Raw genomic sequence first — 57,671 nt, 5'->3', positions numbered from 1 at the left:
CCGCTTCTATGCGGGTGACGGCACCGCGGGGATGTTCATGTCCGGCTTCTTCCCGATCATGATGTTCGGTCTGCCGGGTGCGGCGCTGGCGATGTATTTCGCGGCCCCGAAAGCGCGTCGTCCGATGGTCGGCGGTATGCTGCTGTCGGTTGCTATCACCGCGTTCCTGACCGGTGTGACTGAGCCGCTGGAATTCCTGTTCATGTTCCTGGCGCCGCTGCTGTATCTCCTGCACGCCATCCTGACCGGTATCAGCCTGTTCGTTGCGACGGCGCTGGGTATCCACGCGGGCTTCTCTTTCTCCGCAGGCGCCATCGACTATGTGCTGATGTACAGCCTGCCGGCAGCCAGTAAAAACGTCTGGATGCTGATTGTGATGGGCGTTGTGTTCTTTGTTATCTACTTCCTGTTGTTCAGCGCGGTAATCCGCATGTTCAATCTGAAAACGCCGGGTCGTGAAGATAAAGCGGATGACGTGGTCACTGAAGAGGCCAACAGCAATACCGAAGAAGGTTTAACCCAGCTGGCGACCAACTACATCGCGGCGGTCGGCGGTACGGATAACCTGAAAGCGATTGATGCCTGTATTACCCGTCTGCGTCTGACCGTGGCGGACTCTGCGCTGGTTAACGACGCGGCCTGTAAGCGCCTCGGTGCTTCCGGTGTGGTTAAACTGAACAAGCAGACCATCCAGGTTATCGTGGGTGCGAAAGCCGAATCCGTCGGCGATGAAATGAAGAAAGTAGTTGCCCGTGGCCCGGTTGCCGCGGCGGCTGGAGCGCCTCACAGCGCCCCCGTAGCCGCTCAGGCCGCTAAACCGCAGGCTGTCGCTAACGCGAAAACCGTCGAAGCGCTGGTTTCGCCGATTACCGGCGACATTGTAGCGCTGGAGCAGGTCCCGGATGAAGCGTTCGCCAGCAAAGCCGTCGGCGACGGCGTGGCGGTGAAACCGACTGATAAGATTGTTGTTGCGCCGGCGGCTGGCACCGTGGTGAAGATTTTCAACACCAACCATGCTTTCTGTCTGGAAACTGAAAACGGTGCGGAAATCGTTGTCCATATGGGTATCGATACCGTCGCGCTTAACGGCCAGGGCTTTAAACGTCTGGTGGAAGAGGGCGCGGAAGTGAAAGCGGGTCAGCCGATTCTGGAACTGGATCTTGCGTTCCTGAACGCTAACGCGCGCTCGATGATTAGCCCGGTCGTATGCAGCAATAGCGACGACTACAGCGCGCTGGTTATCCAGGCAACCGGTAAAGTGGTTGCTGGCCAGACGCCGCTGTACGAAATTAAAGGCAAATAAGACTCCTGAGTGGCGTTTATGCCTCAGCGGCGCAGCGAAACCTGCGCCGCTTTTTTTTACCGCAAACACCCCCATAATCTCCTTCCGATCGCTATTTTGCGTAACTAATAGTTGTCTCTACGCCCTGCTTGTAAGATCATGTGCCGTTATACGTTGTTTACGCTTTGAGGAACCCACGATGAGTGAGGCAGAAGCCCGCCCGACTAACTTTATTCGTCAGATCATTGATGAAGATCTGGCTACTGGTAAGCACACCACCGTTCATACCCGTTTTCCACCGGAACCGAACGGCTATCTGCACATTGGCCACGCGAAGTCTATTTGCCTGAACTTTGGTATCGCTCAGGATTACCAGGGCCAATGCAACCTGCGTTTCGATGACACCAACCCGGTGAAGGAAGATATCGAATACGTTGAGTCGATTAAAAACGACGTGCAGTGGTTAGGTTTCCACTGGTCCGGGGATGTTTGCTACTCGTCTGATTATTTCGATCAGCTGCACCAGTATGCGGTTGAACTGATCAATAAAGGTCTGGCCTACGTTGACGAACTGTCAGCGGAAGAGATCCGTGAGTACCGCGGCACGCTGAAAGAGCCGGGTAAAAATAGCCCGTACCGCGATCGCAGCGTGGAAGAGAACCTGGCGCTGTTTGAAAAAATGCGCAGCGGTGGATTTGCCGAAGGTAAAGCCTGCCTGCGCGCGAAAATCGACATGGCCTCTCCGTTTATCGTGATGCGCGATCCGGTGCTGTACCGCATTAAGTTTGCCGACCATCACCAGACCGGAAGCAAGTGGTGCATCTACCCGATGTACGACTTTACCCACTGCATCAGCGATGCGCTGGAAGGGATCACCCACTCGCTGTGTACTCTCGAGTTCCAGGATAACCGCCGCCTGTACGATTGGGTGCTGGATAACATCAGCATCCCCGTGCATCCGCGCCAGTATGAATTCTCGCGCCTCAACCTCGAATACACCGTGATGTCCAAGCGTAAGCTGAATCAGCTGGTGACCGAGAAGCACGTTGAGGGCTGGGATGACCCGCGTATGCCGACTATTTCCGGTCTGCGCCGTCGCGGCTATACCGCTGAATCCATCCGCGAGTTCTGCAAACGCATCGGCGTGACCAAGCAGGACAACACTATCGAAATCGCTTCGCTGGAATCCTGCATCCGTGAAGATCTGAACGAAAACGCCCCGCGCGCGATGGCCGTTATCGACCCGGTTAAGCTGGTTATCGAAAACTATCCGCAGGGCGGCAGCGAAATCGTGACCATGCCGAATCATCCGAATAAACCGGAAATGGGCAGCCGCGAGGTGCCGTTCAGCGGCGAAATCTGGATCGATCGCGCCGACTTCCGCGAGGAAGCGAACAAGCAGTACAAGCGTCTGGTGCTGGGCAAAGAAGTTCGCCTGCGTAACGCTTACGTGATCAAAGCGGAGCGCGTGGAGAAAGATGCGGAAGGCAACATCACCACTATCTTCTGCACCTACGATGCCGATACCCTGAGCAAAGATCCAGCCGACGGCCGCAAGGTGAAGGGCGTGATTCACTGGGTGAGCGCGGCGCACGCGCTGCCGGTAGAAATCCGCCTGTACGATCGCCTGTTCAGCGTACCGAACCCGGGCGCGGCGGAGGACTTCCTCTCGGTGATGAACCCGGAATCGCTGGTGATCAAACAGGGTTTTGCCGAGCCGAGCCTGGCGCAGGCGCAGCCGGAAAAAGCGTATCAGTTCGAGCGCGAAGGGTATTTCTGCCTGGATAGCCGCTATGCAACCGCAACCAATCTGGTGTTTAACCGCACCGTCGGTCTGCGCGACACATGGGCGAAAGTCGGCGCGTAGCTACCCGCCGTTATTGAGAACGCCGCTTACTGCGGCGTTTTTTTTATTCAGAATCAGAGAATTAAATCCTCATATTTTCGCGATGCGAATTAATCTTGTTTACAGATTGTAATAACCGCTTTTATTAACTCTTTCCATCCAGTGCATATAAATATGTAATCGCTTTCATTTCCCCTAATTTTCTCTTTTTTTGCAAGCACTTCACCCGCCAAACGTGTGACATCTACGACTGAAACAAAAAGACATAAATTATGTGCGCTTTGTCATAATCTTCATCTTTGGTCGGCGAAAGAGATTGATAATTCGCGTCACGAAAAATAGTCTATACCCAGTGGTTATGCGAATTTTTACCGCACCACTTTTTAAGCAGTCTTATTTTATTTTTTTGCGTGTTGCCTTTGGTAACTGCACTTTTAAAACGTCAAAGAGGATATGCATATGCGTACGTTTAGTGGCAAACGTAGTACGCTGGCGCTGGCTATTGCTGGTGTCACAGCCCTGTCAGGATTTGCAATGGTGCCGGATGCAAAAGCAGAAGGGTTCATTGATGATTCAACGTTAACCGGCGGCATCTATTACTGGCAGCGTGAGCGCGACCGTAAAGATGTGACCGACGGCGATAAATATAAAACTAACCTGTCGCACTCCACCTGGAACGCCAACCTCGACTTCCAGTCCGGCTATGCCGCCGACATGTTCGGTATTGACGTTGCTGCCTTTACCGCCATCGAAATGGGCGAAAGCAGCGAGAGCGGTCACCCGAACGAAATCGCTTTCTCCTCGCGTAATAAAACCTACGATGAAGACTATTCCGGCGATAAGAGCGGGATCAGCCTGTATAAAGCAGCCGCAAAATTTAAATTTGGCCCGACCTGGGCGCGCGCGGGCTATATTCAACCAACCGGCCAGACGTTGCTGGCGCCGCACTGGAGCTTTATGCCGGGTACCTATCAGGGGGCTGAAGCCGGTGCGAACTTTGACTACGGCGATGCGGGCGCGCTGAGTTTCTCCTATATGTGGACGAACGAATATAAAGCGCCGTGGCACATTGAGATGGATGAGTTCTACCAGAACGACAAGAAAACCAAGGTGGATTACCTTCACTCTCTCGGCGCCAAATATGATTTTAAAAACGACCTTGTGCTGGAAGCGGCGTTTGGTCAGGCACAGGGTTACATCGACCAGTATTTTGCCAAGGCCAGCTATAAGTTTGATGTTGCAGGCACGCCGTTAACCACCAGCTATCAGTTCTACGGCACCCGCGATAAGGTCAGCAACGGCGGGGTTAACGATATCTATGACGGCACCGCGTGGCTGCAGGCATTGACCTTTGGCTATAAGGTTGCCGACGTTCTGGACCTGCGTCTGGAAGGAACCTGGGTTAAAGCTGATGGTCAGCAGGGCTACTTCCTGCAGCGTATGACGCCAACTTACGCATCGTCTAACGGGCGACTGGATATCTGGTGGGATAACCGTTCGGACTTCAACGCCAACGGTGAAAAAGCGGTGTTCTTCGGCGCGATGTATGACATGAAGAACTGGAACATGCCGGGCTGGGCCTTCGGCGCTTCCTACGTTTATGCCTGGGATGCGAAGCCGGGGAGAATGTCCTCGCCTGATGCGTACTACAACCCGGATAAACGCCTGGAAGAGTCCGCCTATAGCCTGGATGCCATGTACACCGTTCAGGAAGGACGCGCTAAGGGCACGCTGTTCAAACTCCACTTTACGCAATACGACAACCACTCCGATATCCCAAGCTGGAGCGGCGGTTACGGCAACATCTTCCAGGATGAGCGCGACGTGAAGTTCATGGTTATCGCTCCGTTCACCATTTTCTGATGCCACTGCGGCGGGGGAAACCCGCCGCAATTTCCCGAGGTTCATGATGAAAAAGTTAATACTTGTCGCCATTATGGCAGCAGGTCTGGTTGCCTGTACCCAGTCGCCAGCGCCTAAGGAAGACTCAAAGTTAAAAGATGCCTACAGCGCCTGCATTAATACCGCAGAGGGCAATCCGGATAAAGTTGAAGCCTGTCAGAGCGTACTGAACGTGCTGAAGCAGGAGAAACAGCATCAGCAGTTCGCGACCCAGGAAAGCGTGCGGGTGCTGGATTATCAGCAGTGCATCCAGGCGCGCAAAACCGGGAACGATCAGGCTGTAGAGGCGCGCTGCGACCAGATCTGGAAAGAGATCCACAGCAACAATACGCCGCGTTAAGCCAGACGGCGGCAAGCAAACGGGTGGAGCGTCAACTCCGCCCGTTGCTATTTTAGCGGGGTATTTCTGCCGGCTGGTAGCCGCGGCCCAGGCGTACGAAGAGCATCGCGGTAGCGGCCAGGCCGCATAGCGCGGCGCACATCAGCCACCAGCCCGGCGAGCTTTTATCGCCCGTTATCTCGACCAGCGCGGTGGAAATGGCCGGCGTCAGGCCGCCGAAGATCGCGGTGGCGAGGCTAAAGGCCAGTGAAAAACCCACGGTGCGGACGTAGACCGGCATCACTTCCGTCAGGGCGGCCACCATCGCGCCGTTATACATACCAAAGAAGAACGAGAACCAGAGCAGGACCAGCGTCATGCGGGTGAAATCCGGCGCGGCGGTGAGCCAGTGCATGACCGGCCAGGTAGTGAGCAGCGCCAGCAGGGTTATGCCCATCAGCACCGGCCGACGGCCTATTCTGTCAGAAATTGCGCCGCCAATCGGTAACCAGATAAAGTTAGAGATGCCGACCAGCATGGTCACCAGCAGACTGTCGCGGGCGCTCAGATGCAGAACGGCTCTACCGTAGGTCGGCGTATAGACGGTAATAAAATAAAAGGTGGTGGTAGTCATCGCCACCAGCAAGGTCCCCGCCGTGATGATGCGCCAGTTTTTGGCAATCGTGCTCAGGATCTCCCGCGTGTCAGGGCGATGCTTGCGCTGCAGAAAGGCTTCGGTTTCCTGCAACGAACGCCGCAGCACAAAAATCAGCGGAATAATCATACAGCCAATAAAGAAGGGAATACGCCAGCCCCATTCGGCAATCTCATCGTGGCCGAGCGTTTCATTCAGCGCGTAACCAATCAGCGCCGCGAAGACGATAGCCACCTGCTGGCTGGCGGATTGCCAGCTGGTATAGAACCCTTTTTTCCCCGGCGTGGCGATTTCCGACAGATAGACCGACACGCCGCCGAGCTCGACGCCCGCCGAGAATCCCTGCAGCAGGCGACCCACTAATACCAGAACGGGGGCGAGAATGCCGATGGTTTGATAGCCGGGAACCAGCGCTATCAGCAGCGTCCCGCAGCCCATAATCGCCAGCGTCACCATCAGCCCTTTACGCCGTCCGATCCTGTCAATATAGGCCCCCAGCACTATCGCGCCGATGGGGCGCATCAGGAAGCCCGAACCAAACACGGCGAAGGTCAGCATTAACGCCGCAAACTCGCTCTCCGCCGGAAAGAACGTTCTGGCGATATAGGTGGCGTAAAAGCCAAACAGAAAAAAGTCGAATTGTTCGAGAAAATTACCGCTGGTCACGCGGAGAATGGCGCCAAAGGTACCGGCGCGCGATGAGGGTTGCGTCATAGGGGTTGCTCTCCATTGTCTTTATCTTGTTTTTATAGAGGTAAGATGAGCGGACTAGTCGCCTGCGACTGCCGCCTGTTTTCCGCGCCGTTTCTCAATCGCCCACTTGAGTAACGCCGCACAGCGATAAAATCCGTGGGCGAATTTTCCGTATGGCAGGGTCAAAAACAGCGCCATGACCACGCCGAGGTGAATGGCAAGCAGAATGCCCATCCACGAGGTGTCTCGTCCCGCCAGCAGGGCGAGGCCGGTGAAGCTGGTCAGCAGCAGCAGCAGAATAAAGCCGCGATCCATGGGTTTTTGCCGCGGGTCGCCGTGCAGCGGCGAGCGGCGCAGGTTCAGCCATAGCAAACCCGCCGGGCCCACCAGCAGGCCGATGCCGCCGAGCGTGCCCAGCACAACCGGTACGCTGAAGAACGGGTAGGGGGCCTCCCAGCCGGCGATATAGTGATAACCCGTGGCTACCACTGTGGCGGCGAAACAGAGCAGAAACCCGTAGAAGGTAAAGTGATGGAAACGGCGGCGCAGCAGGGTAAACGCGTCATCGGCCTCGTTGCAGCCCTTACCGTGCCCGCCGTCGAGATACTTCAGCGTGAGCGCATTATGCGAGGCTTTAGCGATGTCGATGGCCTGAGGCTGACCCGGCGAGATCTCGCGCCAGAAGCGGATCACCCCGGCCATCAGTAACCCCATGGCCAGTATGAAGACCGTGCCAAACATCCACGCCAGCAGGTTATGGGGAAAAATCTGGTAGAAATCGCCGGCCAGCGGTGGATGAAGCAGGGAGCCTTTGAGCCCCATCGCCAGCAGCAGAAAGAGGATCAGCCCGCCGACCAGCGCCAGTACCGTGGTTACGCCGGCCCGACGATACAGGCTGCCGAAAGCCGCGGGCTGAGCATAGTGTTGATAGGTCTCCAGGCGCACTTCCGCCATCGCCTTCGGGACATTAATGGCAAACTCGTGCGGAGGCGCGTACTGGCAGGCATGCAGGCAGGCGCCGCAGTTATGGCACAGGTTGGCCAGGTAGTTTATATCCGCTTTGCCAAAAGCCAGGCGCTGGGTCATGGCCGGAAACACGGCGCAAAACCCTTCGCAATAGCGACAGGCATTACAGACCTGCATCACCCGTTCAACTTCCGCTTCCGACTCGGTGATGATTTGCGCGTCAATGATCAGCTTTTCAAGCGATTTCAAGGTGTGTCTCCTGCTGTGCCGCGCGGGCGGCCTGCTGGCCGGCAATGCGGCCGAACGTCGTACCGATGGACATGCCCACGCCGGCGGTATACCCCTTGCCCAGCACGTTGCCGGCCATCATTTCGCCGGCGACGAACAGGTTGCGGCTCGGCTTGCCCGCAAAATGGACGGCGGCGCGTTCATTAACGTACAGCCCAAGGTAGGTAAAGGTGATCCCCGGCCGTAGGGCATAGCCGTAGTAGGGCGGGGTATCGATGGGCCGCGCCCAGTGGGTTTTCGGCGGCGTCAGGCCGGATGTCGCGCAGTTATCAAGGCGGGTATGATCGAACTGGCCCGGCGTACAGGCGGCATTGTAGCGGGCGATGGTTTGCGCCAGGCGTTCCGCGTCCAGCCCCAGCTGGCGAGCCAGCTCTTCAATGGTATTGGCCTGGGCGCCGGGGAAAACGGGCGGCATAAAGTGGCCGATCGCTTTGCTGTCGATGATCGAGTAGCCGATTTGCCCCGGCTGGTGGGCGACCAGCCTGCCCCAGATGGCATAGCGTTTGGGCCAGAAATCTTCCCCTTCATCATAAAAGCGCCCGGCGTCGCGGTTGACGACCACCCCCAGCGACACGCAGTCCACGCGCGTGCAGATCCCGCCATCGTAGAGCGGCGCCCGGGCGTCAATGGCGACGCAGTGGGATTGCGAAGGATCGCCGATGATGTCAGCCCCGGCGTCAATCATAAACTTGAGCAGCACGCCCTGATTGAAACGAGTGCCGCGAATGAGAAAATTATCGGCTGGCCATTCACCGCGCTCGTTCTGTCCCCATGCTTCACGCAGCCACTCGCGGTTAGATTCAAATCCGCCGGCGGCGAGGACGCAGGTTTTGGCGACGATCCTCTCTTCGCCCGCCAGCGCGGCGACGAATTCGCCGTTATCTAATTCGAGCGCCTGTACCGGCGTGTTGTAGCGGATCTTTACGCCCATCTGCTCCGCGCTACGGTAATAGGAATTTATAAGAGCTTTGCCGCCGCCCATAAAAAAGGCGTTGGTGCGGGCCACGTGCAGGGCTCCGGAGAGCGGCGGCTGAAAGTTAACCCCGTGCTGGCGCATCCAGTCCCGGCACTGCGATGAGGTGCGGATCACCAGGCGCGCCAGCGCTTCGTTGGTGTTGCCCTCGGTGACGCGCAGCAGGTCCTGCCAGTACTCTTCTTCCGGATAGCTGTCGACCAAAACATCCTGCGGAGCATCGTGCATACAGCGAAGATTCCGCGTGTGCTGAGAGTTGCCGCCTCGCCATTCCCGCGGCGCGGCCTCCAGCAGCAGCACGGACGCGCCAGTTTCCCGGGCGGTTAAGGCGGCGCATAGCGCGGCATTGCCGCCGCCAATGACCAGTACATCCACCATTTATGGCTCCATTACGCTTTGCTTGATTGTTAAATTTGTAATGGAAATGTATGCGTTACGGTTGGCTGGACGCTATGGCGTATTGCTAAAGGGGGGTTTAGTCTGCGTAAAGGCTGGCGCCGGGCCAGCGACCTGACTCAACCAGCTGACGCATGACTTTCGCCAGTATTACGCGGGCCGCAAGGCCTGCCGGAGTCAGTTCATCATCGGAAAGGCTGACGAGAAAATTAGGTCGACTAAGTATCGGATTGTCGACGCCGATCACTCTCAGGGACTCGCTGTCGAGATGGGAAATTGCCGCCCCCGGCTGCAAAGTGGCGCCGAGCCCGTCGCGGACGGCGCGCATCAGCAGGGCCAGGCCGTCGATTTCAGCCACCACATCGACGCTCAGGGCATGCTCCTGGCAGATCGCCTCCAGCCTGCCGCGCAGTCCATGCCCCAGGCTTGGCATAATCAGCGGGATAGCGGCCAGCTGGCCAGGCGAGATACTCGCTTCGGGAAGGGGGGACAGGACGTCATGGGTGCCAATCAGAAACAGACGCTCTTCAAGGATGGGCCTGGCGCTCCAGCGCACAAGCTTCTCCTTCTGGAACACGATAGCTAAGTCAAGCTGGCGGGTGTTGATCATGCGTTCCAGGTTACCGGAGAGGCTCTCGACCAAATGCAGGCGGACGTCGGCATAGTTTTCGCGCATCGCGTGAATAAAAGGCACCCCGAGAACGGAGGCGGTGCTGGGGGCCATACCGACGCTGACGTGGCCGGAAAGGCGCGCCTCGCGCGCGGCGAGAACCGCATCATCGGCGTGACGCAGCGCGAGCTGCGCCTGGGAGTAGAAGGCGAGGCCGGCGCTGGTCGGCATGACGCCGCGAGACGTCCGCTGCAGCAGGCGAATGGCGAGTTCGTTCTCCAGGCGCGCCATCTGTTGGCTAAGCGCGGAGACGCCGATATCCAGGTCAAGCGCGGCGCGGCCCATACTGCCGGTTTCAATAATGCGCACAAAATAGCGTAGCTGGCGAAGCTCCATGTCGACTCTCCGTACACGTCAGGATGCACTGACAGTAAACGTATTGCAGCGCGAGAGAAAGAGGCGGCAGATTCCGGGCAAAAAAAAGCCAACCTTCAGGTTGGCTTTTGGCGGTATACGATGCGGTGATTATTTCTCTGCCGCGTCGTGGGCATGTTCATCTTCGCGGCAGTCGCCTTCTGCGCAGTGGCCGTACAGGTACAGGCTGTGGTTAGTCAGGCGAATACCGTGCCTTGCGGCAATTTCACGCTGGCGCGCTTCAATGGAATCATCGCTAAATTCGATCACTTTTCCGCAGTCGAGGCAAATCAGGTGATCGTGATGATGCTGCTGCGTCAGTTCAAAAACGGATTTACCGCCTTCGAAATTATGACGGGTGACGATGCCGGCGTCGTCGAACTGGTTCAGTACGCGGTAGACGGTGGCCAGGCCAATCTCTTCACCCATATCAATCAGGCGTTTGTATAAGTCTTCCGCACTGACATGATGGTTATCCGGTCCTTGCAGCACTTCCAGGATTTTTAATCTCGGAAGCGTCACTTTCAGGCCAGCTTTCTTTAATGCGGTATTGTTGTCAGTCATGCGGAATCTGTCCTGTTGCTAAACGATCTACTTCCTTCAGCGGAAGTAATACAGAGAATCACCCGATGTAATGCGTCTCATTATAGAACTGCCATGGTGAAATGAAAACTGCAAGCATCGGGCCTTGTATGCTGTCAAAAACGAGGCACTCGCTACAAAGTGCTTCACGCGACCCCGTTAAATCAGAGGACATTGTACAGATATGTGATTAAAAGTTAAAAACTTGTAGCTATAACTTTGATTGCTTTTATCTATTAATTCGGCGAAACCTGATGATTACGCCGTTCAGACTCAGGCATTCTTGATTTCTTCGAGGTGCAGCTCTTCAGAAATCTGTTTTACCCATTTTTCCACGCGTTCGTTAGTCAGCTCAGGCTGACGGTCTTCGTCAATGGCCAGGCCAACAAAGTGATCGTCATCGGCCAGGCCTTTAGAGGCTTCAAAATGGTAGCCGGCGGTCGGCCAATGACCAACGATAGTTGCGCCGCGCGGTTCGATGATATCGCGAATGGTCCCCAGCGCATCACAGAAGTATTCAGCATAGTCTTCCTGATCGCCACAGCCAAACAGAGCCACCAGTTTGCCATTGAAATCGATCTCTTCCAGCGTCGGGAAGAAATCGTCCCAGTCGCACTGGGCTTCGCCGTAGTACCAGGTGGGAATGCCGAGCAGCAGGATATCGTGAGCTTCCAGATCCTCTTTGCTGCTTTTGGCAATGTCGTGAACATCAGCAACGTCTTTACCAAGCTGCTTTTGGATCATTTTTGCAATATTTTCGGTGTTGCCGGTGTCGCTGCCAAAAAAGATGCCGATGATTGCCATGAGTAAAATAACCTCTTGAAACTTAATGATGTGGTAGTGGCGTAATGCCCGCAGATAGGGGCAATGATAGCAGAACTGAGAAGGGCGCGGAAACAGCAATCACGCCCAACTGCACACTCTGCTACACGAAAGCTTATTTTTTGAGGGTTTTAGGCTTTATCCTGGCCGCGCAGGGCTGCCAGCTGGTTCATCAGCATCTCTTCGATGAGATCGCTGCGGTTCATGTTACGGGCTTCGGCCAGCTCATTAAGCGCATCGACAGCATCGGCATTGAGCTTTAGCTCCACGCGCTTCAGACCGCGACTCTTATCGCGTTTAAGCTGATTGCGTTTGTTGATGCGCAGCTGTTCATCGCGCGAAAGCGGATTCGTTTTCGGTCTACCCGGCCGACGCTCAGTTGCGAACAAATCTAATGTCGTACGGTCCGTTTGTTCTTTTGCCATGATTCAGAGTGACTTCGGGGGAAACAAGCTATCGGGCATAGCCGACGCAGACAGCGCGCCATAATACATCAGGCGACGGGCTGCGCCAACGGCCGCGGGCATTAAGCCGCGCGGTCGAGTATATTTTAGGCAGTTACGCGGCGATAGAGGTCAAATAACGACGGATCGCGCGGATAACGGCCTCCGGTTTTTCTGCATGCACCCAGTGCCCGGCGCCGGCGATAACGTGCGCGCGCGCCTGGGGAAACTGAGCTAATAAAGTCTCGCGGTAGGCATCGGTGACGTAGGGGGAGTTGCCGCCCGGGATAAACAGCGCCGGATGCGGCCAGGGCGGAACGGTTTGCCAGCCGACGATATTATCGTACTGCTCCCACAGCACCGGTACGTTAAACCGCCACTGGCCGTCCACGAAAGATTTTAACAGAAACTGAATCACGCCCTCTTCGTTAAGGTGCTGGCGCATGACCGTCGCCGCCTGCTGACGCGTAGCGGCCCCCGCGTCGGTGACGGCATTGATGGCGGCGAAGATTTCATCATGGCGGCGGACGTGATAATCCACCGGGGCGATATCAATGGCGACCAGGCCCGCGATACGCTCCGGGGCCAGCGCGCTCAGCGCCATCACCGCTTTACCGCCCATTGAGTGACCAATAAAGGTGGCTTTCTCAATCTGTGATTCATTGAGAATATCAAGCAGATCCTGGGCCATCGCGGGATAGGTCATGTCAGGCGAGCGCGGCGAAAGGCCGTGGTTTCGCATGTCGACCTGGATAATATCGCGATCGAGAACCAGATCGCGGGCGAGGATCCCAAGATTATCCAGGCTGCCAAAAAGGCCGTGGACCAGGACGATAGGGGGATTATTGTGCGGATTCTGTGCAGATTGCGCTCGGCTATTTAATTTCATGGCAAAGTTCTTTTTTTCGCTCCGTCGGGTTAGGGTATTATGTTGGACATTCTGCCATCCGGCTGCAAGACCCGGAAGATATCCGAGTTTTACCGCCATCCTGGTTTGACGCTATCCGCGGTTGGGATTTGTCCCTATAATCCCGACAACTTGTATTCAGAAAAAGATATCGCACTGGATTAAGATGAAAACAATTGAAGTTGATGATGAACTCTATAGCTATATTGCCAGCCACACCAAGCATATTGGCGAGAGCGCATCCGACATTTTACGGCGCATGTTGAAGTTTTCCGCCGTTTCCCAGCCTGTCGCACCGGTAGCGAAAGCCGCTCCGGCCCCTGCGCCAACGCCTGTCGTTGAAGTGAAACCCGCCAATCCTCTGAAAGATAAAGTTCGCGCTATGCGTGAGCTGCTGTTATCTGATGAGTACGCCGAACAAAAGCGCGCGGTAAACCGTTTCATGCTGGTTCTGACGACCCTCTACGCCATAGACAGCAAAGCGTTTGCCGAGGCGACCGAGTCCCTGCACGGGCGCACTCGCGTTTATTTCGCTGAGGATGAACGCACGCTGCAGAAAAACGGTAATCAGACGAAACCTAAGCAGGTACCGGGGACGCCGTGGTGGGTCATTACAAATACCAATACCGGTCGCAAATGCAGCATGATCGAACATATCATGCAGTCAATGCAGTTCCCTGCGGAATTGATCGAAAAGGTTTGCGGTACGATCTAGTTAGTTAACTTTGCACCAGAAGGATCAGGCAATGGCAATCGATAAGCGCGCGGGTCAACCTGCGCAACAGAGTGATTTGATTAACGTCGCCCAACTGACTGCCCAGTACTATGTGCTGAAGCCGGAAGTTGGCAACGCGGAACATGCAGTGAAGTTTGGCACCTCCGGTCACCGCGGCAGCGCGGCGCGCCACAACTTCAACGAGCAGCATATTCTGGCGATTTCTCAGGCAATTGCTGAAGATCGCGCGAAGAACGGGATCACCGGCCCATGCTATGTTGGTAAGGACACTCACGCACTCTCCGAACCGGCTTTCATTTCCGTACTGGAAGTGCTGGCGGCGAACGGCGTTGACGTCATCGTTCAGGAAAACAACGGCTTCACCCCGACGCCGGCGATTTCCAATGCGATTCTGGTGCACAACAAGAAGGGCGGCCCGCTGGCTGACGGTATTGTTATCACGCCGTCCCACAACCCGCCGGAAGACGGTGGTATCAAGTACAACCCGCCTAACGGCGGCCCGGCGGATACCAACGTGACTAAGGTGGTAGAGAATCGCGCCAACGAACTGCTGGCTGCCGGTCTGCAGGGGGTGAAGCGTATTTCTCTTGATGCGGCGCTGGCCTCCGGCCACGTCACAGAGCAGGATCTGGTGCAGCCGTTTATTGAAGGGCTGGCGGATATCGTCGATATGGCGGCGATCCAGAAAGCCGGACTGACGCTGGGCGTCGATCCGCTGGGCGGTTCCGGTATCGAATACTGGAAGCGTATCGCTGAGCATTACAATCTCAACCTGACCATCGTTAACGACCACGTCGATCAGACCTTCCGCTTTATGCACCTCGATAAAGACGGCGCAATCCGCATGGACTGCTCCTCCGAGTGCGCGATGGCGGGCCTGCTGGCGCTGCGCGACAAGTTTGACCTGGCCTTCGCCAATGACCCGGATTACGACCGTCACGGTATCGTCACGCCGGCCGGGTTAATGAACCCGAACCACTACCTGGCGGTGGCGATTAACTACCTGTTCCAGCATCGCCCGCAGTGGGGCAAAGATGTGGCTGTCGGTAAAACCCTGGTCTCCTCGGCGATGATTGACCGCGTAGTCAACGATCTGGGGCGCAAACTGGTGGAAGTGCCGGTTGGCTTTAAGTGGTTCGTTGACGGCCTGTTCGACGGCAGCTTCGGCTTCGGCGGCGAAGAGAGCGCGGGGGCGTCGTTCCTGCGCTTTGACGGCACGCCGTGGTCTACCGACAAAGACGGCATCATCATGTGCCTGCTGGCGGCGGAAATCACCGCAGTCACCGGCAAAAACCCGCAGCAGCACTACGACGAGCTGGCAGAGCGCTTCGGCGCGCCAAGCTACAACCGTCTGCAGGCTTCCGCGACGTCTGCCGAGAAAGCGGCGCTGTCTAAGCTCTCTCCGGAAATGGTGAGCGCCAGCACCCTGGCAGGCGATCCGATTACCGCGCGTCTGACCGCGGCGCCGGGCAACGGGGCGGCGATTGGCGGTCTGAAGGTGATGACCGACAACGGCTGGTTCGCCGCGCGTCCGTCAGGTACCGAAGATGCCTATAAAATCTACTGCGAAAGCTTCCTCGGCGCTGAACATCGTCAGCAGATTGAGAAAGAAGCGGTAGAGATTGTCAGCGAAGTGTTGAAAAACGCCTAATTGACCGCACGATAAACAGGCCCTTTTCAGGGCCTGTTTTTTTCGCAGGGATAGCGATGAATCTGGAACGAAAAAACGTTTTTTGGTTTTGGGGTGGGATGGATCTCTTTTATCTCTTGCAGTTTATTGGCTGGAACATCTATCGCCGGCGAGTACCGCTTTACGACGATATCCTCTCATTTTTACCGCTGCTGCAAACCTGGGGCTCCACGGCCGCCTGGCTGTTTACCCTTCATTTTATTCTGACTATCAGCATTCCCGCATCGATAATTCTCTTCTGGCGCCAGAGCCGCTATGCGCCGTGGCTGGCCTATGCGCAGACGCCGCTGCGTCTGGCCTTTATGCTCCCGTCGCTTTCGCTGGTGGCCTGGCTGGCGCAGGCGGTGGCGTTGAAAAGCGCGGCCTTCTTTATTGCTCTGCTGCTGGTCTCAGAGGCGGCAAAAGTCGTGACATTATGGCGATGCTGCAAGGTTTAACGTTATGTGTTATCCAGACGGCACAGGCCTGGCGGGTATTACGCTGACTGAATCGGGCATAAACGGGTATTATTGCTTTGACCGGGTTTGCCCGTTTTAGCGAATATACGGCTAAAGCAAACGAACAATCACGGCTAATTCTGCGATTTTAATCACAAATTTATTCCATCCAAAATGAAAGTTGCCTGATATATATGATCAACTTCAAACTAAAAAAAGCTAAAAACTTGTTTTGATTTTGTATGATTTATGTCACTTACTGATATGGACGATTTTGTTATATTTATGTCATTAAATCCTGAATGCTTTCTTGAGAACGTCTATGTTACAAGTTAAACGTCATTCATTAATTGTGAAATATGTCGTAGAAAAAGGATGCGCCAGAGTTAATGAGCTCTCACAGATATTCGGTGTATCTCCAGAAACCATTCGCCGGGATTTAACCGCGCTGGCGAGAAATAAAAAAATAGTTCGTAGCTTTGGCGGTGCAATGATTTCTGAAAATAATACATCATTTTTAGCTGCCGATACGCCGACAAATCACGGGAACTTTGTCGATAAAGCCGAGGCCTTTATTAAGCGCACCAAAGAGCAGCCGGAACGTAAGATGCGTATTGCTAAAGGCGCGCTGCAGTTTATTCATGAGCATGAGTGCATTATCATGGATAATAGCAGCTCCTGCTGGTTTTTAGCGCGCCAGCTGCCTGACATCGAGCTGACCGTGATTACCAATTCTTTGAATATTATTCAAACCTTAGCCTGTCGTAAGAAAATAAGAATAGTCAGCGTTGGGGGTGAATATTCTGAGCGCCACGGTGATTTTCACGGTCCGGTCGCCGAGTTCATTATCAACAACTTTAAGGTCAATAAGCTGTTTTTTTCTTGCCAGGGTCTCGACGCCGGGCTGGAAATAAAAGACAGCAATGAAGTCAACGTCCGGCTGAAGCAGGAGATGCTGAAAGTTGCCGATCAAAAAATCCTGATGGTCGATAGCAGTAAGTTTGAACGTTATTCACTCTATAAAATATGCGATCTGGCGGATATTGATGTGTTGATCACTAACGAATTACCAGCTGATACCTATCGCCAGCACCAGGTACATATTGTCGAGACTAAATAGCCGCTCTGCCAGATATTCTACCGGCATTATTATTGAATAGCCCTTGTGCCCGATGGAGGGGTATTGCGCCAGCAATACCATCCCTCTTCATTATTTATCCGAAAAAGAGGTTTACGATGGAACAATTACCTGAAGATATGAAAGCGGTTGTCTGCCATGGTCCCCAGGATTATCGCTTTGAGAAAATTCCCCGCCCGGTCGCCAAAGAAAAGGAAGTGGTCATTAAGGTTGACGGGTGTGGAATCTGCGCCGGCGACTGCAAGGCCCAGGACGGCGCGCCGATGTTCTGGGGCGATAATCCGTGGGTGAAAACGCCGGTGGTGCCCGGCCATGAGTTTTACGGTCGGGTTGCCGAATTAGGCCCGGGCTCCGCTGAAAAATATCAATTAAAAATTGGCGATCGCATCCTGGCTGAACAGATTGTCCCCTGCCATGAGTGCCGTTTCTGTAAAACCGGCAAATACTGGATGTGCGAAACCCATGATATTTACGGTTTCCAGAAGGATGTCGCCGATGGCGGTATGGCTGAATATATGCGTTTTTCCGAACGGGCAATTATTCACAAAATTCCTGAATCATTAAGTGAAGAAGATGCCGCGCTGATCGAACCTATGGCCTGCGCAATCCACACGGTACGCCGCGGTGATATCGAACTGGATGATGTGGTTGTTATCGCCGGCGCCGGGCCGCTGGGGCTGTGTATGGTGCAGGTCGCTCATCTGAAAACGCCGAAGAAACTGGTTGTCATCGACACGATGGACGACCGCCTGGCGCTGGCGAAAGCGTTTGGCGCCGACGTGGTCATCAATGCGGCGCAAGAGGACGCCATCGCTATCGTAAAATCCATGACCGATGGCTACGGCTGCGATGTGTATATCGAAGCGACGGGCGCCCCTATCGGCGTGACCCAGGGTCTGGAGATGATTCGTAAGCTGGGACGCTTCGTTGAGTTCAGCGTGTTTGGTAAAGAAACGACCGCCGACTGGTCGATTATTGGCGACCGTAAAGAGCTGGATATCCGCGGCGCGCATCTGGGGCCTTACAGCTATGAAATCGCCATCGATCTCTTTGCGCGCGGTCTGCTGACCGCCAAAGGCGTGGTGACGCATTTCTATTCTATTGATGAGTGGAAAGCCGCTTTTGAGATGGCTAAATCGCTCGATTCGATTAAGGTCGTCATTAAGCCATAAATTTTTTAACTAGTTAAGTTCGCCATTTTTAATTATTACGCAAATGACCGCTGATGGCTGTTCATTAAATACTGGATTTCAATCATGGGGATAACTGAGAACAATATCGGTGGCTTCTGGCTATCTGCCAGCGGCGTATTTATTGCTCAGTATATCAGGCAGCATCCGCACCATGAAAACGCTGATAAATAAATTTTATTTCTCAGCGCATTACTCAATAAGGAGATAGTGAATGCCTGTAAAATTTAAGACTAAAGCAATACTCTCAGGACTTCTTGCGATGAGCATGGTTGCCTGCGTTAATGCCAAACCTTTGACTATCGGTATGTCGTTCCAGGAATTGAATAACGAATATTTCGTCACCATGAAAGAGTCGCTTGAGCAGTCGGCAAAAGATATTAACGCCACCGTCTATACCGCGGATGCGGCGCATGATGTCTCCAAGCAGATTAGCGACGTTGAGGATATGCTGCAAAAGAAAATAGATATTTTGCTGATTAACCCGGCTGATAGCGTCGGTGCGGAAACCGCCGTGCTGGCCGCTAAAAAAGCCGGCGTGGTGGTGGTGGCGATAGATGCTCAGGCTAATGGCCCGATAGATTCTTTTGTCGGCTCAAAAAACTATGATGCGGGCTTTATTGCCGGGGAACACTTAGCCAAAGCGCTGGGTGATAAAGGCAACGTAGCGATTCTCGACGGGATTCCGGTGGTACCTATTCTGGAGCGCGTGCGCGGCTTTGAAGATGCGATGAAAAAGCATCCTAATATTAAAGTGATTACCAAACTGAATGGTAAACAAGAGCGCGATACCTCCATGAGCGTGACGGAAAATATGCTGCAGTCCAACCCGACGCTCAACGGTATTTTTAGCGTGAATGATGTTGGCTCACTCGGCGCTCTGGCGGCGATTCAGGCATCAGGGCGCGATGTGAAGCTGGTGAGCGTTGATGGTTCTCCGGAAGCGGTCGCTGAAATTGCTAAAGGTAATACGCCGTTTATTGCCACCGCCGCTCAGTTCCCGCGCGATCAGCTGCGTATTGGTTTAGGTATTGCCCTGGCCAAACATTGGGGGGCGAATATTCCTAAAGAGATCCCTGTAGATGTGAAGCTTATCGATAAAACCAACGCCAAAGATTTCCACTGGTAATCGCATTATTACGCCACAGCGGCTCTCGCTTATTCAGGTGAGCCGTGCCGGATTCTTCTTAAAGTATGGCTCGCTATTTTATCGAGCCATTATGGAGCGATGTTTATGCCCAGCTTACTGGAAGTCAAAAACGTCAGTAAAAGCTTCCCCGGGGTCAAGGCGCTGGATAATGTCAATATCACCCTTGGCCGAGGGGAGGTGCATGCTTTATTAGGTGAAAACGGCGCGGGTAAATCGACGTTAATGAAAATCCTGTGCGGAATATATCAACCTGACGCCGGTAATATTTTTATTGACGGTAAGCAGCAGCATTTTCATAACTATCGTGACGCGATTGCCTGCGGCGTAGGGATTATCTTTCAGGAGTTTTCTCTTATTCCCTATCTGAACGCTTATGAGAATATTTTCCTTAATCGCGAAAAGGTAAATCGTTTTGGCCTGCTAGATCGTAAAGCGATGCGCCGCGAGGCGTTACGCATTTTTAAAGATCTTGGCGTGACCCTCGATCCCGATGAGCAAATTTGCCATCTCAGCGTCGCCGAACAGCAGTTCGTGGAAATTGCCAAAGCGCTGTCGCTGGATGCGCGAATTCTCATTCTGGATGAGCCCACCGCGACCTTAACCCCGAGCGAGGCGGAGCATCTTTTCCGCGTGATGCGCGATTTAAAGGCCAAAGGCGTCGGGATGTTCTTTATCTCACACCATCTTGAGGAGATATATGAGATCTGCGACAGCCTGAGCATTCTCCGCGACGGCAAATATATCGGGTCGGCAAAGGTCGACAATATCGACATCGCCGAGATGATCCAGATGATGGTCGGCCGTGAGGTGGAGAATATCTATCCCGAGCGGCGGACGCTGGCGCATGATGAGATACTGCTGGAGGCCGAAATTCAGCTTACCGAGAGTAGCCAGCTCAATCGACTGACGCTGCGCAAAGGGGAGATCCTGGGCCTCGCCGGGCTGGTGGGGTCGGGGCGTTCCGAAGCGATCCTGGCCCTGACCGGCGCGGATAAATGCTTCAAAAAGCGCGTCCGCCTGGCTGGAAAAGAGGTGACGATAAAATCCACCGACCGGGCTCTGCGTCTGGGCATTGGTCTGTTGCCGGAAAGCCGCAAAACGCAGGGACTGGTGCTGCCTTTTTCGGTCAAAGATAATATTTGGCTTAACAAACACGCCTGCCAGTTCTCGCTTATCCGCGATAACGAAGAGCGCCTGACCGCCGAGCGTTTAATTAATCACGTTGGCGTGAAAACGCCGGATGCCGGGACTGCGGTGGGGACGTTGAGCGGCGGTAACCAGCAGAAAGTCGTTATTTCCCGTTGGTTAAATCATGATGTCAATATTCTTATTTTTGACGAACCGACTCGCGGTATTGATGTCGGAGCGAAATCAGAAATCTATCAGATTATGCGCGACCTCACCGCCCAGGGTATTTCAATAATTATGATTTCATCTGAGCTACCAGAGGTGATTGGCGTTAGCGACCGGGTAATGGTTTTTCGCGACGGTAATATCGTTGCCGAACTCGAGAACGACCAAATAAATTCCACTGTGATTATGCTGCACGCTGCCGGTAATATTATTTAGGGAGTATTAAATGAGTAATGAAAACGTGTCATTAGCGCCCGCCGCATCTCCTGATAAAAATAAAAAGATGCTCCATGGTTTATTAAAAATGCCCGCGTTCCTGCCGTTTGTTGGTCTGGTACTCCTGTTCTCCTGTATGGCTATTTTTAATGACTACTTTTTAACGGTCGATAACTTATCGACCGTCGCTCGTCAGGTCTCAATTAATGCCATCATTGCCATCGGGATGACCTTTGCCATTCTGACCGGCGGAATCGACCTTTCCGTCGGCGCGGTCATGGCCCTGGCCGGTACCCTGATGGCGGGATTAATGAAGTTCTATGGTTTAGATCCGTGGTTAGCCATTCTTATCGGTCTGTGCTCCGGCGTCGCCTTTGGCGCGCTGAACGGCTTTTTAACCGCCTACGGTAAAATGCCGCCGATTATCGTGACCCTCGGGGCAATGATTATTGCGAAGGGGCTGGCGCTGATCTATACCGGCGGCTACCCCATCTCCGGCTTACCGGATTCATTCGCTTTTTGGGGCCGTGAATATCTGTTCGGTATTCAGGTGCCTATTATTCTGATGGTGGTTTTATATCTCATCTTTTATATCGTCCTGAATCATATGCCGTTTGGTCGCTATGTTTATTCCCTCGGCGGCAATGAAGAAGCGGCGCGCCTGAGCGGCCTGCGGGTGAAATATTATAAATTGCTGGTTTACGTGATCAGCGGTTTTACCGCCAGTTTTGCCGGTCTTATTTTCACCTCGCGGGTGATGAGCGGCCAGCCGAATGCCGGCGTCGGATTTGAACTGGATGCCATTGCCGCCGTGGTGCTCGGCGGGGCATCCATTGCCGGCGGCCGCGGAATGATTATCGGCACTCTGATTGGCGCCATGATGCTCGGCGTACTGAATAATGGTTTAAACCTTCTGGGGATCTCTCCTTACGTTCAGTACGTGGTGAAAGGGCTTATTATTTGGGGCGCCACCTTTATTAGCTCAGCCAGACGTTAACTTATTTTAAGTATGAGGCGAAGGGATATGAATTTTATCGGGGTTGATATCGGTGGTACGGTCACCAAAGCCGGTATATATAATGAGTTAGGGCAAGAGATTCACGTGGCGTCGCAATATGCGCAGGTATTATCCGAACAGCCGGGCTTTACCGAGCGGAACATGCATGAGCTATGGGATACCGTTTGCAGCGTCATAAAAAAAGCGCTGTATGAAAGCCAGGTGCCGCCGCTAAGCATCGGCGGGATCGGTTTCTCCTCGCACGGCAAAGGGCTCTACGCGATTGACAAAAAAGGCGAGCCGGTGCGCAACGGGATTATCTCATCCGATACCCGGGCGCTGGCGTTTGTCAAAAAATGGTATCGCGAAGGTATAGACAAGCTGGCATACCCAAAAGGATTGCAGCAGCTGTGGACCGGACATCCGGTGTCGCTACTGGCGTGGCTGAAAGCGCATGAACCGGCCAATTACGACAGGATCGACGCCGTTTTAATGGTGCACGACTACGTACGTTTCCGCCTGACCGGCGAGGCGACGGCGGAGATCACTAATATTTCCGGCAGCAATTTTTATAACCAGTTTACCTCCCGCTATGACCGCGACATGATGGCGCTGTTTGGCATTGAGGAAGTGGCGGATAAAACCGCGCCGGTGGTGAACTCGACGGACTGCGTGGGCCACATTACCCTGCAGGCCTCGCTGGATTGCGGTTTGTGCCCGGGGACGCCGGTTTTCGGCGGCTTTTTCGACGTGGTGGCCTCCGCCGTCTCCTCGGGGATTGACCGGGCGGATACCCTGAGCGCGGTGGCCGGCACCTGGAGTATCGCCACCTCGGTGACGGATAGCATTATTGCCAGCGACTTTCCCTACATCTGGGGGAAATACTGCATTCCGGGTAAATACTTCGTTCACGAGGGCAGCCCCACTTCGGCGAGCAATCTCTCCTGGTTTGTGAAGCAGTTTTTCCCTGACGATGACCGCTGCTACGACCATTTCGAAAGCTGGATTGCGCAAGATACCGACAGCAACCTCATTTTTTTACCCTATTTGTTCGGTTCCAATCTGGCGATGGATCTGCCCGGCGCGCTGGTGGGCCTCGCGGGGCATCATACGAAAAAGGATATTATTGCGGCCATCTATCGCGGCATCGTTTTTTCTCACCTGGTGCATCAGGACCGCATTATTGAACTCAATCGGGATATTCAAAAAATTCGCTTTACCGGCGGGCCGAGCCAGTCGAGAGGCTGGACGCAGATGTACGCCGATGCGGCCAATCTTCCGCTGGAAGTGGTGGATATCGAACAGGCCGGCTGTCGAGCCGCCGCGCTGTGCGCCGCGGCCGGCAGCGGCGCCTACGCTAACTTCAGCGAAGCGATTGCCGCCACGCAGCCCGAGGTGGTCTGCTATCAACCCGACAGCAATCGGCATCAGCAGCTGCGTGAAGGCTACGCCCGTTACTTAGCGGTCGCGCAAAGCCTCTCCAGGGCGACGGGAGCGGCGCAATGAAACCCAGACTTGGCATCTACGAAAAAGCGCTCCCCGCGGCGCTGGACTGGCCGAAACGCTTTGAAATGGCGGCGGGCCTGGCGTTTGATTTTATTGAAATCTCCGTTGACGAAAGCCCCGAGCGCCAGGCCAGGCTGCGCTGGAACCGGGGGCAGCGGCTGGCGTTCGTGGCCGACAAAATTAACAGCGGCATTGATGTGCCGAGCATGTGCCTCTCCGCGCACCGCAGCCATCCCTTTGGTAGCGTCAATCGCGATACCCGGCTCAAGGCACGGGAACTGATGCTTGATGCGCTGGATTTTGCCAGCCACGTCGGCATTCGCAACATCCAGCTGGCAGGCTATGACGTCTATTACGAATCCTCTTCGGCGCAGACCCGGGAATACTTTATCGAGGGCATCAACTGGGCGGTGGCCGAAGCGGCGAAAGCGCAGGTGATGCTGTCAATGGAGATTATGGATACCGCCTTTATGAGCAATATCTCCCGCTGGCTGGATCTCGAACGGAAGGTTTGCAGCCCGTGGTTTTGCGTCTACCCGGACGTTGGCAACTTAAGCGCCTGGCAAAACGACGTTCCTGAAGAGTTGAGGAAGGGCATTCATAAAATCACCGCCATTCATTTGAAGGATACCCAGCCCGTTTCGCACGCTTCGCTGGGGCAGTTCCGCGATGTGCCATTCGGGACCGGCTGCGTCGATTTTATCGAGATATTTCGTACGCTCTCGGCGCTGAACTATCGCGGCGCCTGGCTGATTGAGATGTGGGCCAAAAATGACGGGCTGGACAGCGAGAGAATCGCCGACGCTAAAGCGTGGCTAACGGATAAATACCAGCAGGCGTTTCGCCCGCCTCAGTATGAAGGCATTGTGAATTCAGGAGTGAAGTATGTTGGATAACCTCAAGCAGGCGGTTCTTGACGCCAATCTGGCGCTGCCGAAATTTCATCTTGTGACCTTTACCTGGGGCAACGTCAGCGGCATCGATCGCGACGCCGGACTGGTGGTGATCAAACCCTCCGGCGTGGAATACGCCGCGATGACGGCCGAGGATATGGTGGTGGTGGAGCTGGCGACCGGCAGGGTGGTGGAGGGGCGCTATAAGCCCTCGTCGGATACGCCTACCCATCTGGAGCTGTATAAGGCGTTTAGCGGCGTGGGCGGAATTGTGCATACCCATTCGCGCCACGCGACGATTTGGGCGCAGTCGGGCAGGCCGCTGCTGGCGATGGGCACCACCCACGCCGACTATTTTTATGGGCCGATCCCCTGTACCCGCCCGCTCAGCGATGATGAAATCCGCGGTGATTATGAAACCAATACCGGTCACGTGATTATTGAAACGCTGGGCGCGCAGCATACCGATCCGCTCAGCGTGCCCGCCGCGCTGGTCCACGGCCACGGCCCGTTTGCATGGGGAAAAGATCCGGCGAACGCGGTGCATAATGCGGTGGTGCTGGAGGAGATTGCCTATATGAATATGTGGACCCGCCAGCTGAGCATTGACGAACAGCCGGTCTCTGCGACGCTGCTGGATAAACACTATTTGCGTAAACACGGGGCAGGGGCCTACTACGGACAATAATCGCCTGCCTTCCCCGGATTGCGGCGTAAACGCCTTATCCGGGCTACCGGCCCGCAGTCGACGGTGAACCCGTAGCCCGGTCAGCGCAGCGCCACCGGGATGAAACAGCGTTGATTTATGAGGCCTGGCACATTTCCCGGAGGCGGCGCTTGACGCGCCTGTCCGGGCTACCGCCTGGCAGACGATGGCGGACCCGTAGCCCGGCTAAGCGAAGCGCGAGCCGGGGACAACGGCTAGGGCATAAACCGATAGCCGATCCCCGTTTCGGTCAGCAAATGCTGCGGACGCGCCGGATCGGCCTCCAGCTTTTGCCGCAGGTGCCCCATATAAATGCGCAGATAGTGGCTGTGCTCCACCGCATTCGGCCCCCAGACCTGATTGAGCAGCTGCCGCTGGGTCAGCACCTTGCCGGGATTATTGAGCAGTACCGCCAGCAGGCGAAATTCAATCGGCGTCAGGTGGATCTCCTGATCGCCGCGTACGATGCGGCGGGCGGGGATATCAACGTCAATATCGGCAAAACGCACCTGCGGTTCGTCGGCCTGGGCGCCGGCATGGCGGCGCATCGCCACCCTCAGCCGCGCCTGCAGCTCGCCAATACCAAAGGGTTTACTGAGATAGTCATCGGCACCAGCGTCAAGCGCGGCGATTTTGTCCTGCTCCTCGGTGCGCGCCGATAGCACGATAATCGGCATCTGGCTCCACTGGCGAACCTCGCGAATAAACGCGTTGCCGTCACCATCGGGTAGTCCAAGATCGAGAATGGTTAAATCCGGCTTGCGGGTCGCGGCTTCGATCAGCCCGCGCTGCAGGGTCTCCGCTTCAAATACGCGCATGCCGTCGGCTTCCAGCGCGGTGCGCAGAAAGCGGCGGATAGCATTTTCGTCTTCAACGATCAGAACGTTAATCACATTTCCTCGGCTAACTCTTCCAGTTCAGGGGGCGTTTCCCTCGGCAGTGTAACACGGAAGCAGGCGCCGCCCTGCGGGCGCGTCGCGGCGCTAATGGTCCCGCCGTGCACCTCAACGATCGCCTGGCAAATGGCCAGCCCCAGCCCGACGCCGGGGATCGCCGACTCTTTATTGCCGCGAGCGAATTTATCAAAGATAGCCTGTTCTTGCCCGGTGGGGATACCCGGTCCGTTATCCCATACCTCAAGCACTAAAGTGTGCGGATCGACGTCCGCGGTAATGCCGATTTGCGCCTGTGCTCCCGCGTATTTCACCGCATTTTCCAGAAGATTAATCAGTACCCGCTCAAAAAGCGGACCGTCGACGTGAACCAGCAGTAGCGGGTCCGGCAGCGCAAGCTGAATATGCCGCCCGCCGAGCCCCGGCTCCAGCATACGCAGCGCGCTGCCGACGACCTCTTCCAGGGTTAGCCACTCTTTATGCAAATTAAAGCCGCCGGACTGGATCCGCGCCATATCCAGCAGATTATTCACCAGGCGGGTGGTATTGAGCACGTGCTGGCGTATCTCGTTGGCCTGCGGGGCGTGCTTCGATCCTTCGCTGGCGAGATCGAGCGTCAGGATCTCCGCCTGGCCAAATAGCACCGTAAGCGGAGTCCGTAGATCGTGGGACAGCGCCGCCAGCAGCGAGTTGCGCAGGCTTTCCCGTTCGCTGTTCAGCCGGGCCTGCTCTTCGCTGGCGGTGAGCGCCAGCCGTTCCAGAGCGCTGGCGACCAGCAGGGTGAAGGTTTCCAGCAGGCGCTGCTGTTCAGGGATCATCAGCTGGCGCAGGTTGGCCGGCTCCACGACCAGCAGTCCCCAGGTGCGGGCGGCGCTTTTCAGCGGCAGGATCTGGTAGGGCACTCCGGGAAGCGTATCGGTGCCCGCACCGGCGGGTTGTCCTTTATCAAAGCTCCAGCGGGCAATCGCGTCATCCCAGGTGATTGCCGCCGCGGGCTTTGTCAGCGGCGTGAGTCTTAATGTTTCATCGGGCAGCAGCAGCTGGCTGCGCGCCTGAAACGTTGAGGCGATAAACCGCTCGCTGGTGGCGGCGATATCTTCACGACTGCGGCCCACCGCCAGCGCTTTTGACATTTCGTACAGATGCCGGGTGCGCTGTTCACGATAGCGCGCCACCCGCGCCTGGTAGCGTACGCCGGCGGTGAGGTTGCCGATAAGCAGCCCGACGGTCAACATCACGCCAAAGGTCAGCAGATACTGCACGTCAGAAACCGCCAGCGTGCCGCGCGGCGCGACAAAAAACAGGTCGAAGCTGACCACGTTAATCACCGTCGCCAGTACCGACGGCCAGCGGCCGTACAGAAGGGCGATAATCACCACGCCGAGCAGGTACAGCATCACCAGGTTGGCGGCCTCAAAGGCCATCAGCCACTGCATGGCGACGACGGTAATAACCGCGCACAGGGCGATGGCGACGACGCACCCCTGGAGCTGTAAACGCCATTTTTCCATCGCCGTCCGGCTATCGCTGGCGCGCGCCGGCAGGGAGGCGGCCTTTTCATCCAGCGCGATCACCACCAGGTCGAGATCCGGCGCGTGACGGGCCAGGCGATCGGCGAAGCCGCTGCGATCCCACCAGCGCCTTTTCTGCTGGCGGCCAATCACTATCTTGCCGAGATTATGTTCGCGGGCGTAGTGGAGGACGGCCTTCTCTTCCGAAGGATCGGCGAGGGTGGCGGTTTCCGCGCCCAGCTCCTGCGCCAGCCTGAGCGCGGCGAGAATCGCCCGCCGTTTCGCCTCCGGCAGGCGGTGCAGAGAGGGGGTTTCAACATACACCGCATGCCAGACGCTCCCCAGCCGGGCCGCCAGCCGGGCGGCGGCGCGGACCAGCTTTTCGCTGCCGGTGTTATGGCCGATGCACAGCAAAATGGCGTCGCGGGTATGCCAGACTTTTTCCTGGCCCTGACGGTCGCGCCAGGCGCGCATCTGCTCATCGACCCGATCGGCGGTACGGCGCAGCGCCAGCTCGCGCAGGGCGATGAGGTTGCCCTTGCGAAAGAAGTTCTCGATGGCCCGCTCGGCCTGGCCGCCGATATAGACTTTTCCCTCATTGAGCCGCTGACGCAGATCGTCGGGGGGCAGGTCCACCAGTACCACATCGTCGGCGGCGTCGAAAAACGGATCCGGGACGGTTTCGCGAACCTGCACGCCGGTGATGCCGCTGACGACATCGTTCAGGCTCTCGAGGTGCTGGACGTTAACGGTGGTAAATACGTCAATGCCGGCTTCCAGCAGCTCTTCGACGTCCTGCCAGCGTTTAGGATGACGCGAGCCGGGCGCGTTGCTGTGCGCCAGCTCATCGACCAGAATCAGCGCCGGGCGACGGGCCAGCGCGCCGTCAAGGTCAAACTCCTTTACGTAGCGCCCGCGGTGGGAAAGGCGGCGCTGGGGCAGGGTACTGAGCCCCTCAAGCATTGCCGCCGTCTCTTTGCGTCCGTGGGTTTCCGCCACGCCAATCAGAATATCCAGCCCCTGGGCGCGCAGCCGCTGCGCTTCCGCCAGCATCGCCCAGGTTTTACCGACCCCGGCGCAGGCGCCAAAAAATATCTTTAGCTTACCGCGATGCGGGGCGGCGGCGTGTTGCAGCAGGCGGTCAGGGTCCGGACGCAGCGGCTCGTCACTCATTTTTACTTATCCTTCAGGGCATCCAGCGACATATTCAGCTGCAGTATATTTACCACAGGTTGGCCGAGAAAACTGAGCAACGGTTTTTGCGTTGCCTCGTTCACCAGCTGCGTGACCTGCTCCACGCTAAGCTGGCGCGCTTTGGCGACGCGCGGCGCCTGCCACAGAGCGGCGGCAGGCGTCAGACTGTAATCCAGTCCGCTCGCCGAGGCGGTCACCAGCTCCACCGGAACCGTTGTGCTGGCGTCCGGATTGGCGGCGCGCAGGGCCTGCACCCGTTCGCTGATGGCTTTGTCCAGCGCCGGATTGCTGGCGGCGAGGTTGCTGCCGCCGGACGCCAGCGGGTTATCCGGCATCTCCGCCGTCGCGGAAGGGCGGCCCTGGAAATAGCCCGGCGCGGTAAAGTTCTGCCCGATAAGGCGGGAACCGCGCACTTCGCCGTCAATCCGCACCAGCGAGCCGTTGGCCTGCTGCGGGAACCACCACTGTCCCAGCGCGGTGGTTAACAGCGGATAGACGCCGCTGGTGAGCAGCGTTAACAGAATAAACAGCACAACAGCAGGACGAATGAATGACATGGTTTTTTCCTCACAGCAGCCCGGTCAGGGTCAATAACAGGTCGATCGCTTTGATACCGATAAAGGGCACCAGCAGTCCGCCCAGGCCGTAGACCCACAGGTTGCGGCGCAGCATCGCCGAGGCCGTCAGCGGCTTATAGCTCACACCCTTCAGCGCCAGCGGGATCAGGAAGATGATAATCAGCGCATTAAAAATCACCGCGCTCAGGATCGCCGAAGAAGGCGAGTGCAGATGCATCACGTTAAGCATCGCCAGCGGCGGATAGACGGCGGCAAAGGCGGCCGGAATGATGGCGAAATACTTCGCCACGTCGTTGGCGATACTGAAAGTGGTTAACGAACCGCGGGTCATCAGCATCTGTTTACCGATATGTACGACCTCGATCAGTTTGGTGGGGTTAGAGTCGAGATCCACCATATTGCCCGCCTCTTTCGCCGCCTGGGTACCGGAGTTCATCGCGACCGCCACGTCGGCCTGCGCCAGCGCCGGGGCGTCGTTGGTACCGTCGCCGGTCATCGCCACCAGCCGTCCTTCCGCTTGATACTGGCGGATCAACGCCAGCTTGGCCTCCGGCGTCGCTTCGGCGAGAAAGTCGTCCACGCCCGCTTCCGCGGCGATAGCGGCGGCGGTCAGGCGGTTATCGCCGGTGATCATCACCGTCTTAATCCCCATTTTACGCAGCTGGGCAAAACGCTCTTTGATGCCGCCTTTGACGATATCTTTCAGCGAGATAATCCCCAACACGCGTTCGCCTTCGGCGACCACCAGCGGCGTGGCGCCAAGACGCGCCACCTCTTCAACCTGTTTATCGACGTCGGCCGGGAAGTGGCCGCCGTTGGCCTCAACGTGGCGGCGAATGGCATCCACGGAACCTTTGCGGATCATCCGCTGGTCGATGTTGATGCCGCTCATCCGGGTCTGGGCGGTAAACGGCACGAAGGTGGCATGCAGCGATTGCAGATCGCGCTCGCGCAGATTAAAGCGCTGTTTTGCCAGCACCACGATGCTGCGGCCTTCCGGCGTTTCGTCGGCCAGCGACGACAGCTGGGCGGCATCGGCAAGGGTTTTCTCTTCCACGCCCTGCGCAGGCAGGAATGCCGAAGCCTGGCGGTTGCCAAGGGTAATGGTGCCGGTTTTGTCCAGCAGCAGGACGTCGACGTCGCCCGCCGCTTCAACCGCGCGGCCGCTGGTGGCGATCACGTTCGCGCCGAGCATGCGGCTCATCCCGGCGACGCCGATGGCCGACAGCAGGCCGCCGATAGTGGTGGGGATCAGGCACACCAGCAGCGCCACCAGCACCGTGACGCTGACCGCGTTACCGCTCCAGGCGGAGAAGGGCCAGATGGTGGCGGTGGCCAGCAGGAATACCAGGGTCAGGGCGATAAGCAGGATAGTCAGCGCGATTTCGTTCGGCGTCTTGCGGCGCTGGGCGCCTTCAACCATGGCGATCATCCGGTCAAGGAAGGTTTCGCCGGGGTTGACGCTGCAGCGGATCACCAGCCAGTCGGAGAGAATACGCGTCCCGCCGGTCACCGAGGCGAAGTCGCCGCCGGACTCGCGGATAACCGGCGCGGATTCACCGGTAATGGCGCTCTCATCCACCGACGCGCCGCCTTCGATAACTTCGCCATCGCAGGGAATAATATCCCCCGCTTCGACCAGCACCACGTCGCCTTTACGCAGCTCTTCGGCGGGGACGTGGTCAATTTGCGCATCGTGCTGCGGCGCGCGCAGCTTACGGGCAAAGGCGGTCTTTTTGACCCCTTTGAGGCTGTTAGCCTGCGCTTTACTGCGGCCTTCCGCCATCGCTTCGGCGAAGTTGGCGAACAGGACGGTGAACCACAGCCAGAGACTAACGGCGGCGGTAAATCCGGCGCTGCCGGCGATCTGCCCGCTTGCCATGGCAAGAGCCAGCAGGGTGGTGAGCAGACTGCCAATCCAGACGATAAACATCACCGGGTTACGCCACTGTACGGCAGGGCTCAGTTTTTTCACGGCGTCCAGCAGGGCCTGACGCACCAGCGTCGGCTCCAGCAGGGCTAATGATTTGCGACTCATAACAGGTTGCTCCGCAATCGCTTAAAGTAAGGAAAAGTGTTCCGCCAGCGGGCCGAGCGCCAGCGCGGGAATAAAGGTCAGGGCGCCAACCAACAGCACGGTGCCGATCAGCAGGCCGATAAACAGCGCGTCATGGGTGGCGAGCGTGCCGCTGCCGGCGGGCTGAATTTTCTTCGTTACCAGCGAACCGGCAATCGCCATCACCGGGATAATGACTGCGAAGCGGCCAACCAGCATGCAGAACGCCAGCAGCAGGTTCCAGAACGGCGTCGCCGCGCTGAGGCCGCCAAAGGCGCTGCCGTTGTTGTTGGCCGCCGAGGTGACGGCGTACAGCACTTCGCTGAAGCCGTGCGGCCCGGGGTTAAACATGCCCGCGCGACCGGCTTCGGTCATCATCGCCAGCGCCGTGCCGAGGAGCACCAGCGTCGGGGTCACGAGGATCGCCAGCGCAATCATTTTCATTTCGCGGACGTCAATTTTCTTCCCGAGGTACTCCGGGGTGCGGCCAATCATCAGCCCGGCGATAAATACCGCCAGCATCACGAACAGCAGCATGCCGTACAGACCCGAGCCGACGCCGCCGAAGACCACTTCGCCTATCTGCATCAGCCACATGGGAACCATTCCGCCCAGCGCGGTAAAGGAGTCGTGCATGGCGTTGACCGCCCCGCAGGACGCGGCGGTGGTGACCACGGCAAACAGGCTGCTGGCGAGAATACCGAACCGGCTCTCTTTGCCTTCCATATTGATACTGCTATCGGCGCCAAGGCTCAGCAGATGCGGGTTACCGCGGGTTTCCGCCCACATCACTACCGCCACGCAGACGATGAAGATGAGCGTCATCGCCCATAGAATGGCCCGTCCCTGACGGCGATCGCCCACCACCTCGCCGAAAGCGAAGCACAGCGCCGCCGGGATGAGAAAGATCGCCAGCATCTGCACCAGGTTGGTCAGCGCGGTCGGGTTTTCAAACGGATGCGCTGAGTTGGCGTTAAAGAAGCCGCCGCCGTTAGTACCCAGCATTTTGATCGCTTCCTGTGAAGCCACCGGCCCCATCGGCAGCATCTGGCGTACCCCTTCAAGCGAGGTAAAGCCCTGATTCGGGGAAAAACTCTGCGGCACGCCCTGCTGAATAAAGAACAGCGCGATGAGCAGCGAAATGGGCAGCAGCAGCCAGAGGGTGATGCGGGTCAGATCGACCCAGGCGTTGCCCAGGGTGCTGACTTTCTGCCGGGCGTAAGCGCGGGTAAGGGCAAAGATCACCGCGATGCCGGTGGCGGCGGAGAGGAAGTTTTGCACCGCCAGCCCGGCCATCTGGCTAAGGCTACTCATGGTGGTTTCACCGGCATAGGCCTGCCAGTTTGTGTTGCTGACAAAGCTCACCGCCGTATTCAGCGCCAGGTCCCACGACAGGCCGGGCAGGTGCTGCGGATTGAGCGGCAGCGAGCCCTGGAACATCAGCAGCGTGAACAGGACCAGCAGACCCAGCGCGTTAAACAGCAGAATAGCGAATAAATATTGATACCAGTTCATCTCCTGAGAACGAATGCCCGCCGCCCGCCATAAACCGCGTTCGATGCCGGCCAGGCCCGGTAGCGGGGCATCATTGATCATCGTCGCCAGCGCCGTGCCCAGCGGACGAGCCAGGATCATCAGCAGCAGAATAAAGCTCGCGATGAGTAAAAATCCTTGAGCGGCCATCAGAATGCCTCCGCGTGTATCAGGGCATAAACCAGATAAACCAGCAACAGGAACACCAGCGCTACGCCAGCGATTACGCCTGCACTCACAATCCACCTCCGGGTGTCTTTTTGATTTACGAGGAGAATAGGCAGTCGGGCGCAAAGATTTCGCAAAAATCAGCGGCGGGGGTGTAAAAAAAATATAAAAATCGCCAAGACCACAATTTAACTAATGATTAGTATTAATTTAACCTTTTTGTAACTAAGTTACCGGGTGAATGTAAATAAAGGCTAAATACGTGCTTTTTAGTGGTCGGATGAGTAGTAAAATTACAGCCAAAGCGGTACTATTTTAAGCAGAGAAACAGATTAACTTTACCGGCTTTGCTTGCCGGCCTGACAAAGGGGAGAGAAATTATGGCGTTGTACAAAACTTATCCTGCTCATATCATCTTTGCGCGTCGCGCTTTCGCCGTGGCGGCTGGCGTGCTGGCTCTGCCGGTAATGCTGTTCTGGAAAGATCGCGCCCGTTTTTACAGCTGGCTGCACCGCGTGTGGGCGAAAACCAGCGAACAGCCGGTATGGCTGGCGCAGGCTGAAAAAGTCTCCGCAGATTTTTATTAATAACGGTTTATGGCTCAGCGGGCGCGCGCTGCGGAAACGGGCTAATGGATTGATATTCTGGCTTATTTACCCTGTCTTCCCCGGCACAGCGTGCCAACAGATTGCCTTATCATCATGCCGCCGGTTTACCCGGCGGTTTTTTTTTGCCATGAGTGGCTTACACTTATTCACTCCCCGAAGGTTAAGCCTGCGGGAGGGTTAAATATAAGTCGAACTTATCAATTTTCATGATGAAAGGAATGCTATGGCCACCCATCTGGTCTGGTTTCGCGCGGATTTGCGCATCCACGATAACCTGGCGCTCGCCGCCGCCTGCCGCGATCCCCATGCCGAGGTGCTGGGATTATTTATCGCCACGCCAGGGCAATGGCGCCAGCACGGTATGGCGCCGCGCCAGGCGGCGTTTATGGTCAGCCACCTTCACAGCCTGCAAGCGGCGCTGGCCGAAAAGGGGATTCCGCTGCAGATTGCACATGCCGCAGATTTCACCGCCAGCGTGGCGCTGCTCGCCAGCATTTGCCGGCAGCGGCAGGTGACCCATCTGTTTTACAACTACCAGTACGAAATCAATGAACGCCAGCGCGATGCGGCGGTGGAGAAAACCTTAGCGGAGGTGACCTGTCAGGGCTTTGATGACAGCGTTCTGCTGCCGCCGGGTAGCGTGCTGACCGGCAGTCGTGAAATGTATAAGGTCTTTACGCCGTTTAAAAATGCCTTTATTCGCCGTTTGCAGAAAGCGCTGCCGGAGTGCGTCGCCGCGCCGAAAGTCCGCGCGGGCGGGCCCATCGCTGCGGCGTCTGAAGTGAAAATAGATTATCCGCAGACGCCATTTGATAGCGAGCTGTTCGCCGCGGATGAAAAAAGTGCCATCGCCCGGCTTCGCGGCTTCTGCCAGCAAAAGGCCGCCGACTATGAGCAGCAGCGCGATCTTCCCGCCATCGAGGGGACCAGCCGACTGTCGCCGTGCCTGGCGGTGGGCGCGCTCTCACCGCGCCAGTGCCTGCACCGTTTGCGGGTTGAGCAGCCGCGGGCGCTGGATGGCGAAGCCGGATCGGTATGGCTCAACGAGCTTATCTGGCGCGAGTTTTATCGTCACCTGATGGTTTACTACCCAAACTTGTGTAAGGGGCGGCCTTTTATCGACTGGACCGATAACGTGGCGTGGCTGGACGATAAATCCGCGCTTCAGGCCTGGCAGCGCGGGCAAACCGGCTTCCCGATTGTCGACGCCGCGATGCGTCAGCTTAATGCGACCGGCTGGATGCATAACCGCCTGCGGATGATTGTCGCCAGTTTCCTGGTGAAAGACCTGCGCATCGACTGGCGGCTGGGCGAGCGCTACTTTATCGAACAGCTTATTGATGGCGATCTGGCGGCGAATAACGGCGGCTGGCAGTGGGCGGCTTCAACGGGTACCGATGCCGCGCCCTATTTTCGTATTTTTAACCCGACGACCCAGGGAGAGCGCTTCGACAAAGCGGGGCAGTTTATTCGTCAATGGCTGCCGGAGCTGGCCGGGGTACCTGAAAAAGCGGTGCATCAACCGTGGCTGTGGGCGGAGAAACAGGGCGTAACGCTGGATTATCCGCGCCCGATTGTTGACCACAAGCAGGCGCGGCTGGCGACGCTGGCGGCCTGGGAAGCCGCCAGAGAGCTTAAGACTCCATCGCCAGGCGACGAGTCCGGATCTTAACGGCGTGATACAGCCAGATAGCCAGCACCAGGCCGACGCAGGCCAGCGCGCCCCAGGTTATCTGGCTGAACACCTCAATGTAGGCATTAATTGAATAGTTGACGGCCCCGGCGGCGTCGAACGACCCCTGCGAGGTTTGATCGGCAATCACGCCTGCCAGATAGTTAGCGATAGCGCCGGAGAGCAGCATATAAATACCGGTCAGCACCCCGGTCACGCCGGGGATCTCAATACGGGTAATCTGCGACATCGCCACCGGGTCGATAAACAGCTCGGCGAAGCCCATCACCGCCAGGCCCAGCACCATCAGCGGCATTGAAGATTGTCCGTAAGCCGCCGACCAGCGTGCGCTGAGGGTCAGGATACAGAAACCGGCGCTCATCAGGCCGAGGCCCAGCGCGAATTTGCCCCAGATGCGCACGGTACGGTTGCCGTTAATATTCTCCTTCACCAGCCACGCCAGCACCACCCCACAGAGCATCACCGCAAAGGCGTTCACCGACTGGAACATCGCGGTCGGTATCTCATAGCCCATAAAATGACGATTAACAAAACGGTCGATATAGAGGCTGATGGAGCTGCCGCCCTGCTGCGCAAAGGCCCAGAACAGCAGGCTGAAGCAGGTGAGCACCATAATCAGACGCAGCTCTTTACGCTGCCTGGCGGTCTCCGCCCGCAGGTAGATCCGCGTCAGTACCGCCAGGCCGATAACCGTCGCCACAATCAGCGCGTAAACCGACCACTCCTGCCAGAACAGCACGGTGATCAGCAGCGGCGCGGCGATCAGCAGCACCAGCAGCCAGCCCCAGTTTGGTAAGACGAAACTCCGCGCCCGCAGCGCTTCGCGATTCACGCCCCGGGTGTGGCGGAAATGGTGATTGCCGCTGAGGAAAATCACCAGCCCGGCGATCATGCCGACGGCCGCCAGCGCGAAGCCCATCGCCCAGCTGTACTCTTCCTGCACGTAGCCGCAGGCGATTGGCGCAACGATAGACCCGACGTTGCCCGCCGCGTACATCAGCGAAAAACCGCCGTCGCGGCGCGGGTCGGTGGGTTCATACAGCTCGCCGAGCAGGCAGCTGACGTTGGATTTAAACAGCCCGTAGCCGCAGACAATAATCGCCAGCGACAGATAGAGGAAGGTGGGGGAGATTTCGCTGGCACCGAGCACCAGATGGCCGATGGCCATCAGCAGCGCGCCGAGCATCACCGCCATGCGGTTGCCCAGCAGCTTATCGGCCAGGAAGCCGCCGAGAATCGGCGTGACGTAGACTAAAGAACAGTAGGCGCTGAACAGCGCATAAGCATGATTATCGTCATACTTGAGCTGGTTGGTGAGATAAAGAATCAGCAGCGCGCGCATGCCGTAAAAACTGAAATATTCCCAGATTTGCAGCGCGACGACGTAATAAATCGCCCGCGGCTGTGAGGATTGTGTGTTCATGTAATGCCTTGTCCTGCCGTAAAAAAGAAAGTCGATCTTTCTGCATGAATAGCCATTAACTAGCGATATTCATGGCCTTATGGGCTTTCTGGTTATTTAATATGCTGTAATAGTGCATAAATATACACGAATGCGCGAACGAGGGAGTAGACAAATTGCGGGATTTCGCGAAAAGTCAAAATGGACGGCGAAGCGGCAGAACTATCGACTGACCGGACGGATACCGTTATGTTATTCCTCTGTACAGAACGAAAACCTGGTGGAACGGCAATGAAAAATAGTGAACTGGAACAACTGATTAATGAAAAACTCAATAGCGCGGCCATCAGTGATTACGCCCCCAACGGGCTCCAGGTGGAAGGGCGCGAAACGATACAAAAAGTCGTCACCGGCGTGACCGCCAGCCAGGCGCTGCTGGATGAAGCCGTCCGCCTGGAGGCCGATGCGGTGATCGTCCATCACGGCTACTTCTGGAAAGGCGAATCGCCGGTCATTCGCGGCATGAAGCGCAATCGCCTCAAAACGCTGCTGGCTAACGACATTAACCTCTATGGCTGGCACCTGCCGCTCGACGCTCACCCGGAACTGGGCAATAACGCTCAGTTGGCGTCGCTGCTCGGCATCAATGTGATGGGGGAAATTGAACCGCTGGTACCGTGGGGCGAACTGTCGATGGCGGTATCGGGCCTGGAGCTGGCTTCATGGATTGAAGCGCGGCTGGGTCGCAAACCGCTGTGGTGCGGCGACACCGGGCCGGATAAAGTCGCCCGCGTGGCCTGGTGCACCGGCGGTGGGCAAAGCTTTATCGACAGCGCGGCCCGCTTTGGCGTCGATGCGTTTATTACCGGTGAAGTTTCAGAGCAAACCATTCACTCGGCGCGCGAGCAGGGGCTGCATTTCTACGCCGCCGGGCACCATGCCACCGAGCGCGGCGGCATTCGCGCGTTAAGCGAATGGCTGACGGAAAATACCGAACTGGACGTCACGTTTATTGATATCCCGAACCCGGCCTGATGAACGGAGGCAAAAGTGCAGCGAGCGCGTTGTTATTTATTAGGTGAAACGGCAGTCGTACTGGAGCTTGAGCCTCCGGTGACGCTGGAAAGCCAGAAGCGGATCTGGCGGTTAGCCCAGCGGCTGGTAGGCCATACCGAGGTGGTGGAAGCCATCCCGGGCATGAACAACATTACCGTGATATTGCGCAACCCGCAGCAGACGGCGTGGGACGCGATTGAGCGCCTGCAGCTCTGGTGGGAGGAGTGCGATACGCTCGAACCGGAATCGCGGGAGGTCTCGGTCCCGGTAGTTTATGGCGGCGAATACGGACCGGATCTGGGAGAAATTGCCCGCCACAGCGGCCTGAGCGAAAAGCAGGTGGTTGAGCTGCATTCGTCGGTGGAGTACGTGGTGTGGTTCCTCGGCTTCCAGCCGGGGTTCCCGTACTTCGGCGGCCTGCCGGAGCAGCTGGCGATGCCGCGACGGGCGGAGCCGCGCCTGCTGGTTCCCGCCGGGTCCGTCGGTATTGGCGGGGCGCAAACCGGGATCTATCCGCTGGCGACGCCCGGAGGGTGGCAGCTGCTGGGGCGTACGCCGCTGGCGCTGTTTGATCCGAAGCGCAAGGAGCCGGTGCTGCTGCGTTCCGGCGACAGAGTGCGTTTCGTGCCGCAAAAGGAGGGCGTATGTTAAAAATTATCCGCGCCGGAATGTATACCTCGGTGCAGGACGGCGGGCGTGAAGGGCTGCGTCAGCTGGGCATCAGCCGCTGTGGCGCTATGGATAAGCCGGCGCTGGTCACCGCTAATCTGCTGGTGGGTAACGGCGCTAACGCCGCGGCGCTGGAGATAACGCTGGGCCAGGTGGATATTCAGTTTGAACGCAGCGGCTGGTTTGCGCTGACCGGCGCCGCCTGCGAGGCGAAGCTCGATGGCGAGCCGGTATGGGTGGGCTGGCGAACGGCGGTCAAGGCCGGGCAGCATCTGGTGCTCAAGAACCCGCAGCACGGCGTGCGCAGCTACCTGGCGGTGGCGGGGGGGATTGCGGTGCCGAAGGTGCTGGGTTCGCGCAGCACCGATCTGAAAGTGGGGATTGGCGGTCTGGAAGGTCGACGTTTGCAGGACGGAGATCGGCTGAAGCTGGGGAAATCGGATAAGCAGTTCCGCGGGCCGCGCGGCGTGAAGCAGCTCCCCATCGGCAACCGCATCCGCGCGCTGCCCGGGCCCGAGTACCAGGAGTTTGATAGCGTGTCGCAGGACACGTTCTGGCGCTCGCCGTGGCAGCTTAGCCCGCAGAGCAATCGTATGGGCTATCGTCTGCAGGGGCAACCGCTGAAGCGGACGACCGACCGCGAGATGCTTTCGCACGGCCTGCTGCCCGGCGTGGTACAGGTTCCGCATAATGGCCAGCCCATCGTACTGATGAACGACGCGCAGACCACCGGCGGCTATCCGCGGATTGCGACCATTATCGAGGCCGATATGTACCAGCTGGCGCAGATCCCGCTGGGACAGCCGATCCACTTTGTTCCCTGCTCCCTGGAGGAGGCGCTGAAGGCGCGCGCCGACAGACAACGTTATTTTGAACAGCTGGCATGGAGACTGAACGATGAAGATTGATTTAAACGCCGACCTGGGCGAAGGCTGCGCCAACGATAGCGCGCTGCTGCAGCTGGTCTCTTCCGCCAATATCGCCTGCGGTTTCCATGCGGGCGATGCGGTGATGATGCTGCAGTGCGTCCGCGAAGCGCTAAAATATGGCGTCGCGGTGGGTGCGCACCCCAGCTTTCCTGACCGGGAAAATTTTGGCCGTACGGCGATGCAGCTGCCGCCGGAAACGGTTTATGCGCAAACGCTGTATCAGGTCGGCGCGCTGGCGGCGCTGGTGCGCGCGCAGGGCGGCGAGCTGCAGCACGTCAAGCCGCACGGCATGCTCTATAACCAGGCGGCAAAAGATCCGCAGCTTGCTGACGCTATCGCCAAAGCGGTATATGACGTTGACGCGGGTCTGGTGCTGGTAGGCCTGGCGGGCAGCGAGCTGATTCGCGCCGGGCAGCGTTATCAGCTGACCACCCGCCAGGAGGTCTTCGCCGACCGCGGCTATCTGGCGGACGGCAGCCTGGTGCCGCGCACCCAGCCCGGCGCGCTGATCGAGAGCGAAGAGCAGTCGCTGGCGCAAACCCTGGAAATGGTGCAGCACAGCCGGGTGCGGAGCATCACCGGCGAATGGGCGCACGTGGTGGCGGAAACCGTCTGCCTGCACGGCGACGGCGAGCACGCGCTGGATTTTGCGCGCCGCTTGCGCGCGGCGTTTGCCGGGCGCAATATACAGGTCAGTGCGGAAGTAAAAGAATAAAAATAATAGTATCAAGTAATTAACATTAGACAACAATTCACAACAACATACAGGATGTAACTATGGGAGAGTCATTATCTCTCTGGCCACTGATCGGCATTGCGGCGATCGTGGTCGGATTTGTTCTGCGTTTTAACCCGGTACTGGTGGTTATTGTGTCCGGGATCATCACGGGTCTGGCGGCGCATATGCCGATCGCGACCATTCTGGAAAAGCTGGGAGAAGGATTTCTTAATACCCGCAACCTGCCGTTTATTCTGCTGCTGCCGCTGGCGGTGATTGGCCTGCTGGAGCGGCACGGTCTGAAAGAGCGCGCGCAGACGTGGATCGCGAAGATCCGCAGCGCCACCGCCGGTCGTCTGCTTATCGTCTATCTTTTCGTGCGTGAAGTGACCGCGGCGATGGGCCTCACCAGCCTGGGTGGTCATCCGCAGATGGTGCGCCCGCTGCTGGCGCCGATGGCGGAAGGGGCGGCGGAGAAAAACTTCGGCGCCTTGCCCGGCGAGGTGCGCTATCGTCTGCGCGCGATGTCGGCGGCGACCGACAACGTGGGCCTGTTCTTCGGGGAAGATATTTTCGTCGCCTTCGGGGCGATTATCTTTATGCATAACTTTATGCTGGAGTCGGGCGGCATTCAGACCGAGCCGCTGCATATCGCCCTATGGGGGATCCCAACGGCGGTCTGCGCCTTCCTGATCCACTCCGCCCGCCTGTGGCGCCTCGACCGCCATCTCCAGCGCGAGCTGGACAAGGTTAACGCCGGGCAGGCGAAAGGCGGTGCCGCATGAATTTTCAGCAAACCTGGCTGTACTGGCTGGCGGGCGCGGTTCTGCTGGCGGTGGCGGTGATGTCATGGCGCGATAAGGCCAACCCGCGCAGGCTGACAACCGGCCTGTTCTGGGGGCTGTATGGCCTGGTGTTTCTGTTTGGCGACTGGACCTATGAGCTGGTCGGCGACAAGCGGGCCGTTAATATCGGCGTTGGCGTGGTGGTGGTGGTGCTGGCGCTGATCGCCGGTTTTGGCGGCGTGCGCCTCGGTCGCTATCATCAGCGCTCGCAGGAAGAACGTACCGCCAGCGCCGCGCGTCTTGGCAATCGGCTGTTTTTCCCGGCGCTGGCGATCCCGGTGGTGACGGTGATCGGCGTGCTGCTGTTTAATAATCTCCCCTCGCTGCAGGTCGCTATCTTTGGCCCGGGCAATCACGCCACGCTGATCACGCTGTTTTCGATGACCGCGGGCACGCTGCTCGGTCTGGTGATGGCTATCCGCATGACCCATGAAACGGCCGCGCAGCCGTTACAGGAAGCCCGCCGCCTGCTGGATTCGGTGGGCTGGGCGTTTATTTTGCCGCAGATCCTCGCGGTGCTCGGGCTGCTGTTTACCGCCGCCGGCGTTGGCAACAGCATCTCCTGGCTGACGCAGCACTACCTGGCGGTAGACAGCCGGTTTATCGCCGTTGCCGTCTATACGCTGGGAATGGCGCTGCTGACGATGGTGATGGGCAACGCTTTCGCCGCGTTTCCTATCGTGACGGCGGGGGTCGGGATCCCGATTCTGGTGCTGCAGCACGGGGGGAACCCGGCGGTGATGGCGGCCATTGGCATGTTCTCCGGCTACTGCGGTACCCTGATGACGCCCATGGCGGCGAACTTCAATATCGTGCCTGCCGCGCTGCTGGAGCTGCCGGATAAAAACGCGGTCATCAAAGCCCAGGTACCGACCGGCGTTATGCTGCTTATCGTGAACGTATTTTTGCTCTATTTCCTGATGTTCCTGTAAGGAGGGATCATGGCTGGCGTGTTAATTACCGGTTTTGAGCCGTTCGGCGGCGAAGCGGTTAACCCTTCGTGGGAAGTGGTTAAGCGGCTGGATGGCGCTATTATCGGCGGACAGCCGGTGGCGGCGCGGCAGCTGCCGTGCGTCTTTGGCGACGCCCTGACGGCGCTTAACGCCGCTCTGGATGAGCTGGATCCCGTCCTGACCCTGGCGATTGGCCAGGCGGGCGGTCGCGTCGACATCACCGTTGAACGGGTGGCGATCAACGTCGATGATGCGCGGATCCCGGACAATAAAGGCCTGCAGCCGATCGACGTACCGATCGCTGCCGGCGGGCCGGCGGCGTACTTCAGCACGCTGCCGATCAAAGCGATCGTAACCGCCCTGCGCAGCCGGGGGATCCCGGCGTCGGTGTCGCAGACGGCGGGGACGTTTGTCTGTAATCACGTGATGTACGGCCTGCTGCACAGCCTGCGTCATCGCAGCGGCGCGAAGGGCGGGTTTATCCATATTCCGTATTTGCCGGAGCAGGCCGCGGCTCATCCCGGCGAAGCCAGTATGGCGGTAGAGACGGTGCAGGCCGCGCTGGAAACGGCCATCGCCGTTGCCCTGCAGCAGGATGGCGATGTGAAAGTCGGCGGTGGGGCAACGCATTAACACAAGGACAAGATTATGCCGGAAGGTCCGGAAATTCGCCGCGCGGCGGATAGCCTGGAAGCGGCGATTAAAGGCGAACCCCTGACCGGGGCGTGGTTCGCCTTCCCGCAGTTACAACATTACCAATCTCAGCTGGTCGGCCAGCGAGTGACGCACATTGAAACTCGCGGTAAGGCGCTGCTGACCCACTTCTCCGGCGGGCTAACGCTGTATAGCCACAATCAGCTGTACGGCGTCTGGCGAGTGGTGGACGCGGGGGCGCAGCCTGAAACGACGCGCGTTCTGCGCGTTCGGCTGCAGACCGCGCGCAGGGCGATTTTGCTCTACAGCGCCTCTGATATTGAGATGCTGACGCCCGAGCAGCTCGCCCGCCATCCGTTTTTGCTGCGGGTCGGGCCGGATGTGCTCGATATGCGCCTTAGCGTTGAACAGGTCAAAGCGCGGCTGCTGTCGGCGAAATTCCGCAACCGCCAGTTCTCCGGTCTGCTGCTGGATCAGGCGTTTCTTGCCGGATTAGGTAACTATCTGCGCGTGGAGATCCTCTGGCAGGTGGGGCTGACCGGGCGGCATAAAGCCTCTGAACTGGATGAAAAACAGCTCGATGCGCTGGCGCATGCGCTGCTGGAGATCCCGCGATTGTCCTACAACACCCGCGGTCTGGTGGACGAGAATAAGCACCACGGCGCGCTGTTTCGCTTTAAGGTTTTTCATCGCGAAGGGGAGGCCTGCGAGCGCTGCGGCGGAATAATCGAGAGAACGATGCTGTCGTCGCGGCCGTTTTACTGGTGCCCGGGATGTCAGCAATAAAAAAACGCGCCTTCAGGCGCGTTTTTTTATTGCTGCGATAGCCCTCTTAACGGGCGATATCGTTTTTGAAATCGCGCTTTTCGTAGCCGGTATACAGCTGGCGCGGACGGGCGATTTTCATGCCGTCGCTGTGCATTTCGTTCCAGTGCGCAATCCAGCCCACGGTACGCGCCATCGCGAAGATAACGGTAAACATAGAAGACGGAATGCCCATCGCTTTGAGGATGATACCGGAGTAGAAATCGACGTTCGGGTAGAGTTTCTTCTCGATGAAGTACGGGTCGTTGAGCGCGATGTGCTCAAGCTCCATGGCCACTTCCAGCAGATCGTCTTTGGTACCGAGCTCTTTCAGCACTTCGTGGCAGGTCTCACGCATAACGGTGGCGCGCGGGTCGTAATTTTTGTACACGCGGTGGCCAAAGCCCATCAGGCGGAAAGAGTCATTTTTGTCTTTCGCGCGACGGACGAATTCCGGAATGTGTTCAACGGAGCTGATCTCTTCGAGCATCTTCAGCGCCGCTTCGTTGGCGCCGCCGTGTGCCGGTCCCCACAGGGAGGCAATACCCGCAGCGATGCAGGCAAACGGGTTCGCGCCGGAAGAGCCGGCGGTACGTACGGTGGACGTTGAAGCGTTCTGTTCGTGGTCGGCGTGCAGAATCAGGATACGGTCCATGGCGCGTTCCAGAATCGGATTCACTTCATATTTTTCACACGGCGTGGAGAACATCATATTCAGGAAGTTACCCGCGTAGGAGAGGTCGTTGCGCGGATAAACGAAAGGCTGGCCGATAGAGTACTTGTAACACATTGCCGCCATCGTCGGCATTTTGGAGAGCAGGCGGAATGCGGCGATATCGCGGTGGCGTGGGTTATTCACATCCAGCGAATCGTGATAGAACGCGGCCAGCGCACCGGTGATACCGCACATGACGGCCATCGGGTGAGAATCGCGGCGGAACGCGTGGAACAGACGGGTAATCTGTTCGTGAATCATGGTGTGGCGGGTAACGATGGTTTTGAATTCGTCGTACTGGGCCTGGGTCGGCTTCTCACCGTTCAGCAGGATGTAGCATACTTCCAGATAGTTGGAGTCAGTTGCTAACTGATCGATCGGGAAACCGCGGTGCAGCAGGATACCTTCATCACCGTCGATAAAGGTGATTTTAGATTCGCAGGATGCGGTGGAGGTGAAACCAGGGTCAAAAGTAAACACGCCTTTTGAACCAAGACTACGAATATCAATAACATCCTGACCGAGCGTGCCCTTTAGCACATCCAGTTCGATAGCAGTATCACCACCCAGGGTGATTTTTGCTTTAGCATCAGACATTTATGGTCTCCTTAGCGCCTTTATTGCTTAAGGCTGCCGGGTGGTGGATTTGCATTCAGCCCGTAGCAGATGACATTACCAGTTTGTTATGTTGCACATCGCTCTGCGTCGCGAAAAGGGCAGGGTACAGAGCAAGGGCGCTTGATGGTACGTCTTCAGCCTACGACGAAACAACAGCAAATCAGCGTTTTAGCAGCCCGAATATTATAAAACTATATACCACTAATAACTGTCCTGATTACATCGGTCAATACTCTCTCACTGTTGCATAACTTATTCTCAGGTAAAAGAGTGACCCCATAACTTTTGCGTATTATTGCATTTATCTGGTAATGGTTGTAACAATAATGTTTAATATTTGTCAAATCAGATGATTAAAAATTAAAAATATGTTGTTATCGTGACATGGATCACTGTTCGGGAGAAAACCCGACAAACTATATGTAGGTTAATTGTAATGATTTTGTGAACGGCCTATACTGCCGCCAGGTCTCCGGAACACCCTGCAATCCCGAGCCACCCAGCGTTATTTTGTCACGCTTTAACTCCTGGAAAGGCGTTTTAACATGACTTTTAGTTATAGATAAGGACGCTGTCTGACCCGCAAGCAGACCGGAGGAAGGAAACAATAAGAACAGCATGTGGGCGTTATTCATGGTAAGAAATGTGAAAAAACAAAGACCTGTCAATCTGGATCTGCAAACGATCCGGTTCCCAATCACGGCGATAGCGTCCATTCTCCATCGCGTATCCGGAGTGATCACCTTCGTGGCGATCGGGATTCTGCTTTGGCTGCTGGGCACCAGCCTTTCCTCTCCCGAAGGTTTTCTCACTGCGGCATCCATTATGGATAGCTTCTTTGTGAAGTTCATCATGTGGGGCATCCTGACCGCGCTGGCGTATCACGCGGTGGTCGGTATTCGCCACCTGCTGATGGATTTTGGCTACCTTGAAGAAACCCTCGAAGTAGGGACACGCTCCGCCAAAATTTCTTTTGTTATTACTGTCGTGCTTTCACTTCTCGCAGGAGTCCTCGTATGGTAAGCAACGCCTCAGCACTAGGACGCAACGGCGTACATGACTTTATTCTGGTCCGTGCTACCGCTATCGTTCTGACCCTCTACATCATCTATATGGTTGGCTTCTTTGCCACCACCGGTGAAATTTCATGGGAAGTCTGGACGGGCTTTTTCTCCTCCGCGTTCACTAAAGTCTTCACCCTGCTGGCTCTCGTTTCCATTCTGATCCACGCCTGGATCGGAATGTGGCAGGTATTAACGGACTACGTTAAACCACTGGCCGTGCGCTTAATTCTGCAACTGCTGATCGTTGTTGCGCTGGTGGCTTACGTTCTTTATGGATTTGTTGTGGTGTGGGGTGTGTAATGAAATTGCCTGTCAGAGAATTTGATGCTGTTGTCATTGGTGCCGGCGGCGCAGGTATGCGCGCGGCGCTGCAGATTTCCCAGAGCGGCCAGAGCTGTGCGCTGCTCTCTAAAGTTTTTCCGACCCGTTCCCATACCGTTTCCGCGCAGGGTGGTATCACCGTCGCGCTCGGTAATACCCATGAAGATAACTGGGAATGGCATATGTACGACACCGTTAAGGGGTCGGACTACATTGGCGATCAGGACGCCATCGAATACATGTGTAAAACCGGCCCGGAAGCGATTCTGGAGCTGGATCATATGGGTCTGCCGTTCTCGCGTCTCGAAAATGGCACGATTTATCAGCGTCCGTTCGGCGGCCAGTCGAAAAACTTCGGCGGCGAGCAGGCGGCACGTACCGCTGCGGCGGCTGACCGTACCGGTCACGCCCTGCTGCACACCCTCTATCAGCAGAACCTGAAGAATCACACCACTATTTTCTCCGAGTGGTACGCGCTGGATCTGGTGAAAAACGCCGATGGCGCGGTGGTCGGTTGTACCGCCCTGTGTATCGAAACCGGTGAAGTGGTTTACTTCAAGGCTCGCGCCACCGTGCTGGCTACCGGCGGCGCCGGTCGTATCTACCAGTCCACCACCAATGCCCATATCAATACCGGCGACGGCGTTGGTATGGCGATCCGCGCCGGCGTGCCGGTGCAGGATATGGAAATGTGGCAGTTCCACCCGACCGGTATCGCCGGGGCGGGCGTTCTGGTGACAGAAGGCTGCCGCGGTGAAGGCGGCTACCTGCTGAACAAACACGGCGAACGTTTCATGGAACGTTATGCCCCGAATGCGAAAGACCTGGCGGGTCGCGACGTGGTGGCGCGTTCCATCATGATCGAAATCCGTGAAGGTCGCGGCTGCGATGGTCCGTGGGGCCCGCACGCCAAGCTGAAGCTCGATCACCTCGGTAAAGAAGTGCTGGAATCCCGCCTGCCGGGTATCCTGGAGCTCTCCCGCACCTTTGCCCACGTCGACCCGGTAAAAGAGCCGATTCCGGTTATCCCAACCTGCCACTATATGATGGGCGGTATTCCGACCAAAGTGAGCGGACAGGCGCTGACCGTCAACGAGCAGGGCGAAGATGTGGTTATTCCGGGACTGTTCGCGGTAGGCGAAATCGCCTGCGTATCGGTACACGGCGCGAACCGTCTGGGCGGCAACTCGCTGCTTGACCTGGTGGTCTTTGGCCGCGCGGTGGGTCTGCACCTGCAAGAGTCTATCGCCGAGCAGGGCGTACTGCGCGACGCGACGGATGAAGAGATCGACGCTTCTCTGGAACGTTTGAACCGCTGGAACGGCAACCGGAATGGTGAAGACCCGGTCGAAATCCGCAAAGCGCTGCAAGAGTGTATGCAGCATAACTTCTCGGTCTTCCGCGAAGGGGATGCAATGGCGAAGGGCCTTGAGCAGCTGAAAGCCATCCGCGAGCGTCTGAAAAACGCCCGCCTGGATGATACTTCCAGCGAGTTCAACACCCAGCGCGTTGAGTGCCTGGAGCTGGATAACCTGATGGAAACCGCTTACGCCACCGCGATGTCTGCGAACTACCGTACCGAAAGCCGCGGCGCGCATAGCCGCTTCGACTTCCCGGATCGTGATGATGAAAACTGGCTGTGCCATTCCCTGTATCTGCCAGAGTCGGAATCCATGACGCGTCGTAGCGTCAATATGGAACCGAAGCTGCGTCCGGCATTCCCGCCGAAGATTCGTACTTATTAATGCGGAGACAGGAATATGAAACTCGAGTTTTCAGTTTATCGTTATAACCCGGACGTAGACGATGCTCCGCGCATGCAGGATTACACCCTGGAAGCGGAAGAGGGTCGCGACATGATGCTGCTGGACGCGTTAATCCAGCTGAAAGAGAAAGACCCGTCGCTGTCGTTCCGCCGCTCCTGCCGTGAAGGGGTTTGTGGCTCCGATGGTCTGAACATGAACGGGAAAAATGGTCTGGCGTGCATCACGCCGATCTCCGCGCTGAATCAGCCGGGTAAGAAAATTGTTATCCGTCCGCTGCCAGGATTACCGGTTATCCGTGATTTGGTGGTAGACATGGGGCAATTCTATGCACAATATGAGAAGATTAAGCCTTACTTGTTGAATAATGGGCAAAATCCTCCGGCTCGCGAGCATCTGCAGTCGCCAGAGCAGCGTGAGAAACTCGATGGTTTGTACGAGTGTATTCTCTGCGCATGTTGTTCAACGTCTTGCCCGTCGTTCTGGTGGAACCCGGACAAGTTTATCGGCCCGGCCGGCCTGCTGGCCGCGTATCGCTTCCTGATCGACAGCCGCGATACCGAAACCAGCGAGCGCCTCGAAGGGCTGAGCGATGCTTTCAGCGTATTCCGCTGTCACAGCATTATGAACTGCGTCAGTGTGTGTCCTAAGGGGCTGAACCCGACGCGCGCCATCGGCCATATTAAGTCGATGCTGCTGCAGCGCAGTGCGTAAGTAACCCGGTCTGCCCCGGATGGCGCTAGCGCTTATCCGGGCTACCAAAAGCAGTAGCCCCGGCAGCGTTCGCGCCGCCGGGAAATGAATACCCTAAATAATTCGAGTTACAGGACAAAACGGCTAGCCGTTTTGAACAGCGCTTGCGCTGGCCCCGTAGGGGCGAGGCCGAAGGCCGAGTCACGCGGCGACGCAGCGAATCCCCAGGAGCTTACTCAAGTAAGTGACTGGGGTGAGTGAGGAAAGCCAACGCACATGTAACTTGAAGTATGAAGGGGATAGCAGGAAATCTTTAAAAACCGCCAAATATGTACCAGTAATCAAGGCGTTCAGAGCGAGGTAAGGCGGCAACTGAACGCATCCCCGGGAGCATAGTGAACTATGTGACCGGGGTAAGTGAAGGCAGCTAACGCAACCGCAGCCTGAACGCCGAAGATTAATGGCAGTTTTTAAAGGTTCCTTAGCGGACGAAACCACAACTCATCCGCAACAAGTGAACCCCGGCACGTACAACTTCTGTGCGTGGTAGTTTCTACGGCGAAATAAGCATATAAATGCTTAAGGGATCACGATGCAGAACGGCGCAATGAAAGCCTGGCTGGACTCTTCTTACCTCTCTGGTTCGAACCAGAGCTGGATAGAACAGCTCTATGAAGACTTCTTAACCGATCCTGACTCTGTTGACGCCAACTGGCGTTCTATGTTCCAGCAGTTACCTGGCACCGGAGTCAAACCGGATCAATTTCATTCCAAAACGCGTGATTATTTCCGCCGCCTGGCGAAGGATGCCTCGCGTTACACTTCTTCGATTTCCGACCCTGACACCAATGTGAAGCAGGTTAAAGTCCTGCAGCTCATCAACGCATACCGCTTCCGTGGTCACCAGCATGCGAATCTCGATCCGCTGGGACTGTGGCAGCAAGAGAGAGTGGCGGATCTCGATCCGGCTTACCACGATCTGACCGAGGCCGATTTCCAGGAGATCTATAACGTAGGTTCTTTTGCCATCGGTAAAGACACGATGAAGCTGGGCGATCTGATCTCTGCCCTGAAGCAAACCTATTGCGGCTCCATCGGCGCGGAATATATGCACATTACTTCTACCGAAGAAAAACGCTGGATCCAGCAGCGTATCGAGTCGGTAGCAGGCAAAGCGAGCTTTAGCGCCGAAGAGAAAAAACGCTTCCTGAGCGAGCTGACCGCGGCGGAAGGCCTCGAACGCTACCTCGGGGCGAAATTCCCGGGCGCGAAACGCTTCTCGCTGGAAGGCGGCGATGCGCTGATCCCGATGCTCAAAGAGATTATCCGCCACGCGGGTAAGAGCGGCACCCGCGAAGTGGTGCTGGGCATGGCGCACCGCGGTCGTCTGAACGTACTGGTCAACGTGCTGGGTAAAAAACCGCAGGACCTGTTCGACGAATTTGCCGGTAAACATAAAGAACACCTCGGTACCGGTGACGTGAAGTACCACATGGGCTTCTCGTCCGACATGGAAACCGAAGGCGGCCTGGTGCACCTGGCGCTGGCGTTTAACCCGTCGCACCTGGAAATCGTCAGCCCGGTGGTTATCGGCTCCGTACGCGCTCGCCTCGATCGTCTCGACGAACCGAGCAGCAACAAAGTTCTGCCGATCACCATTCACGGCGACGCCGCGGTCACCGGCCAGGGCGTGGTTCAGGAAACCCTGAACATGTCCAAAGCGCGCGGTTACGAAGTGGGCGGTACCGTACGCATCGTGATTAACAACCAGGTGGGATTCACCACGTCTAACCCGCTGGATGCGCGTTCTACCCCGTACTGCACCGACATCGGTAAGATGGTGCAGTCGCCGATTTTCCACGTCAACGCCGATGACCCGGAAGCGGTCGCTTTCGTGACCCGCCTGGCGCTGGATTTCCGTAATACCTTCAAACGCGATGTCTTCATTGACCTGGTGTGCTACCGCCGTCACGGCCACAACGAAGCCGACGAGCCGAGCGCAACCCAGCCGCTGATGTATCAGAAAATCAAAAAGCACCCGACCCCGCGCAAAATCTACGCTGACAAGCTGGAAGCCGATAAGGTCGCGACGCTGGAAGACGCTACCGAGCAGGTTAACCTCTACCGCGACGCGCTGGATGCTGGCGAATGCGTGGTGCAGGAGTGGCGTCCGATGAACATGCACTCCTTTACCTGGTCCCCGTACCTCAACCACGAGTGGGATGAGAGCTATCCGGACAAAGTTGAACCTAAGCGTCTGCAGGAGCTGGCGAAACGCATCAGTACGGTGCCGGAAGCCGTTGAGATGCAGTCGCGCGTCGCGAAAATCTATGGCGATCGTCAGGCAATGGCCGCCGGCGAGAAGCTGTTCGACTGGGGCGGCGCGGAAAACCTCGCCTACGCCACGCTGGTCGATGAAGGTATTTCGGTGCGTCTGTCCGGCGAAGACTCCGGGCGCGGGACCTTCTTCCACCGCCACGCGGTGATCCATAACCAGAAAAATGGTTCAACCTATACGCCGCTGCAGCACGTCCACAACGGTCAGGGCCATTTTAAAGTCTGGGACTCCGTGCTGTCGGAAGAAGCGGTCCTGGCATTTGAATACGGCTATGCCACCGCAGAGCCGCGTACTCTGACCATCTGGGAAGCGCAGTTCGGCGACTTCGCCAACGGCGCGCAGGTGGTTATCGACCAGTTCATCAGCTCCGGCGAGCAGAAGTGGGGCCGTATGTGCGGTCTGGTGATGCTGCTGCCGCACGGCTACGAAGGCCAGGGGCCGGAGCACTCCTCCGCGCGTCTGGAACGCTATCTGCAGCTCTGCGCCGAGCAGAACATGCAGGTTTGCGTACCGTCCACGCCGGCGCAGGTTTACCATATGCTGCGTCGTCAGGCGCTGCGCGGTATGCGTCGCCCGCTGATCGTGATGTCGCCGAAATCGCTGCTGCGTCACCCGCTGGCGGTATCGAGCATGGACGAACTGGCTAACGGCACCTTCCAGCCGGCAATTGGTGAAATCGACGATCTCGACCCGAAAGCCGTGAAGCGTGTTGTGCTGTGCTCTGGTAAGGTTTATTACGACCTGCTGGAACAGCGCCGCAAGAAAGAGCAAAAAGATGTCGCTATCGTTCGCATAGAGCAGCTCTACCCGTTCCCGCACCAGGCGGTACAGGAAGCGCTGAAACCGTATGCGCACGTGCATGATTTTGTCTGGTGTCAGGAAGAACCGCTCAACCAGGGCGCGTGGTACTGCAGCCAGCATCACTTCCGTGAAGTGATTCCGTTTGGGGCCTCTCTGCGTTATGCAGGCCGCCCGGCCTCCGCCTCTCCGGCGGTAGGATACCTGTCCGTTCACCAGAAACAGCAACAAGATCTGGTCAATGACGCGCTGAACGTCGATTAATTAAAGGATACATAATGAGTAGCGTAGATATTCTGGTTCCCGACCTGCCTGAGTCCGTAGCTGACGCAACGGTTGCCACCTGGCATAAAAAACCGGGCGATGCGGTTGTTCGTGACGAAGTGCTGGTAGAAATCGAAACTGACAAAGTGGTACTGGAAGTACCGGCTTCAGCGGATGGCATTCTGGACGCGGTGATTGAAGACGAAGGCGCTACCGTGCTCTCTCGTCAGATCCTCGGCCGCCTGCGTGAAGGCAACAGCGCGGGCAAAGAGTCCGGTGCGAAAGCCGATGCCAAAGAGTCGACGCCGGCCCAGCGCCAGCAGGCTTCTCTGGAAGAACAAAACAACGATGCGCTGAGCCCGGCGATTCGCCGTCTGCTGGCGGAACACAGTCTCGACGCGGCGGCCATTAAAGGCACCGGCGTTGGCGGCCGCCTGACCCGTGAAGACGTGGAGAAGCATCTGGCGAGCGCGCCGGCTAAAGCTGAAGCGCCGGCGGCTGCACCCGCTGCTGCTGCTCCGGCGGCGCAACTGGGCAACCGCTCGGAAAAACGCGTGCCGATGACCCGTCTGCGCAAACGCGTTGCCGAGCGTCTGCTGGAAGCGAAAAACTCCACCGCCATGCTGACGACCTTCAACGAAGTCAACATGAAGCCGATTATGGATCTGCGTAAGCAGTACGGTGACGCGTTTGAAAAACGTCACGGTATCCGCCTGGGCTTCATGTCCTTCTACGTGAAGGCGGTCGTGGAAGCGCTGAAACGCTATCCGGAAGTGAACGCCTCTATCGATGGCGACGACGTGGTGTACCACAACTATTTCGACGTCAGCATGGCGGTCTCCACGCCTCGCGGCCTGGTCACCCCGGTTCTGCGCGACGTCGATCTGCTGGGCATGGCGGATATCGAGAAGAAAATTAAAGAGCTGGCAGTAAAAGGCCGCGACGGCAAGCTGACCGTAGACGACCTGACCGGCGGTAACTTCACCATTACCAACGGCGGCGTATTCGGTTCTCTGATGTCCACGCCGATCATCAACCCGCCGCAGAGCGCGATTCTGGGTATGCATGCCATTAAAGATCGTCCGATGGCGGTGAATGGTAAGGTGGAAATTCTGCCGATGATGTACCTGGCGCTCTCCTACGACCATCGTCTGATCGACGGACGTGAGTCGGTTGGCTACCTGGTTGCGATTAAAGAGCTGCTGGAAGACCCGACTCGTCTGCTGCTGGACGTGTAGTCAGCAAGAGTATGACCTACCGTAGGCCGGGTAAAGCGCGCGAGCGCCGTTATCAGGCCTACAGGTTTATAATTATTCCCTGAAGGATGGACTGAACACATGAACTTACATGAATATCAGGCAAAACAACTCTTTGCCCGCTATGGCTTACCGGCGCCGGTGGGTTATGCCTGTACTACTCCGCGTGAAGCAGAAGAAGCCGCTTCAAAAATCGGCGCGGGTCCGTGGGTAGTGAAATGTCAGGTTCACGCTGGTGGCCGCGGCAAAGCGGGCGGTGTGAAAGTAGTGAAGAGCAAAGAAGACATTCGCGCATTTGCTGAACACTGGCTGGGCAAACGCCTCGTCACCTATCAAACAGATGCGAACGGCCAGCCGGTTAACCAGATTCTGGTTGAAGCGGCGACCGATATTGATAAAGAGCTGTACCTGGGCGCGGTTGTTGACCGTAGCTCCCGTCGCGTGGTCTTTATGGCCTCTACCGAAGGCGGCGTGGAAATCGAAAAAGTGGCGGAAGAGACCCCGCACCTGATCCACAAAATCGCCATCGATCCGTTGGCGGGTCCGATGCCTTACCAGGGCCGCGAACTGGCGTTCAAACTGGGTCTGGAAGGTAAACAGGTTCAGCAGTTCACCAAAATCTTTATGGGCCTGGCGACCATTTTCCTTGAGCGCGATCTGGCGCTGATCGAAATCAACCCGCTGGTGATCACTAAGCAGGGCGACCTGATCTGTCTCGACGGTAAACTGGGCGCTGACGGCAACGCGCTGTTCCGCCAGCCGGACCTGCGCGAAATGCGCGACCAGTCGCAGGAAGACCCGCGCGAGGCTCAGGCGGCGCAGTGGGAGCTGAACTACGTCGCGCTGGACGGCAACATCGGCTGCATGGTGAACGGCGCGGGCCTGGCCATGGGCACCATGGACATCGTTAAGCTGCACGGCGGCGAACCGGCTAACTTCCTCGACGTTGGCGGCGGCGCAACCAAAGAGCGCGTCACCGAAGCGTTTAAAATCATCCTCTCTGACGACAACGTAAAAGCGGTTCTGGTTAACATCTTCGGCGGTATCGTACGCTGCGACCTGATTGCCGACGGCATCATCGGCGCGGTAGCCGAAGTGGGCGTTAACGTCCCGGTAGTGGTTCGTCTGGAAGGTAACAACGCCGAACTGGGCGCGAAGAAACTGGCTGACAGCGGCCTGAATATTATTGCAGCGAAAAGTCTGACGGATGCAGCTCAGCAGGTTGTTGCCGCAGTGGAGGGGAAATAATGTCCGTTTTAATTAATAAAGATACCAAGGTTATCTGCCAGGGCTTCACCGGTAGCCAGGGTACATTCCACTCTGAACAAGCCATCGCTTACGGTACGCAAATGGTTGGCGGCGTAACGCCGGGCAAAGGCGGCACCACCCATCTGGGCCTGCCGGTGTTCAACACCGTGCGCGAAGCGGTAGAAGCGACCGGCGCAACCGCATCCGTTATCTACGTTCCGGCGCCGTTCTGCAAAGACTCCATCCTGGAAGCTATCGATGCAGGCATTAAGCTGATTATCACTATCACCGAAGGCATCCCGACGCTGGATATGCTGACCGTGAAGGTGAAGCTGGATGAAGCGGGCGTGCGCATGATCGGGCCGAACTGCCCGGGCGTGATCACCCCAGGCGAATGCAAAATCGGCATCATGCCGGGCCACATTCACCAGCCGGGTAAAGTGGGCATCGTTTCCCGTTCCGGTACCCTGACCTATGAAGCGGTTAAGCAGACCACTGATTACGGCTTCGGCCAGTCTACCTGCGTGGGCATCGGCGGCGACCCGATCCCGGGCTCTAACTTCATCGATATCCTGAAGCTGTTCCAGGAAGATCCGCAGACCGAAGCGATCGTCATGATCGGTGAGATCGGCGGTAGCGCGGAAGAAGAAGCGGCCGCTTACATCAAAGATCACGTGACCAAACCGGTTGTCGGCTACATCGCCGGCGTGACCGCGCCGAAAGGCAAACGTATGGGTCACGCGGGCGCCATCATTGCCGGTGGTAAAGGGACGGCGGATGAGAAATTCGCCGCGCTGGAAGCCGCTGGCGTGAAGACCGTTCGCAGCCTGGCCGATATCGGCGAAGCGCTGAAAACCGTAATTAAGTAATAAGTAAAAAAACAGCCCTGACGTTCTGCATGGTTAAGGGCTGGTCCAATTTCGACATGGTTGGCCATCTGATGATGGCCTTTTTTTTGCCTGCCGCTGCGCCATCAGGCGTTACGCCGTTTTCGCCCGCGATTTCATGCCGTTTAATCATATTCATCTGTGCAAATGAGATTATTTTTTGCGTCCGGCATCATCCTTTTTATCCGCGCTATTTTGCATATTAAGTGCTTGCAAAAGGCGGTGGGGAATAATGTGGTGCGAAAGAAAAGGCATGAACAATGGGAGGGCTTTAGCTCGCTGGCAGCGCTTTTTTCGCGGGCTACCGGGCTGGAGACCACGGTGATTGAGGCGAATGACAATCGACTACCTGCTGGCTATGGTGGGTTAAATTTCTTTGCCTTACCGCTGATTCAGGACAATACATTATCCGGTTATATTATTTGCGACCATCATAACGCGACCGACAACCAGCATCGGGCGGCGGCGATAAGATTACTGCATTTTATCGTTAATAATATGTCTGCGATTGCAGAAAACAGGCAAGTGGACGAGAAACCGTTGCGGCATAAGAGAGAGTTTTATTATTCGCAAAAATCGTCGCATGAAATAAAACTGCTGTCGGCATTACGCTATATTGATGAAAATTTATATGGTGAGCTGTCTTTAGAGACCGTCGCCGCTCACGTTTGTTTAAGCGCAAATTATTTTAGTCGTTTTTTTAAAAAACGCCAGGGGGTGAATTTTAAAGTCTGGGTTAATCAGCGCAAAATGCAGCGTGCCGGAGAACTGCTTGGCGATCCGTCATATTCGGTAGACAGCGTAGCGCGTAAGCTTCAGTTTGCGCAAACCAGCTACTTTTGTCGGGTGTTTCGCGCCGCTCATCGCACCAGCCCGCAGTCGTTCCGCGATCGGCATCTCGCAGCCGCTTCACGGTAAGTCGATTAGCCGCCGTTTTATCGTTAATACAGATTTTTCCTGGAGCGCTCATAATGTGTGGCCGATCGCGGAAAAATTTTCATTTATGCTCACCAGCGGGCAATTAAATTTCACCGTCTCATCGACTGACTTCGCAAATAAACAAGTTAATGTGAAAAAATATTGACAACTTATTGCTGTTATTTGCATGGCAATCACATTGTTTAAATTGTGTTTATTGTAGTGCCTGGGTATTATTGGTTATTATTTGATCAATAACAGTGTGCATTAATCATGGAATAGATCAATGACATCTGAAGGTAAAATAAAATATAACACCCGGGGCTAATCTGATGTCCTTGCGCGCTTTTTTTATCTATTAAACAATTTTTTGCACGCCGTAAATGGAAGACGTTATGAGAGGAAAAATCCCCAAAACTGAATTACTGGTGACCTTTGAGGTTGTGGCTCGCCACGAAAGTTATACTCGAGCAGCGGAAGAGTTGGCTTTAACACAAAGCGCCGTGTTCCGACAGGTCACGGCGCTGGAGGATTTCCTCCATACGTCATTATTTAATCATGCTAAAAAAAGGATTTTTTTAAATGCGGCTGGCAAGCATTATTTGACTATCGTTAAGGAAACGCTAAACAAACTGGAACGTGATACCAACTCCATTATGACATGGCAACCGACGGTGCAGGTGCTTGAGCTGGCCGTCAATCCTACCTTTAGCACCCACTGGCTGATCCCCAACCTGCGCGAGTTTAATAAATTACATCCGGGCATTATCGTTAATATTCATTCGCTGGCTAATATTGGCGATTTTCTTAGCCGCGAGTACGATGCCGCCATTATGCGCGAGGATTTTTGCTCGCCGTGGGCGGAGGTTGAGTATCTGTTCGAAGAGGAAATTCTGCCGGTGTGCGGCTGCGGGCTGCTGTCCGAACCCGGGCAGAAGCTGGCGGTCGAGGAGCTGCTGGGCGAGTTTCCGCTGCTGCATCAAAGCACGCGAATTCACGGCTGGCAGGAGTGGTTTGCGCTGTCGAATATCACCAGCCCGCAGATCAACATCGGTCCGCGTTTTGACCTGCTCTCAATGCTGATTGCGGCGGTGCGTTCGAACCTGGGGGTGGCGCTGCTGCCGCGTTTTGCCATTCAGCATGACCTGGATAGCGGTGAGATGGTGATCCCCTGCGATGTGCCGATTCGCACCGGCAACCGCTTCATTATGACGTGGCAGGAGGATAAAGCGGAATCCCGACATTTACAGGTATTCCGCGAGTGGCTGCTGCAAAAATCGGTGGTCTCGGCAGCCTGACGGCGCGTTATCCGGGCCGCAGACGGCGGTGCCGGGCGCAGAGCGGCATCATTTCCCGGAGGCGATGCTGCGCATCTGTCCGGGCTACCGGCCCGCAGACGGCGGTGAACCCGTAG

At 56.7% G+C, this 57,671-nt stretch carries 51 protein-coding genes (1 of these 51 cut by a window edge); 35 read left to right on the top strand and 16 right to left on the bottom strand.

The window, feature by feature from the left end; all coding sequences use genetic code 11:
- The 4 genes from nagE to chiQ form a co-directional block, all read left to right on the top strand.
- Window positions 1-1,303 carry the 3' portion of a PTS N-acetyl glucosamine transporter subunit IIABC gene (gene nagE / locus F8562_RS27985; RefSeq protein WP_014228414.1) on the top strand. The gene continues 650 nt to the left of window position 1, outside the view, so the window shows 1,303 of its 1,953 coding nt (coding positions 651-1,953); the start codon falls outside the window, past its left edge; its stop codon occupies window positions 1,301-1,303.
- 178 nt (window positions 1,304-1,481) lie between these two features.
- Window positions 1,482-3,149 carry a glutamine--tRNA ligase gene (glnS, locus tag F8562_RS27980; protein ID WP_014228415.1) on the top strand — a complete coding sequence of 556 codons (1,668 nt, stop codon included), beginning with the start codon at window positions 1,482-1,484 and terminating at the stop codon, window positions 3,147-3,149.
- 438 nt (window positions 3,150-3,587) lie between these two features.
- Window positions 3,588-4,991: a chitoporin ChiP gene (chiP, locus tag F8562_RS27970; protein ID WP_004130464.1), complete on the top strand. Its 1,404-nt coding sequence runs from the start codon at window positions 3,588-3,590 to the stop codon at window positions 4,989-4,991.
- A gap of 46 nt (window positions 4,992-5,037) precedes the next feature.
- Window positions 5,038-5,370, top strand: a complete 333-nt coding sequence (gene chiQ / locus F8562_RS27965) for a ChiQ/YbfN family lipoprotein (RefSeq protein ID WP_004848843.1) — start codon at window positions 5,038-5,040, stop codon at window positions 5,368-5,370.
- A gap of 52 nt (window positions 5,371-5,422) precedes the next feature.
- Here chiQ and F8562_RS27960 read toward each other — a convergent pair whose 3' ends face one another.
- From F8562_RS27960 to ybfF, 8 genes are all read right to left on the bottom strand, one after another.
- Window positions 5,423-6,718 carry an MFS transporter gene (locus F8562_RS27960; RefSeq protein ID WP_014228416.1) on the bottom strand — a complete coding sequence of 432 codons (1,296 nt, stop codon included), beginning with the start codon at window positions 6,716-6,718 and terminating at the stop codon, window positions 5,423-5,425.
- Window positions 6,719-6,772: 54 nt separating this feature from the next.
- Window positions 6,773-7,912 (bottom strand): tricarballylate utilization 4Fe-4S protein TcuB, encoded by a 1,140-nt coding sequence (tcuB, locus tag F8562_RS27955; RefSeq protein WP_014837817.1) that lies wholly within the window; start codon window positions 7,910-7,912, stop codon window positions 6,773-6,775.
- Window positions 7,899-9,302 carry an FAD-dependent tricarballylate dehydrogenase TcuA gene (gene tcuA, locus F8562_RS27950; protein WP_014837818.1) on the bottom strand — a complete coding sequence of 468 codons (1,404 nt, stop codon included), beginning with the start codon at window positions 9,300-9,302 and terminating at the stop codon, window positions 7,899-7,901. The genes tcuB and tcuA overlap by 14 nt, the downstream gene beginning before the upstream one ends.
- 97 nt (window positions 9,303-9,399) lie before the next feature.
- A complete protein-coding gene (tcuR, locus tag F8562_RS27945; protein ID WP_014837819.1) occupies window positions 9,400-10,326 on the bottom strand; it encodes a tricarballylate utilization LysR family transcriptional regulator TcuR in 927 nt (308 codons plus the stop codon).
- A 129-nt stretch (window positions 10,327-10,455) separates the two neighbouring features.
- Window positions 10,456-10,908 carry a ferric iron uptake transcriptional regulator gene (gene fur, locus F8562_RS27940; RefSeq protein ID WP_004130476.1) on the bottom strand — a complete coding sequence of 151 codons (453 nt, stop codon included), beginning with the start codon at window positions 10,906-10,908 and terminating at the stop codon, window positions 10,456-10,458.
- Between the two features lie 291 nt (window positions 10,909-11,199).
- The gene (gene fldA, locus F8562_RS27935) at window positions 11,200-11,730 is read right to left on the bottom strand and encodes a flavodoxin FldA (protein ID WP_004100234.1); all 531 of its coding nucleotides are present in this window, start codon (window positions 11,728-11,730) and stop codon (window positions 11,200-11,202) included.
- Between the two features lie 149 nt (window positions 11,731-11,879).
- On the bottom strand, window positions 11,880-12,173 hold the full coding sequence (gene ybfE, locus F8562_RS27930) for a LexA regulated protein (protein ID WP_004848855.1): 294 nt from the start codon (window positions 12,171-12,173) through the stop codon (window positions 11,880-11,882).
- Between the two features lie 133 nt (window positions 12,174-12,306).
- A complete protein-coding gene (ybfF, locus tag F8562_RS27925; protein ID WP_014837821.1) occupies window positions 12,307-13,080 on the bottom strand; it encodes an esterase in 774 nt (257 codons plus the stop codon).
- A 184-nt stretch (window positions 13,081-13,264) separates the two neighbouring features.
- Here ybfF and seqA point away from each other — a divergent pair, with 184 nt between their 5' ends.
- The 11 genes from seqA to araD all read left to right on the top strand — a co-directional run bounded on the left by seqA (window position 13,265) and on the right by araD (window position 25,092).
- Complete coding sequence (seqA, locus tag F8562_RS27920) at window positions 13,265-13,813, top strand: replication initiation negative regulator SeqA (RefSeq protein ID WP_014837822.1); 549 nt, start codon at window positions 13,265-13,267, stop codon at window positions 13,811-13,813.
- A gap of 31 nt (window positions 13,814-13,844) precedes the next feature.
- Complete coding sequence (gene pgm / locus F8562_RS27915; protein ID WP_014837823.1) at window positions 13,845-15,485, top strand: phosphoglucomutase (alpha-D-glucose-1,6-bisphosphate-dependent); 1,641 nt, start codon at window positions 13,845-13,847, stop codon at window positions 15,483-15,485.
- 56 nt (window positions 15,486-15,541) lie between these two features.
- Entirely contained in the window at window positions 15,542-15,961 is a 420-nt protein-coding gene (locus tag F8562_RS27910; protein WP_014837824.1) for a hypothetical protein, read from the top strand.
- Between the two features lie 322 nt (window positions 15,962-16,283).
- Window positions 16,284-17,081 carry a DeoR/GlpR family DNA-binding transcription regulator gene (locus F8562_RS27905; protein ID WP_089046433.1) on the top strand — a complete coding sequence of 266 codons (798 nt, stop codon included), beginning with the start codon at window positions 16,284-16,286 and terminating at the stop codon, window positions 17,079-17,081.
- A gap of 116 nt (window positions 17,082-17,197) precedes the next feature.
- Window positions 17,198-18,271, top strand: coding sequence for an erythritol/L-threitol dehydrogenase (locus F8562_RS27900; protein WP_004848867.1), 1,074 nt, complete (start codon window positions 17,198-17,200; stop codon window positions 18,269-18,271).
- Between the two features lie 280 nt (window positions 18,272-18,551).
- Window positions 18,552-19,418 (top strand): ABC transporter substrate-binding protein, encoded by an 867-nt coding sequence (locus F8562_RS27895; protein WP_014228426.1) that lies wholly within the window; start codon window positions 18,552-18,554, stop codon window positions 19,416-19,418.
- 105 nt (window positions 19,419-19,523) lie between these two features.
- Window positions 19,524-21,008 carry a sugar ABC transporter ATP-binding protein gene (locus F8562_RS27890; protein ID WP_004848870.1) on the top strand — a complete coding sequence of 495 codons (1,485 nt, stop codon included), beginning with the start codon at window positions 19,524-19,526 and terminating at the stop codon, window positions 21,006-21,008.
- A gap of 67 nt (window positions 21,009-21,075) precedes the next feature.
- On the top strand, window positions 21,076-22,005 hold the full coding sequence (locus F8562_RS27885) for an ABC transporter permease (RefSeq protein ID WP_224256615.1): 930 nt from the start codon (window positions 21,076-21,078) through the stop codon (window positions 22,003-22,005).
- Between the two features lie 27 nt (window positions 22,006-22,032).
- Window positions 22,033-23,511 (top strand): FGGY-family carbohydrate kinase, encoded by a 1,479-nt coding sequence (locus tag F8562_RS27880; RefSeq protein WP_004848873.1) that lies wholly within the window; start codon window positions 22,033-22,035, stop codon window positions 23,509-23,511.
- Complete coding sequence (locus F8562_RS27875; RefSeq protein WP_014228428.1) at window positions 23,508-24,407, top strand: L-ribulose-5-phosphate 3-epimerase; 900 nt, start codon at window positions 23,508-23,510, stop codon at window positions 24,405-24,407. The genes F8562_RS27880 and F8562_RS27875 overlap by 4 nt, the downstream gene beginning before the upstream one ends.
- On the top strand, window positions 24,397-25,092 hold the full coding sequence (gene araD, locus F8562_RS27870; protein WP_094909291.1) for an L-ribulose-5-phosphate 4-epimerase: 696 nt from the start codon (window positions 24,397-24,399) through the stop codon (window positions 25,090-25,092). Before F8562_RS27875 ends, araD begins: the two co-directional genes overlap by 11 nt.
- Window positions 25,093-25,325: 233 nt before the next feature.
- Here the strand turns inward: araD and kdpE are convergent, their stop codons facing one another.
- The 6 genes from kdpE to kdpF are packed head-to-tail and all read right to left on the bottom strand — an operon-like array spanning window position 25,326 to window position 33,114.
- On the bottom strand, window positions 25,326-26,003 hold the full coding sequence (gene kdpE, locus F8562_RS27865) for a two-component system response regulator KdpE (RefSeq protein ID WP_014837830.1): 678 nt from the start codon (window positions 26,001-26,003) through the stop codon (window positions 25,326-25,328).
- Entirely contained in the window at window positions 26,000-28,687 is a 2,688-nt protein-coding gene (gene kdpD, locus F8562_RS27860; protein ID WP_014837831.1) for a two-component system sensor histidine kinase KdpD, read from the bottom strand. Before kdpD ends, kdpE begins: the two co-directional genes overlap by 4 nt.
- Window positions 28,688-28,689: 2 nt before the next feature.
- Complete coding sequence (kdpC, locus tag F8562_RS27855; protein WP_014837832.1) at window positions 28,690-29,265, bottom strand: potassium-transporting ATPase subunit KdpC; 576 nt, start codon at window positions 29,263-29,265, stop codon at window positions 28,690-28,692.
- Between the two features lie 10 nt (window positions 29,266-29,275).
- Complete coding sequence (gene kdpB, locus F8562_RS27850) at window positions 29,276-31,324, bottom strand: potassium-transporting ATPase subunit KdpB (RefSeq protein ID WP_014837833.1); 2,049 nt, start codon at window positions 31,322-31,324, stop codon at window positions 29,276-29,278.
- 21 nt (window positions 31,325-31,345) lie between these two features.
- Window positions 31,346-33,025 (bottom strand): potassium-transporting ATPase subunit KdpA, encoded by a 1,680-nt coding sequence (gene kdpA / locus F8562_RS27845; protein ID WP_014837834.1) that lies wholly within the window; start codon window positions 33,023-33,025, stop codon window positions 31,346-31,348.
- On the bottom strand, window positions 33,025-33,114 hold the full coding sequence (gene kdpF / locus F8562_RS27840) for a K(+)-transporting ATPase subunit F (protein ID WP_009651669.1): 90 nt from the start codon (window positions 33,112-33,114) through the stop codon (window positions 33,025-33,027). Before kdpF ends, kdpA begins: the two co-directional genes overlap by 1 nt.
- A 309-nt stretch (window positions 33,115-33,423) precedes the next feature.
- On the opposite strand from kdpF, the gene F8562_RS27835 reads away from it, so the two are divergent.
- Both F8562_RS27835 and phrB read left to right on the top strand, forming a co-directional pair.
- Entirely contained in the window at window positions 33,424-33,630 is a 207-nt protein-coding gene (locus F8562_RS27835) for a DUF2517 family protein (protein ID WP_004848892.1), read from the top strand.
- A 244-nt stretch (window positions 33,631-33,874) separates the two neighbouring features.
- The gene (gene phrB, locus F8562_RS27830) at window positions 33,875-35,323 is read left to right on the top strand and encodes a deoxyribodipyrimidine photo-lyase (protein ID WP_094909290.1); all 1,449 of its coding nucleotides are present in this window, start codon (window positions 33,875-33,877) and stop codon (window positions 35,321-35,323) included.
- Here the strand turns inward: phrB and dtpD are convergent.
- Window positions 35,286-36,767, bottom strand: a complete 1,482-nt coding sequence (dtpD, locus tag F8562_RS27825; RefSeq protein ID WP_014228435.1) for a dipeptide permease DtpD — start codon at window positions 36,765-36,767, stop codon at window positions 35,286-35,288. The genes phrB and dtpD overlap by 38 nt on opposite strands.
- A 270-nt stretch (window positions 36,768-37,037) precedes the next feature.
- Between dtpD and F8562_RS27820 the strand changes: the two genes are divergently transcribed.
- The 8 genes from F8562_RS27820 to nei all read left to right on the top strand — a co-directional run bounded on the left by F8562_RS27820 (window position 37,038) and on the right by nei (window position 43,356).
- On the top strand, window positions 37,038-37,781 hold the full coding sequence (locus tag F8562_RS27820) for a type 2 GTP cyclohydrolase I (RefSeq protein ID WP_014228436.1): 744 nt from the start codon (window positions 37,038-37,040) through the stop codon (window positions 37,779-37,781).
- A 15-nt stretch (window positions 37,782-37,796) separates the two neighbouring features.
- Entirely contained in the window at window positions 37,797-38,453 is a 657-nt protein-coding gene (gene pxpB / locus F8562_RS27815) for a 5-oxoprolinase subunit PxpB (protein ID WP_004848901.1), read from the top strand.
- Entirely contained in the window at window positions 38,447-39,379 is a 933-nt protein-coding gene (pxpC, locus tag F8562_RS27810; protein WP_009651642.1) for a 5-oxoprolinase subunit PxpC, read from the top strand. Before pxpB ends, pxpC begins: the two co-directional genes overlap by 7 nt.
- Window positions 39,369-40,115, top strand: coding sequence for a 5-oxoprolinase subunit PxpA (gene pxpA / locus F8562_RS27805; RefSeq protein ID WP_014837837.1), 747 nt, complete (start codon window positions 39,369-39,371; stop codon window positions 40,113-40,115). The genes pxpC and pxpA overlap by 11 nt, the downstream gene beginning before the upstream one ends.
- Window positions 40,116-40,177: 62 nt before the next feature.
- Window positions 40,178-40,903 (top strand): DUF969 domain-containing protein, encoded by a 726-nt coding sequence (locus tag F8562_RS27800; protein WP_014228437.1) that lies wholly within the window; start codon window positions 40,178-40,180, stop codon window positions 40,901-40,903.
- On the top strand, window positions 40,900-41,895 hold the full coding sequence (locus tag F8562_RS27795; protein WP_014228438.1) for a DUF979 domain-containing protein: 996 nt from the start codon (window positions 40,900-40,902) through the stop codon (window positions 41,893-41,895). The genes F8562_RS27800 and F8562_RS27795 overlap by 4 nt, the downstream gene beginning before the upstream one ends.
- A 9-nt stretch (window positions 41,896-41,904) precedes the next feature.
- Window positions 41,905-42,549 carry a pyroglutamyl-peptidase I gene (pcp, locus tag F8562_RS27790; protein ID WP_014228439.1) on the top strand — a complete coding sequence of 215 codons (645 nt, stop codon included), beginning with the start codon at window positions 41,905-41,907 and terminating at the stop codon, window positions 42,547-42,549.
- Between the two features lie 15 nt (window positions 42,550-42,564).
- Window positions 42,565-43,356, top strand: a complete 792-nt coding sequence (gene nei, locus F8562_RS27785) for an endonuclease VIII (RefSeq protein WP_014837838.1) — start codon at window positions 42,565-42,567, stop codon at window positions 43,354-43,356.
- A gap of 46 nt (window positions 43,357-43,402) precedes the next feature.
- Here the strand turns inward: nei and gltA are convergent, their stop codons facing one another.
- Window positions 43,403-44,686, bottom strand: coding sequence for a citrate synthase (gene gltA / locus F8562_RS27780; RefSeq protein WP_004100276.1), 1,284 nt, complete (start codon window positions 44,684-44,686; stop codon window positions 43,403-43,405).
- Between the two features lie 639 nt (window positions 44,687-45,325).
- On the opposite strand from gltA, the gene sdhC reads away from it, so the two are divergent.
- From sdhC to F8562_RS27730, 10 genes are all read left to right on the top strand, one after another.
- Window positions 45,326-45,730, top strand: coding sequence for a succinate dehydrogenase cytochrome b556 subunit (gene sdhC, locus F8562_RS27775; RefSeq protein ID WP_014837839.1), 405 nt, complete (start codon window positions 45,326-45,328; stop codon window positions 45,728-45,730).
- Window positions 45,724-46,071 carry a succinate dehydrogenase membrane anchor subunit gene (sdhD, locus tag F8562_RS27770; RefSeq protein ID WP_004100278.1) on the top strand — a complete coding sequence of 116 codons (348 nt, stop codon included), beginning with the start codon at window positions 45,724-45,726 and terminating at the stop codon, window positions 46,069-46,071. Before sdhC ends, sdhD begins: the two co-directional genes overlap by 7 nt.
- Complete coding sequence (sdhA, locus tag F8562_RS27765) at window positions 46,071-47,837, top strand: succinate dehydrogenase flavoprotein subunit (protein ID WP_014228442.1); 1,767 nt, start codon at window positions 46,071-46,073, stop codon at window positions 47,835-47,837. The genes sdhD and sdhA overlap by 1 nt, the downstream gene beginning before the upstream one ends.
- Before the next feature lie 15 nt (window positions 47,838-47,852).
- Window positions 47,853-48,569 carry a succinate dehydrogenase iron-sulfur subunit SdhB gene (gene sdhB / locus F8562_RS27760; RefSeq protein WP_004130526.1) on the top strand — a complete coding sequence of 239 codons (717 nt, stop codon included), beginning with the start codon at window positions 47,853-47,855 and terminating at the stop codon, window positions 48,567-48,569.
- 571 nt (window positions 48,570-49,140) lie between these two features.
- Window positions 49,141-51,948: a 2-oxoglutarate dehydrogenase E1 component gene (gene sucA / locus F8562_RS27755; RefSeq protein ID WP_004130528.1), complete on the top strand. Its 2,808-nt coding sequence runs from the start codon at window positions 49,141-49,143 to the stop codon at window positions 51,946-51,948.
- A gap of 14 nt (window positions 51,949-51,962) precedes the next feature.
- Window positions 51,963-53,186, top strand: a complete 1,224-nt coding sequence (gene odhB, locus F8562_RS27750) for a 2-oxoglutarate dehydrogenase complex dihydrolipoyllysine-residue succinyltransferase (protein ID WP_004848921.1) — start codon at window positions 51,963-51,965, stop codon at window positions 53,184-53,186.
- Between the two features lie 99 nt (window positions 53,187-53,285).
- Window positions 53,286-54,452 (top strand): ADP-forming succinate--CoA ligase subunit beta, encoded by a 1,167-nt coding sequence (sucC, locus tag F8562_RS27745; protein WP_004848923.1) that lies wholly within the window; start codon window positions 53,286-53,288, stop codon window positions 54,450-54,452.
- Complete coding sequence (gene sucD, locus F8562_RS27740) at window positions 54,452-55,321, top strand: succinate--CoA ligase subunit alpha (protein WP_004100288.1); 870 nt, start codon at window positions 54,452-54,454, stop codon at window positions 55,319-55,321. The genes sucC and sucD overlap by 1 nt, the downstream gene beginning before the upstream one ends.
- A 165-nt stretch (window positions 55,322-55,486) precedes the next feature.
- Window positions 55,487-56,257, top strand: coding sequence for a helix-turn-helix transcriptional regulator (locus F8562_RS27735; RefSeq protein WP_014837842.1), 771 nt, complete (start codon window positions 55,487-55,489; stop codon window positions 56,255-56,257).
- Window positions 56,258-56,652: 395 nt separating this feature from the next.
- On the top strand, window positions 56,653-57,555 hold the full coding sequence (locus F8562_RS27730) for a LysR family transcriptional regulator (protein WP_004848928.1): 903 nt from the start codon (window positions 56,653-56,655) through the stop codon (window positions 57,553-57,555).
- The last annotated feature ends 116 nt before the right edge of the window (window positions 57,556-57,671 follow it).

Origin of the sequence: Klebsiella sp. RCJ4 (assembly GCF_009025755.1) — a bacterium.
In the GTDB taxonomy this organism is placed as follows: domain Bacteria; phylum Pseudomonadota; class Gammaproteobacteria; order Enterobacterales; family Enterobacteriaceae; genus Klebsiella; species Klebsiella michiganensis.
The sequence above is the reverse complement of the archived record's forward strand: the minus strand, read 5'-3'. Positions and strand labels throughout refer to the sequence as shown.

What these genes read in the sequence shown, in the direction of transcription:
- glnS (WP_014228415.1), top strand. Translation starts at nt 1,482, where the DNA reads ATGAGTGAGGCAGAAGCCCGCCCGACTAACTTTATTCGTCAGATCATT.
- chiP (WP_004130464.1), top strand. Translation starts at nt 3,588, where the DNA reads ATGCGTACGTTTAGTGGCAAACGTAGTACGCTGGCGCTGGCTATTGCT.
- chiQ (WP_004848843.1), top strand. Translation starts at nt 5,038, where the DNA reads ATGAAAAAGTTAATACTTGTCGCCATTATGGCAGCAGGTCTGGTTGCC.
- F8562_RS27960 (WP_014228416.1), bottom strand. Translation starts at nt 6,718, where the DNA reads ATGACGCAACCCTCATCGCGCGCCGGTACCTTTGGCGCCATTCTCCGC.
- tcuA (WP_014837818.1), bottom strand. Translation starts at nt 9,302, where the DNA reads ATGGTGGATGTACTGGTCATTGGCGGCGGCAATGCCGCGCTATGCGCC.
- tcuR (WP_014837819.1), bottom strand. Translation starts at nt 10,326, where the DNA reads ATGGAGCTTCGCCAGCTACGCTATTTTGTGCGCATTATTGAAACCGGC.
- fur (WP_004130476.1), bottom strand. Translation starts at nt 10,908, where the DNA reads ATGACTGACAACAATACCGCATTAAAGAAAGCTGGCCTGAAAGTGACG.
- fldA (WP_004100234.1), bottom strand. Translation starts at nt 11,730, where the DNA reads ATGGCAATCATCGGCATCTTTTTTGGCAGCGACACCGGCAACACCGAA.
- ybfE (WP_004848855.1), bottom strand. Translation starts at nt 12,173, where the DNA reads ATGGCAAAAGAACAAACGGACCGTACGACATTAGATTTGTTCGCAACT.
- ybfF (WP_014837821.1), bottom strand. Translation starts at nt 13,080, where the DNA reads ATGAAATTAAATAGCCGAGCGCAATCTGCACAGAATCCGCACAATAAT.
- seqA (WP_014837822.1), top strand. Translation starts at nt 13,265, where the DNA reads ATGAAAACAATTGAAGTTGATGATGAACTCTATAGCTATATTGCCAGC.
- pgm (WP_014837823.1), top strand. Translation starts at nt 13,845, where the DNA reads ATGGCAATCGATAAGCGCGCGGGTCAACCTGCGCAACAGAGTGATTTG.
- F8562_RS27910 (WP_014837824.1), top strand. Translation starts at nt 15,542, where the DNA reads ATGAATCTGGAACGAAAAAACGTTTTTTGGTTTTGGGGTGGGATGGAT.
- F8562_RS27905 (WP_089046433.1), top strand. Translation starts at nt 16,284, where the DNA reads ATGTTACAAGTTAAACGTCATTCATTAATTGTGAAATATGTCGTAGAA.
- F8562_RS27900 (WP_004848867.1), top strand. Translation starts at nt 17,198, where the DNA reads ATGGAACAATTACCTGAAGATATGAAAGCGGTTGTCTGCCATGGTCCC.
- F8562_RS27895 (WP_014228426.1), top strand. Translation starts at nt 18,552, where the DNA reads ATGAGCATGGTTGCCTGCGTTAATGCCAAACCTTTGACTATCGGTATG.
- F8562_RS27890 (WP_004848870.1), top strand. Translation starts at nt 19,524, where the DNA reads ATGCCCAGCTTACTGGAAGTCAAAAACGTCAGTAAAAGCTTCCCCGGG.
- F8562_RS27885 (WP_224256615.1), top strand. Translation starts at nt 21,076, where the DNA reads ATGCTCCATGGTTTATTAAAAATGCCCGCGTTCCTGCCGTTTGTTGGT.
- F8562_RS27880 (WP_004848873.1), top strand. Translation starts at nt 22,033, where the DNA reads ATGAATTTTATCGGGGTTGATATCGGTGGTACGGTCACCAAAGCCGGT.
- F8562_RS27875 (WP_014228428.1), top strand. Translation starts at nt 23,508, where the DNA reads ATGAAACCCAGACTTGGCATCTACGAAAAAGCGCTCCCCGCGGCGCTG.
- araD (WP_094909291.1), top strand. Translation starts at nt 24,397, where the DNA reads ATGTTGGATAACCTCAAGCAGGCGGTTCTTGACGCCAATCTGGCGCTG.
- kdpD (WP_014837831.1), bottom strand. Translation starts at nt 28,687, where the DNA reads ATGAGTGACGAGCCGCTGCGTCCGGACCCTGACCGCCTGCTGCAACAC.
- kdpC (WP_014837832.1), bottom strand. Translation starts at nt 29,265, where the DNA reads ATGTCATTCATTCGTCCTGCTGTTGTGCTGTTTATTCTGTTAACGCTG.
- kdpB (WP_014837833.1), bottom strand. Translation starts at nt 31,324, where the DNA reads ATGAGTCGCAAATCATTAGCCCTGCTGGAGCCGACGCTGGTGCGTCAG.
- kdpA (WP_014837834.1), bottom strand. Translation starts at nt 33,025, where the DNA reads ATGGCCGCTCAAGGATTTTTACTCATCGCGAGCTTTATTCTGCTGCTG.
- F8562_RS27835 (WP_004848892.1), top strand. Translation starts at nt 33,424, where the DNA reads ATGGCGTTGTACAAAACTTATCCTGCTCATATCATCTTTGCGCGTCGC.
- phrB (WP_094909290.1), top strand. Translation starts at nt 33,875, where the DNA reads ATGGCCACCCATCTGGTCTGGTTTCGCGCGGATTTGCGCATCCACGAT.
- dtpD (WP_014228435.1), bottom strand. Translation starts at nt 36,767, where the DNA reads ATGAACACACAATCCTCACAGCCGCGGGCGATTTATTACGTCGTCGCG.
- F8562_RS27820 (WP_014228436.1), top strand. Translation starts at nt 37,038, where the DNA reads ATGAAAAATAGTGAACTGGAACAACTGATTAATGAAAAACTCAATAGC.
- pxpC (WP_009651642.1), top strand. Translation starts at nt 38,447, where the DNA reads ATGTTAAAAATTATCCGCGCCGGAATGTATACCTCGGTGCAGGACGGC.
- pxpA (WP_014837837.1), top strand. Translation starts at nt 39,369, where the DNA reads ATGAAGATTGATTTAAACGCCGACCTGGGCGAAGGCTGCGCCAACGAT.
- F8562_RS27800 (WP_014228437.1), top strand. Translation starts at nt 40,178, where the DNA reads ATGGGAGAGTCATTATCTCTCTGGCCACTGATCGGCATTGCGGCGATC.
- F8562_RS27795 (WP_014228438.1), top strand. Translation starts at nt 40,900, where the DNA reads ATGAATTTTCAGCAAACCTGGCTGTACTGGCTGGCGGGCGCGGTTCTG.
- pcp (WP_014228439.1), top strand. Translation starts at nt 41,905, where the DNA reads ATGGCTGGCGTGTTAATTACCGGTTTTGAGCCGTTCGGCGGCGAAGCG.
- nei (WP_014837838.1), top strand. Translation starts at nt 42,565, where the DNA reads ATGCCGGAAGGTCCGGAAATTCGCCGCGCGGCGGATAGCCTGGAAGCG.
- gltA (WP_004100276.1), bottom strand. Translation starts at nt 44,686, where the DNA reads ATGTCTGATGCTAAAGCAAAAATCACCCTGGGTGGTGATACTGCTATC.
- sdhC (WP_014837839.1), top strand. Translation starts at nt 45,326, where the DNA reads ATGTGGGCGTTATTCATGGTAAGAAATGTGAAAAAACAAAGACCTGTC.
- sdhD (WP_004100278.1), top strand. Translation starts at nt 45,724, where the DNA reads ATGGTAAGCAACGCCTCAGCACTAGGACGCAACGGCGTACATGACTTT.
- sdhA (WP_014228442.1), top strand. Translation starts at nt 46,071, where the DNA reads ATGAAATTGCCTGTCAGAGAATTTGATGCTGTTGTCATTGGTGCCGGC.
- sdhB (WP_004130526.1), top strand. Translation starts at nt 47,853, where the DNA reads ATGAAACTCGAGTTTTCAGTTTATCGTTATAACCCGGACGTAGACGAT.
- sucA (WP_004130528.1), top strand. Translation starts at nt 49,141, where the DNA reads ATGCAGAACGGCGCAATGAAAGCCTGGCTGGACTCTTCTTACCTCTCT.
- odhB (WP_004848921.1), top strand. Translation starts at nt 51,963, where the DNA reads ATGAGTAGCGTAGATATTCTGGTTCCCGACCTGCCTGAGTCCGTAGCT.
- sucC (WP_004848923.1), top strand. Translation starts at nt 53,286, where the DNA reads ATGAACTTACATGAATATCAGGCAAAACAACTCTTTGCCCGCTATGGC.
- sucD (WP_004100288.1), top strand. Translation starts at nt 54,452, where the DNA reads ATGTCCGTTTTAATTAATAAAGATACCAAGGTTATCTGCCAGGGCTTC.
- F8562_RS27735 (WP_014837842.1), top strand. Translation starts at nt 55,487, where the DNA reads ATGAGATTATTTTTTGCGTCCGGCATCATCCTTTTTATCCGCGCTATT.
- F8562_RS27730 (WP_004848928.1), top strand. Translation starts at nt 56,653, where the DNA reads ATGAGAGGAAAAATCCCCAAAACTGAATTACTGGTGACCTTTGAGGTT.